The 57012-nt window shown below is 62.1% G+C and carries 54 protein-coding genes, 1 tRNA gene and 1 pseudogene (2 of these 56 running past the window's edge); 32 read left to right on the top strand and 24 right to left on the bottom strand.

From position 1 onward, the window contains the following. The 4 genes from V7787_RS01965 to V7787_RS01950 all read right to left on the bottom strand — a co-directional run. Window positions 1-656: the 5' portion of a DNA cytosine methyltransferase gene (locus V7787_RS01965; RefSeq protein ID WP_336085202.1), read on the bottom strand. Its footprint begins 403 nt before the window's first position; only the first 656 of its 1059 coding nucleotides appear in the window; it begins with the start codon at window positions 654-656; its stop codon lies beyond the left edge, outside the window. Next, a complete protein-coding gene (locus V7787_RS01960) occupies window positions 656-1369 on the bottom strand; it encodes an MAE_28990/MAE_18760 family HEPN-like nuclease (protein WP_336085200.1) in 714 nt (237 codons plus the stop codon). The genes V7787_RS01965 and V7787_RS01960 overlap by 1 nt, the downstream gene beginning before the upstream one ends. Beyond that, the gene (locus V7787_RS01955; RefSeq protein ID WP_336085198.1) at window positions 1366-2466 is read right to left on the bottom strand and encodes a DUF262 domain-containing protein; all 1101 of its coding nucleotides are present in this window, start codon (window positions 2464-2466) and stop codon (window positions 1366-1368) included. Before V7787_RS01955 ends, V7787_RS01960 begins: the two co-directional genes overlap by 4 nt. A 259-nt stretch (window positions 2467-2725) precedes the next feature. Beyond that, a tRNA-Ser gene (locus V7787_RS01950) sits at window positions 2726-2813 on the bottom strand. A gap of 133 nt (window positions 2814-2946) precedes the next feature. On the opposite strand from V7787_RS01950, the gene V7787_RS01945 reads away from it, so the two are divergent. The 8 genes from V7787_RS01945 (at window position 2947) to V7787_RS01910 (ending at window position 8690) form a co-directional block, all read left to right on the top strand. Continuing rightward, on the top strand, window positions 2947-3618 hold the full coding sequence (locus V7787_RS01945; RefSeq protein ID WP_064491922.1) for a Bax inhibitor-1/YccA family protein: 672 nt from the start codon (window positions 2947-2949) through the stop codon (window positions 3616-3618). 163 nt (window positions 3619-3781) lie between these two features. Beyond that, window positions 3782-5161, top strand: coding sequence for a nucleobase:cation symporter-2 family protein (locus tag V7787_RS01940; RefSeq protein WP_064491923.1), 1380 nt, complete (start codon window positions 3782-3784; stop codon window positions 5159-5161). Between the two features lie 95 nt (window positions 5162-5256). Further along, window positions 5257-5649, top strand: a complete 393-nt coding sequence (tusD, locus tag V7787_RS01935) for a sulfurtransferase complex subunit TusD (protein ID WP_003251188.1) — start codon at window positions 5257-5259, stop codon at window positions 5647-5649. A 1-nt stretch (window position 5650) separates the two neighbouring features. Further along, entirely contained in the window at window positions 5651-6010 is a 360-nt protein-coding gene (gene tusC / locus V7787_RS01930) for a sulfurtransferase complex subunit TusC (RefSeq protein ID WP_064491924.1), read from the top strand. After that, window positions 6010-6306 carry a sulfurtransferase complex subunit TusB gene (gene tusB / locus V7787_RS01925; RefSeq protein WP_064491925.1) on the top strand — a complete coding sequence of 99 codons (297 nt, stop codon included), beginning with the start codon at window positions 6010-6012 and terminating at the stop codon, window positions 6304-6306. The genes tusC and tusB overlap by 1 nt, the downstream gene beginning before the upstream one ends. Further along, window positions 6303-6638, top strand: coding sequence for a TusE/DsrC/DsvC family sulfur relay protein (locus V7787_RS01920; protein ID WP_010954804.1), 336 nt, complete (start codon window positions 6303-6305; stop codon window positions 6636-6638). Before tusB ends, V7787_RS01920 begins: the two co-directional genes overlap by 4 nt. Further along, window positions 6635-7636 (top strand): glycosyl transferase family protein, encoded by a 1002-nt coding sequence (locus V7787_RS01915; RefSeq protein WP_064491926.1) that lies wholly within the window; start codon window positions 6635-6637, stop codon window positions 7634-7636. Before V7787_RS01920 ends, V7787_RS01915 begins: the two co-directional genes overlap by 4 nt. A gap of 94 nt (window positions 7637-7730) precedes the next feature. Next, entirely contained in the window at window positions 7731-8690 is a 960-nt protein-coding gene (locus tag V7787_RS01910) for a glutathione S-transferase family protein (protein WP_020191940.1), read from the top strand. A gap of 106 nt (window positions 8691-8796) precedes the next feature. On the opposite strand, the gene cysG is transcribed toward V7787_RS01910, so the two are convergent. The 6 genes from cysG to V7787_RS01880 form a co-directional block, all read right to left on the bottom strand. After that, window positions 8797-10188, bottom strand: coding sequence for a siroheme synthase CysG (cysG, locus tag V7787_RS01905; RefSeq protein ID WP_064491927.1), 1392 nt, complete (start codon window positions 10186-10188; stop codon window positions 8797-8799). Then, window positions 10189-11469 (bottom strand): serine--tRNA ligase, encoded by a 1281-nt coding sequence (gene serS, locus V7787_RS01900; protein WP_020191942.1) that lies wholly within the window; start codon window positions 11467-11469, stop codon window positions 10189-10191. Window positions 11470-11499: 30 nt separating this feature from the next. Then, complete coding sequence (crcB, locus tag V7787_RS01895; RefSeq protein ID WP_003251205.1) at window positions 11500-11874, bottom strand: fluoride efflux transporter CrcB; 375 nt, start codon at window positions 11872-11874, stop codon at window positions 11500-11502. Beyond that, window positions 11871-13196: a replication-associated recombination protein A gene (locus tag V7787_RS01890; RefSeq protein WP_010954809.1), complete on the bottom strand. Its 1326-nt coding sequence runs from the start codon at window positions 13194-13196 to the stop codon at window positions 11871-11873. Before V7787_RS01890 ends, crcB begins: the two co-directional genes overlap by 4 nt. Window positions 13197-13208: 12 nt before the next feature. Beyond that, complete coding sequence (gene lolA, locus V7787_RS01885; RefSeq protein ID WP_064491928.1) at window positions 13209-13832, bottom strand: outer membrane lipoprotein chaperone LolA; 624 nt, start codon at window positions 13830-13832, stop codon at window positions 13209-13211. Window positions 13833-13894: 62 nt separating this feature from the next. Continuing rightward, entirely contained in the window at window positions 13895-16399 is a 2505-nt protein-coding gene (locus V7787_RS01880; RefSeq protein ID WP_014590374.1) for a DNA translocase FtsK, read from the bottom strand. Window positions 16400-16806: 407 nt separating this feature from the next. On the opposite strand from V7787_RS01880, the gene aat reads away from it, so the two are divergent. The 3 genes from aat to infA all read left to right on the top strand — a co-directional run bounded on the left by aat (window position 16807) and on the right by infA (window position 18571). Then, complete coding sequence (gene aat, locus V7787_RS01875) at window positions 16807-17487, top strand: leucyl/phenylalanyl-tRNA--protein transferase (protein ID WP_003251213.1); 681 nt, start codon at window positions 16807-16809, stop codon at window positions 17485-17487. Between the two features lie 56 nt (window positions 17488-17543). After that, window positions 17544-18251 (top strand): arginyltransferase, encoded by a 708-nt coding sequence (locus V7787_RS01870; protein WP_003251215.1) that lies wholly within the window; start codon window positions 17544-17546, stop codon window positions 18249-18251. A gap of 101 nt (window positions 18252-18352) precedes the next feature. Continuing rightward, complete coding sequence (gene infA, locus V7787_RS01865) at window positions 18353-18571, top strand: translation initiation factor IF-1 (protein ID WP_002553999.1); 219 nt, start codon at window positions 18353-18355, stop codon at window positions 18569-18571. Window positions 18572-18657: 86 nt separating this feature from the next. Here the strand turns inward: infA and clpA are convergent, their stop codons facing one another. Next, window positions 18658-20928 (bottom strand): ATP-dependent Clp protease ATP-binding subunit ClpA, encoded by a 2271-nt coding sequence (gene clpA, locus V7787_RS01860; protein WP_064491929.1) that lies wholly within the window; start codon window positions 20926-20928, stop codon window positions 18658-18660. Between the two features lie 30 nt (window positions 20929-20958). Then, window positions 20959-21321, bottom strand: a complete 363-nt coding sequence (gene clpS, locus V7787_RS01855; protein WP_003251220.1) for an ATP-dependent Clp protease adapter ClpS — start codon at window positions 21319-21321, stop codon at window positions 20959-20961. Window positions 21322-21551: 230 nt separating this feature from the next. Between clpS and cspD the strand changes: the two genes are divergently transcribed. After that, window positions 21552-21818 (top strand): cold shock domain-containing protein CspD, encoded by a 267-nt coding sequence (gene cspD / locus V7787_RS01850; protein ID WP_014590372.1) that lies wholly within the window; start codon window positions 21552-21554, stop codon window positions 21816-21818. Between the two features lie 70 nt (window positions 21819-21888). Here the strand turns inward: cspD and icd are convergent, their stop codons facing one another. After that, window positions 21889-23145, bottom strand: a complete 1257-nt coding sequence (icd, locus tag V7787_RS01845) for an NADP-dependent isocitrate dehydrogenase (RefSeq protein ID WP_064491930.1) — start codon at window positions 23143-23145, stop codon at window positions 21889-21891. 414 nt (window positions 23146-23559) lie between these two features. Here icd and V7787_RS01840 point away from each other — a divergent pair, with 414 nt between their 5' ends. The 13 genes and pseudogenes from V7787_RS01840 to V7787_RS53005 form a co-directional block, all read left to right on the top strand. Beyond that, window positions 23560-25785 (top strand): NADP-dependent isocitrate dehydrogenase, encoded by a 2226-nt coding sequence (locus tag V7787_RS01840; RefSeq protein ID WP_010954815.1) that lies wholly within the window; start codon window positions 23560-23562, stop codon window positions 25783-25785. 201 nt (window positions 25786-25986) lie between these two features. Then, window positions 25987-26427 carry an NUDIX hydrolase gene (locus V7787_RS01835; protein WP_010954816.1) on the top strand — a complete coding sequence of 147 codons (441 nt, stop codon included), beginning with the start codon at window positions 25987-25989 and terminating at the stop codon, window positions 26425-26427. Between the two features lie 59 nt (window positions 26428-26486). Beyond that, on the top strand, window positions 26487-27611 hold the full coding sequence (gene mnmA, locus V7787_RS01830; RefSeq protein WP_064491931.1) for a tRNA 2-thiouridine(34) synthase MnmA: 1125 nt from the start codon (window positions 26487-26489) through the stop codon (window positions 27609-27611). Next, window positions 27608-28234 carry a high frequency lysogenization protein HflD gene (gene hflD / locus V7787_RS01825; RefSeq protein ID WP_010954818.1) on the top strand — a complete coding sequence of 209 codons (627 nt, stop codon included), beginning with the start codon at window positions 27608-27610 and terminating at the stop codon, window positions 28232-28234. Before mnmA ends, hflD begins: the two co-directional genes overlap by 4 nt. A 215-nt stretch (window positions 28235-28449) precedes the next feature. Continuing rightward, the gene (purB, locus tag V7787_RS01820) at window positions 28450-29820 is read left to right on the top strand and encodes an adenylosuccinate lyase (RefSeq protein WP_010954819.1); all 1371 of its coding nucleotides are present in this window, start codon (window positions 28450-28452) and stop codon (window positions 29818-29820) included. Between the two features lie 81 nt (window positions 29821-29901). Further along, entirely contained in the window at window positions 29902-31068 is a 1167-nt protein-coding gene (locus tag V7787_RS01815; RefSeq protein ID WP_014590368.1) for a ribosomal protein uL16 3-hydroxylase, read from the top strand. Beyond that, window positions 31061-31489, top strand: coding sequence for a GNAT family N-acetyltransferase (locus V7787_RS01810; protein WP_003251237.1), 429 nt, complete (start codon window positions 31061-31063; stop codon window positions 31487-31489). Before V7787_RS01815 ends, V7787_RS01810 begins: the two co-directional genes overlap by 8 nt. Window positions 31490-31699: 210 nt before the next feature. After that, window positions 31700-33661: a DNA topoisomerase III gene (locus V7787_RS01805; RefSeq protein ID WP_064491962.1), complete on the top strand. Its 1962-nt coding sequence runs from the start codon at window positions 31700-31702 to the stop codon at window positions 33659-33661. 146 nt (window positions 33662-33807) lie between these two features. Further along, complete coding sequence (locus tag V7787_RS01800; protein WP_064491932.1) at window positions 33808-35097, top strand: NAD(P)/FAD-dependent oxidoreductase; 1290 nt, start codon at window positions 33808-33810, stop codon at window positions 35095-35097. A gap of 185 nt (window positions 35098-35282) precedes the next feature. After that, on the top strand, window positions 35283-36113 hold the full coding sequence (locus V7787_RS01795) for an alpha/beta fold hydrolase (protein WP_064491933.1): 831 nt from the start codon (window positions 35283-35285) through the stop codon (window positions 36111-36113). Window positions 36114-36296: 183 nt separating this feature from the next. Further along, window positions 36297-37076: a TSUP family transporter gene (locus V7787_RS01790; RefSeq protein WP_060489072.1), complete on the top strand. Its 780-nt coding sequence runs from the start codon at window positions 36297-36299 to the stop codon at window positions 37074-37076. Window positions 37077-37186: 110 nt separating this feature from the next. Then, on the top strand, window positions 37187-37963 hold the full coding sequence (locus V7787_RS01785) for an RHS repeat-associated core domain-containing protein (RefSeq protein WP_155741801.1): 777 nt from the start codon (window positions 37187-37189) through the stop codon (window positions 37961-37963). A 3-nt stretch (window positions 37964-37966) separates the two neighbouring features. Further along, window positions 37967-38098: pseudogene (locus V7787_RS53005) on the top strand (TSUP family transporter); the annotation flags it as partial. Between the two features lie 27 nt (window positions 38099-38125). Here V7787_RS53005 and nudC read toward each other — a convergent pair. Both nudC and V7787_RS01775 read right to left on the bottom strand, forming a co-directional pair. Then, window positions 38126-38956: an NAD(+) diphosphatase gene (nudC, locus tag V7787_RS01780; RefSeq protein WP_104886353.1), complete on the bottom strand. Its 831-nt coding sequence runs from the start codon at window positions 38954-38956 to the stop codon at window positions 38126-38128. 36 nt (window positions 38957-38992) lie between these two features. After that, window positions 38993-39805, bottom strand: coding sequence for a crotonase/enoyl-CoA hydratase family protein (locus tag V7787_RS01775; RefSeq protein WP_064491935.1), 813 nt, complete (start codon window positions 39803-39805; stop codon window positions 38993-38995). Window positions 39806-39955: 150 nt separating this feature from the next. Here V7787_RS01775 and nhaB point away from each other — a divergent pair, with 150 nt between their 5' ends. The 3 genes from nhaB (at window position 39956) to V7787_RS01760 (ending at window position 43197) form a co-directional block, all read left to right on the top strand. Continuing rightward, a complete protein-coding gene (gene nhaB, locus V7787_RS01770) occupies window positions 39956-41458 on the top strand; it encodes a sodium/proton antiporter NhaB (protein ID WP_336085161.1) in 1503 nt (500 codons plus the stop codon). Window positions 41459-41604: 146 nt separating this feature from the next. After that, on the top strand, window positions 41605-42150 hold the full coding sequence (locus V7787_RS01765) for a lipocalin family protein (protein ID WP_020193701.1): 546 nt from the start codon (window positions 41605-41607) through the stop codon (window positions 42148-42150). An 87-nt stretch (window positions 42151-42237) separates the two neighbouring features. Next, window positions 42238-43197, top strand: a complete 960-nt coding sequence (locus V7787_RS01760) for a ribonuclease Z (RefSeq protein ID WP_064491937.1) — start codon at window positions 42238-42240, stop codon at window positions 43195-43197. Here the strand turns inward: V7787_RS01760 and V7787_RS01755 are convergent. Together V7787_RS01755 and V7787_RS01750 are read right to left on the bottom strand one after the other, a co-directional pair. After that, window positions 43194-44477, bottom strand: coding sequence for a Zn-dependent hydrolase (locus tag V7787_RS01755; protein ID WP_064491938.1), 1284 nt, complete (start codon window positions 44475-44477; stop codon window positions 43194-43196). The two genes, V7787_RS01760 and V7787_RS01755, sit on opposite strands and share 4 nt — an antisense overlap. 49 nt (window positions 44478-44526) lie before the next feature. Beyond that, the gene (locus V7787_RS01750; RefSeq protein WP_064491939.1) at window positions 44527-46017 is read right to left on the bottom strand and encodes an NCS1 family nucleobase:cation symporter-1; all 1491 of its coding nucleotides are present in this window, start codon (window positions 46015-46017) and stop codon (window positions 44527-44529) included. Window positions 46018-46359: 342 nt separating this feature from the next. On the opposite strand from V7787_RS01750, the gene hydA reads away from it, so the two are divergent. The 3 genes from hydA to preA all read left to right on the top strand — a co-directional run bounded on the left by hydA (window position 46360) and on the right by preA (window position 50577). Next, complete coding sequence (gene hydA, locus V7787_RS01745) at window positions 46360-47799, top strand: dihydropyrimidinase (RefSeq protein ID WP_014590358.1); 1440 nt, start codon at window positions 46360-46362, stop codon at window positions 47797-47799. Between the two features lie 135 nt (window positions 47800-47934). Next, window positions 47935-49302 carry an NAD(P)-dependent oxidoreductase gene (locus V7787_RS01740; protein ID WP_020190488.1) on the top strand — a complete coding sequence of 456 codons (1368 nt, stop codon included), beginning with the start codon at window positions 47935-47937 and terminating at the stop codon, window positions 49300-49302. Beyond that, window positions 49303-50577 carry an NAD-dependent dihydropyrimidine dehydrogenase subunit PreA gene (preA, locus tag V7787_RS01735; RefSeq protein ID WP_064491940.1) on the top strand — a complete coding sequence of 425 codons (1275 nt, stop codon included), beginning with the start codon at window positions 49303-49305 and terminating at the stop codon, window positions 50575-50577. 133 nt (window positions 50578-50710) lie between these two features. Here the strand turns inward: preA and V7787_RS01730 are convergent, their stop codons facing one another. The 5 genes from V7787_RS01730 to gnd all read right to left on the bottom strand — a co-directional run bounded on the left by V7787_RS01730 (window position 50711) and on the right by gnd (window position 56152). Then, on the bottom strand, window positions 50711-51331 hold the full coding sequence (locus V7787_RS01730) for a TetR/AcrR family transcriptional regulator (protein WP_028697673.1): 621 nt from the start codon (window positions 51329-51331) through the stop codon (window positions 50711-50713). After that, complete coding sequence (locus V7787_RS01725) at window positions 51331-51687, bottom strand: VOC family protein (RefSeq protein ID WP_003251273.1); 357 nt, start codon at window positions 51685-51687, stop codon at window positions 51331-51333. Before V7787_RS01725 ends, V7787_RS01730 begins: the two co-directional genes overlap by 1 nt. Window positions 51688-51753: 66 nt before the next feature. Further along, on the bottom strand, window positions 51754-53550 hold the full coding sequence (locus V7787_RS01720) for a glycoside hydrolase family 15 protein (protein ID WP_336085149.1): 1797 nt from the start codon (window positions 53548-53550) through the stop codon (window positions 51754-51756). 116 nt (window positions 53551-53666) lie between these two features. Then, window positions 53667-55172 (bottom strand): glucose-6-phosphate dehydrogenase, encoded by a 1506-nt coding sequence (gene zwf, locus V7787_RS01715; RefSeq protein WP_064491942.1) that lies wholly within the window; start codon window positions 55170-55172, stop codon window positions 53667-53669. Beyond that, on the bottom strand, window positions 55169-56152 hold the full coding sequence (gene gnd / locus V7787_RS01710) for a phosphogluconate dehydrogenase (NAD(+)-dependent, decarboxylating) (protein ID WP_064491943.1): 984 nt from the start codon (window positions 56150-56152) through the stop codon (window positions 55169-55171). Before gnd ends, zwf begins: the two co-directional genes overlap by 4 nt. 202 nt (window positions 56153-56354) lie before the next feature. Here gnd and V7787_RS01705 point away from each other — a divergent pair, with 202 nt between their 5' ends. Next, window positions 56355-56522: a DUF6026 family protein gene (locus tag V7787_RS01705; protein WP_014860810.1), complete on the top strand. Its 168-nt coding sequence runs from the start codon at window positions 56355-56357 to the stop codon at window positions 56520-56522. Between the two features lie 42 nt (window positions 56523-56564). Here V7787_RS01705 and V7787_RS01700 read toward each other — a convergent pair whose 3' ends face one another. Together V7787_RS01700 and V7787_RS01695 are read right to left on the bottom strand one after the other, a co-directional pair. Continuing rightward, a complete protein-coding gene (locus tag V7787_RS01700) occupies window positions 56565-56822 on the bottom strand; it encodes a PAAR domain-containing protein (protein WP_129931992.1) in 258 nt (85 codons plus the stop codon). 54 nt (window positions 56823-56876) lie between these two features. Then, on the bottom strand, window positions 56877-57012 hold the 3' end of the coding sequence (locus V7787_RS01695; RefSeq protein WP_336085144.1) for a PoNi-like cognate immunity protein. Its footprint extends 827 nt past the window's final position; only the last 136 of its 963 coding nucleotides appear in the window; its start codon lies off the right edge, out of view; its stop codon occupies window positions 56877-56879.

Below are 57012 nucleotides of genomic sequence, written 5' to 3'. Positions count from 1 at the left end.
CGACTAGCCCTATGAAGCCGATCCTCGGAATCTACCCCCCCAGCACTGATAGCTGGGAGGTCCCCAATGGTGGAACGCACAGTTCTCACAGGTAAGGCATAATCAGGAATCCGGATTGGCCCGAGCTTCGACGCAACTAGCACCAAGCGCTTACGGGTCTGTGGCAACCCAATCATTTGACACTCAATTACTTTCCAGTCAACCCAGTAGCCTTCAAGAGATTTCAGAAAGTTCTTAAAGACTTCTTGCTGAGCTAACGGCGGAACATTTTCCATCGTTACCAAGTCAGGCTGGGCGGCACGAATAAGATTGCCAAAATGCTCCACAAGTCGCCAATCTTCACTCTTATTGGTGCCGGCCTCATTACCGTGCCGCTGCTTGGCAGCGCGCGAATATGTGGAAAATGGCTGACAAGGAGCACAACCTGCAATAAGCGTAACGCCCCCGCTACCCAAGACATTTTTCAGCACTTGGGGATCAAGAGATGCTACGTCAGCTTGCAAGAACTTCGCATTGGTATTTTTCTCGATCGGATGCGCGCAGTTAGGATCGATATCTACACCGAGCTTGACAGACACACCCGCGCTTTGCAGGCCGTAGGTTAATCCTCCAACCCCGCAAAAAAGGTCAACTGCAACTATATCTTTATTTCGCATCAAACCGCTGCCGCCACAAACCGCCTATCATCGACAAACCTTTGAAATGCAGCAATAGCAAGCTCCATATAATCAAGAGCTGCTTCTGACAGCTCTTGTATGTCTTGCAAGGACAAATCATTGGCACCCTCTTCAAACGAGCGTCGTCCATGAGCAATCGCATTACGCCGATCCGCCAAAAATTCAAGAGGAGTCTTGTCTCCGTACTTGGCGGATTTAGCCATTTTTCTAGCAACCGTTGGAGTCAGCCTAAACTCAACATTCAATCGTCGCGAAAACGTAAAAATAATCTTATCAGACCATGTACCTGAAGGCTTTTTAAAACTAAGATCCTCTATCGGCTCCTTGGTCAGCAGTTTAAGTGCCGCCTTGTGAACCACATCCAATCGAGTATCTTCGCTACCATCAATACCTGTTGAAGCATGGAAACGAAGCCATTCTTTTAACGTATCATTAGACCACTCAGAAGGTGGGGTACTCTGAACCGCAGCTCCCACATCCTGTATTGTTCGAGTCATGACTGCCTCTACTATATTGTAGAGATGAACAACTAGACCAGATTTAATGGTGAGCAAGTGACGAGCGGTCAATGCTGTTTCACCAATAGATGCCCCTCCGCCTTCGAATAGGCGTCGATCTAGTGCTTGAGCCAAGCCCAAGTGCATATCAAATTCTTCTTTTCGCTCTATCAAGGCTGCTTGCAGAGTCGTCATGCAGCCTCCAGCATACGAATCACAAGATCGATCCGGCCTTCTAACTTGGATCGAACGTTGGCACCATCTGAGACAACAACACCATCAAAGTCAGCATGCTTCATCCGATCGGCGACTAGGCCTGCATCCAAATTCAACCTTGGATGGCTCCGGAGTGCTAGAGCCGACCCAATTGAAATGGCCTCAAAACGCACGCGCGGCACGGTATTCGCCGTAACCGATTTCCGAAAACCCTGAACGAATGTATTCTGAACAAAATCTAGCATACGGAAAAACTCTTCACGCATATCTTCTAAAACATGCGGATGCTCCTCAGCCGTAGCGTTCGCCTCTTTCAGATAGTCATACAAAAACTTCTTAGGTCGATCTCTATACCCCGGAAAACGTCCTTCCGGAGTATCATTTTTATGCAGATATGCAAAGAAACGAGTTACTAATTCCTCTCGTTCCCGTTGGCTAACGGCCTTAGAAGTCAAAGGCGTCATTTCTATGAAGCGACTGTCTTCGGCCAAGTCAGAAATCAGTTGAGTTACAGGCCCTGGGAGCGAGCCGCGCCGGATCTCTGCCTCGTTAGCAGTAGTACCCATCCGGTTAATACGGGCAAACATTTCTGCCCTTGTCGAAGGGTCCGTGTCAGTATCTAGGATGATTGTACGGATGGTAATGTCTTCTAGTTTATTTCTACGATCGCTTGGCAAATCCGCAAATGAGAAGCCATTCAGCTCCGGAACTAAAACTAGATCACGCAGACGCAGACCTTCTCTCAAAAAAGATCTCATGGCTCGCATCCGCTGAGAGCCATCTACGATTTCCATCCTTCCGTCTTCCGTTTGATAAAAAAACATAAACGGGATCGGCAGACCAACCACTAACGACTCTATAAACTGCGATTTTTGTTCATCACTCCAAGCCAGATTACGCTGGTAAGTCGGAACAAAATAACGGTCTGTAGTATCATTAGCAAAACGACCAACATACATCGAAACAGGGTATTCGGCGACGTTGAATTTTACTTGACGAGCGACAACAGACACAGCAGCTTCAGCTTCGCGCTTCTGTTCAATGCTGGGCTCTACGCTCCTGCGAATTCGTGCCATTTCGTTCTCCTTAATACCCGGTTGAATCAGTGCAGTGGCTCATCACCTCGTTGCGGGCTTAACCTGCAGCCGCCTTCTCAGCCCCCTTGGAAGGAGCCTCGTGTGGCGTCGGTATCGTAGAATCCGGCAACGGACGGTGGAATCGTACCATCTCTTTGCGGAAACGATGGCAGGGATGCGGAAATGCCGAGGTGGCTAGTCGCTAGATTTTCCATGCCCCAAAAACGCAAAAAGCCCTGAATAATCAGGGCTTTGAATATGGCGGAAGCGTAGAGATTCGAACTCTAGGATAGTTGCCCATCGACGGTTTTCAAGACCGTTGCCTTAAACCACTCGGCCACGCTTCCAGCTCGTTTTGCGGCCGCCATAATACCTTAATGAAACACGCTGTCAAACTCTCTGTGTCGCGGGTTGCAGGAGCTCTGATAGACTCCTAGCATCTGAACGTCCGAAACCACAGGTTTACCAAGGAGTGTCGCCATGCGCGAACAGGATTACGCCGTCCACCACGGCCAGCAGGTCGAGCAGCAGGAGATCAGCAAGGTCCTGCGCAACACGTACAGCCTGCTGGCGCTTACTCTCGCCTTCAGCGGTGTCATGGCTTTCGTTGCCCAGCAGCTGCGCGTCGGCTACCCGAACGTGTTCGTGGTGCTGATCGGCTTCTACGGGCTGTTCTTCCTTACCAACAAACTGCGTGATTCGGCCTGGGGCCTGGTGTCCACCTTCGCGCTTACCGGCTTCATGGGCTTCATCCTCGGCCCGATCCTCAACCGCTACCTGGGCATGGCCGGTGGCGCCGAGGTAGTGAGCTCCGCGTTCGCCATGACTGCGCTGGTATTTGGTGGTCTGTCGGCCTACGTGCTGATCACCCGCAAGGACATGAGCTTCCTCAGCGGCTTCATCACTGCAGGTTTCTTCGTTCTGCTGGGTGCTGTCGTTGCCAGCTTCTTCTTCCAGATCAGCGGCCTGCAACTGGCAATCAGCGCTGGCTTCGTGCTGTTCTCGTCGGTCTGCATACTGTTCCAGACCAGCGCGATCATTCATGGTGGCGAACGTAACTACATCATGGCAACCATCAGCCTGTATGTGTCGATCTACAACCTGTTTGTCAGCCTGCTGCAGTTGTTTGGCATCATGGGTCGCGATGACTGATTGATTGCTGTACCGCAAGAAGCCCGCTTCGGCGGGCTTTTTTGTGGGCGCTGGAAATGGGTTGAGCTGCAAGATGCTCGGGCCGTCATCCCGTTTTCTCTACCGCTATCCGCCATCACCCCGTAGAATGCGCTCCTTTTTTCTTCCGGGGCGGCTTTCAGCAATGAGCTCACACGAACACAGCCCAGGCGCAGCGGCGCCTGCCAATGAACTGGTGCTTGGTCTGGAGGACAAGCCACGGCTGTTGATCGGCCTGCTGGCAGCCCTGCAGCACCTGCTGGCGATCATCGTGCCGATCGTCACCCCTGGCCTGCTGATCTGCCAGGCGTTGGGTGTATCTGCACGTGATACCAATTTGATCGTTTCGATGTCGCTGGTGATCTCGGGTATCGCCACCTTCGTCCAGTGCAAACGCTTCGGCCCATTTGGCGCGGGGCTGCTGATCGTTCAGGGTACCAGCTTCAACTTCGTCGGCCCGCTGATTGCCGGCGGTGCGCTGATGGTCAAGCAAGGCACGCCGGTTGAGGGCGTAATGGCAGCTATTTTTGGCGTAGTAATCGCAGGCTCGTTCGTCGAGATGGGCGTGTCGCGCATCCTGCCCTTCGTCAAACGCCTGATCACCCCGCTGGTGACCGGCATCGTGGTGTTGATGATCGGCCTGACGCTGATCAAGGTCGGCCTGATCAGCATGGGCGGTGGTTTTGGAGCCATGGCCAATGGCACCTTTGCCAATGGCGAAAACCTGCTGATGTCGGGCGTGGTACTGGCGATCATCGTCGTTCTCAACCGTATCCCGGTGGTGTGGATGCGCAGCTGCGCCATCGTCATCGCCCTGGCGGTCGGCTATGCGCTGGCCGGATACCTGGGCCGCCTGGACTTTACCGGCATGCACGAGGCCGCGCTGTTCCAGGTGCCGACACCACTGCACTTTGGCTTGGGCTTCTCGTGGGCGCTGTTCATTCCGATGCTGGTGATCTATCTGGTCACTTCGCTGGAAGCCATCGGTGACGTTACCGCCACCAGCAAGGTGTCGCGCCAGCCGGTCGAAGGGCCAGTGTGGATGCAGCGGATCAGGGGGGGCGTGCTGGTCAATGGCGCCAACTCGCTGCTGGCCGGTCTGTTCAACACCTTTCCTAGCTCGATCTTTGCCCAGAACAACGGGGTGATTCAGCTGACCGGTATTGCCAGCCGTCATATCGGTATGTGGATTGCCGTCATGCTGGTGTTGCTGGGTCTGTTCCCGAGTGTTGCCGGGGTGATTCAGGCCGTGCCGGAGCCGGTGCTGGGCGGCGCGGCGATGGTCATGTTTGGTGCGGTTGCTGCGTCGGGGATCAATATTCTGGCCAGCACCCGGCTGGACCGTCGGGCGCTGCTGATTATTGCCGTGTCGTTGGCACTGGGCCTGGGTGTGGCGCAGGTGCCGGAATTCCTGGCGCACATGCCGGCAGCGATTCGCAATGTGCTGGAGTCGGGTGTGGCTACCGGGGGGATTTGTGCGCTGGTGCTGAACTGGTTCTTGCCAGAGGGCAAGGAGCAGGCTTGAACCTGGCGTTTGAATGAAAAGCCCGCGCCCGCTTGCACAAGCGGGCGCGGGCTTTTTTGCTTTATCATGGCACCATTCCTTTGCATGAGTTAGCCATGAAATTCGCTATCGCGGTGTTCTCCCCGGCCCATGCGCCCTCTTCGCGACGCGCCCTGCGCTTCGCCGAGGCGGTGCTGGCCGGCGGGCATGAGATTGCCCGACTGTTCTTCTATCAGGACGGGGTGCACAGTGCCTCGGCCAACGTCGTCGCGCCCCAGGACGAACTGGACGTGGCTGGCCAGTGGCGCACCTTCATACAGACCCATCAGCTGGACGCCGTGGTGTGTATCGCCGCCGCCCTGCGCCGTGGCGTGCTCGACGAAGCCGAGGCCAACCGCTACCAGCGCCCGGCCGTGAACCTGCCCAAGCCCTGGGAACTGTCGGGGCTGGGCCAACTGCACGAGGCCGCGCAAGTGGCCGACCGCCTTGTCTGCTTCGGAGGCGACTGATATGGCCAAGTCCTTGTTGATCATCAGCCGTCAGGCACCGTGGAATGGCCCCTCTGCCCGCGAGGCGCTGGACATCGCCCTGGCTGGCGGCGCGTTCGACCTGCCGTTGGGCATGCTGTTCCTCGACGATGGTGTGTTCCAGCTCGCGCCAGACCAGCAACCCGCCGCCGTGCAACAGAAGAACCTGGCCGCCAACCTGCAGGCGTTGCCGATGTTCGGTGTCGAAGAACTGTTCGCCTGCAACCACAGCCTGACCCGTCGTGGCCTGGCAGCCCATACCCTGGCGCTGCCGGTGCAAGTGCTCGATGACGCAGCGCTGGCCGCGCTGATAGCCCGTTTCGACCAGGTGATAACGCTCTGATGAAGACCCTGCATGTAATTGCCCATTCCCCGTTTGGCGACGAGCGCCTGGCCAGTTGCCTGCGCCTGCTCGGTGCCGAAGATGCCCTGCTGCTGTGCGGCGATGCCGTGTATGCCCTGCGCAGCGGCAGCGAGCCGCATGGCCATCTGCAAGCCGCCGACCTGGCCCAGCGCCTGTTCGCCCTGGACGAGGATGTACAGGCCCGCGCGGTCGGCAACGACCTGGCAAAGGCCGTGGACTACGCCGGGTTCGTCGAACTGTCGCTGCAATACGACAAGGTCAACAGCTGGCTATGAATACGCTTACCGTTGGCGATCAGGTGATCGCCCTGGACAAGGATGGCTTCCTGGTCGACCTGCAAGACTGGTCCCACGACGCCGCCGAGGCTTTGGCCAAGCGCGAGGGTATCCCGTTGACGGCGGACCATTGGGAAATCCTCGAACTGCTCCGTCAGTTCTACCAGGAATACCAGCTGTCTCCGGCCACCCGCCCGCTGATCAAGTACACGGCCCTCAAGCTGGGCCCTGAAAAGGGCAACAGCCCGCACCTTAACCGCCTGTTCAACGGCACCCCCGCCAAACTTGCCGCCAAGCTGGCGGGCCTGCCCAAGCCGACCAACTGCATATGACCGAACCTCGTCCGCTCACTCTGGAAACCCCCGCCGAACACCCGTTCGCCGAATTCGTGCGTATTCTCGGCAAAGGCAAGCGCGGCGCGCGTGGCCTGACCCGCGAGGAGGCCCGTGCAGCCATGACCCTGCTGCTGGAAGGCAAGGTCGAAGACACCCAGCTCGGTGCCTTCCTCATGCTGCTGCGGCACAAGGAAGAAAGCGCCGAAGAGCTGGCCGGCTTCACCGAGGCCTTGCGCGCCCACCTGCAGGCGCCGCGCATCGCCGTTGACCTGGACTGGCCCACGTACGCCGGCAAGAAGCGTCACCTGCCCTGGTACCTGCTGGCCGCCAAGTGCCTGGCCAACAATGGCGTGCGCATTCTGATGCACGGCGGCGGCGCACACACTGCCGGGCGTATGTACACAGAGCAACTCCTCGACCTGCTGCAGATTCCGCTGTGCCGCGACTGGGCCGCCGTCGGCAACGCGCTGGACCAGCACCAGCTGGCATTCTTCCCGCTGCACGACTGGGCGCCGCAGCTGCAACGCATGATCGACCTGCGCAACACCCTGGGCCTGCGCTCGCCCATCCACTCGCTGGCTCGAGTGCTCAACCCGCTGGGCGCTCGCTGTGGATTGCAGAGCATCTTTCACCCCGGTTACCAGGCCGTGCACCGCGAGGCCAGCCGCTTGCTGGGCGACCATGCGGTGGTGATCAAGGGTGATGGCGGCGAAATCGAGGTCAATCCCGATGTCATCAGCCATCTCTACGGCACCACGGCGGGTGAGGCGTGGGATGAAGAGTGGCCAGCGCTGAGCGAACGACGCCATGTCAAGCCGCCCAGCCTGCAGGCAGAGCACTTGCTGGCGTTCTGGCGTGGCGAAGTGGAAGACAGTTATGGCGAGAAGGCCCTGATTGCGACCATGGCGCTGGCCCTGCGTGGCCTGGGACAGCATCGCGAGCAGGCCTTCGTAACAGCGCAAGGCTATTGGGGTACTCGAAATAGATCGATCTAGCCGATAATAGAACCCCGATCTTTGCGCTATTTTTTCGAACGATTTGCCCTAGACTGGGCTCCAACGACAAACAACTTTGTTTCAGGAGCTCACCATGGGCCTATTGATCGACGGTCGCTGGCACGACCAGTGGTATGAAAACGGCAAGGACGGCACGTTCAAGCGTGAGAATGCCCAGCGCCGCAATCAGCTGCCCGCCCCCGAGGCCGGCCGCTACCACCTGTATGTGTCGCTGGCCTGCCCATGGGCCCACCGCACCCTGATCTTTCGCGCGCTGAAAGGCCTGGAGCCGTTGATCGACGTGTCGGTGGTCAGCTGGCTGATGCAGGACCATGGCTGGACCTTCGATCAGCAGCAAGGCTCCAGCGGGGACCACCTCGACGCCCTGCAGTACCTGCACCAGCGCTACACCCAGGATGACCCGCACTACACAGGGCGCGTGACGGTGCCTGTGCTGTGGGACAAGAAAGAGAAGCGCATCGTCAACAATGAGTCGGCAGAAATCATCCGCATATTCAACAGCGCGTTCAACGAGCTGACCGGCAATACCCTGGACCTCTACCCCACATCGCTGCGCCCGACCATCGAAGCACTGAACGAGCGCATTTACCCGGCGGTGAACAACGGCGTGTACCGCGCAGGCTTTGCCACCACGCAAGACGCTTACGAGGCTGCCTTTGACGATGTGTTCAACGAGCTGGATTACCTGGAAGCCTTGCTAGGCCGCAATCGCTACCTGGCGGGTGAGTACCTGACCGAGGCTGATGTACGCCTGTTCACTACACTGGTGCGCTTCGATGCCGTGTACCACGGCCACTTCAAGTGCAACCTGCGCCGCCTGAGCGACTACCACAACCTGTCGAACTGGCTGCGTGAGCTGTACCAGTGGCCTGGGGTGGCGGGTACGGTAAACATGGAGCATATCCAGAAGCACTATTACATGAGCCACAAGACCATCAACCCGAACGGGATCGTGCCTAAAGGGCCTTTGCAGGACTTTGGCTTGCCGCATGATCGAGAGCGGTTGGTGGGCAAAGGGATTTGGCAGGCTTGAGAAAGCCGGGGCTGCTTTGCAGCCCATCGCAACACAAGGCCGCTCTTACAAGGGCCTTGCAATGCCTGGGGCATGTGCGATGGGCCGCAAAGCGGCCCCAACGATTTCAGCTGTTCTGCGAACCTTCGAACCAGGCCAGCTTGTCACGCAACTGCACCACTTCCCCCACAATCACCAGGGTCGGCGCATGCACCTCATGCTGGGCCACCAGGTCTGGCAAGTCCGCCAAGGTGCCGGTGAACACGCGCTGATTACGCGTGGTCCCCTGCTGCACCAACGCCGCCGGGGTACTCGCGGCACGCCCGTGACGAATCAGCTCGGCACAGATGGTCGGCAAGCCCACCAAGCCCATGTAGAACACCAAGGTCTGCGCCGGCGCCACCAGGTCATTCCATGGCAGGTTGCTGGTGCCATCCTTGAGGTGCCCGGTGACGAAACGCACCGACTGGGCATAGTCGCGGTGAGTCAGCGGAATGCCGCCATACGCCGAGCAGCCGCTGGCTGCGGTAATGCCCGGCACCACCTGGAACGGAATGCCATGCTCGGCCAGCTCTTCGATCTCTTCGCCGCCCCGGCCGAAGATGAACGGGTCGCCACCCTTCAGGCGCAGCACCCGCTTGCCCTGCCGAGCCAGATCGACCAACAGGCGGTTGATCTGGTCCTGCGGCACTGAATGATCAGCGCGGCGCTTGCCTACATAGATGCGCTCGGCATCACGACGACACATATCGATGATGGCGGGTGCGACCAGGCGGTCGTACAGCACCACGTCGGCCTGCTGCATCAGGCGCAAGGCACGGAAGGTCAGCAAGTCCGGATCACCCGGGCCTGCACCAACCAAGTACACCTCACCACCCTGCTGCACCGGTGCGCCGTCCACCATCGCCTGCAACAGACGTTCGGCTTCAGCACCCTGCCCGGCCAGCTGACGCTCGGCGATCGGCCCCTGGAACACGGTTTCCCAGAAGCCGCGACGCTGGTTGACGTCCGGGTACAGGGATTTGACCTTGTGCCGGAAGCGTGCAGCCAGCCCGGCCAGCTCACCATAGGCCGAAGGGATCCACGCCTCGAGCTTGGCTCGAATCAGGCGTGCCAGTACCGGGGCGTCACCGCCGCTGGAAACAGCGATTACCAGCGGCGAACGGTCCACGATCGCCGGGAAGATCACCGTACACAGGGCCGGCGCATCCACCACATTGACCGGCAGGCTAAGGGCCTGCGCATCGGCCGACACCTGGGCATTCAGCCCAGGGTCGTCAGTCGCCGCGATCACCAGCCGGCAACCGATCAGGTCGGCTGCCTGATAGCCACGCACCAGCACCTCACCGCCACCTTCCCGGGCCAACGCCGCCAACTGGCCGTCGACGTCCGGCGCCACCACGCGCAGCACGCCGCCGGCATCGGCCAGCAGGCGCGCCTTGCGCAAGGCGATCTCACCGCCACCGACGACCAGCACGCGGCCGCCCTGCAGCTTGTGGAACAGCGGCAGGTAATCCATTTAGCGGATGACCTCGACGCCGCCCATGTACGGCTTCAGCACTTCCGGCACCAGGATCGAACCGTCGGCCTGCTGGTAGTTTTCCAGCACAGCAACCAGGGTACGGCCTACGGCCAGACCAGAGCCGTTGAGCGTGTGCACCAGCTCTGGCTTGCCGGTTTCCGGGTTGCGCCAGCGAGCCTGCATGCGGCGCGCCTGGAAGTCACCACAGTTGGAGCAAGAGCTGATTTCGCGGTACTTGTCCTGGCTCGGCACCCACACTTCCAGATCGTAGGTTTTCACCGCACCAAAGCCCATGTCGCCAGTGCACAGGGCCAGCACGCGGTATGGCAGCTCCAGCAGCTGCAGCACGCGCTCGGCATTGGCAGTCAGGCCTTCCAGGGCTTCCATCGACTTGGACGGCTCTACCACCTGCACCATCTCGACTTTGTCGAACTGATGCTGGCGGATCATGCCGCGGGTGTCACGGCCGGAAGCGCCGGCTTCGCTGCGGAAGCAAGGGGTATGGGCAACCAGTTTCAGCGGCAGCTGCTTGGCGTCGAGGATTTCACCTGCCACCAGGTTGGTCAGCGACACTTCGGCGGTCGGGATCAGGTAGAAGTCAGCCTCGCCATCGCGGGTGATCTTGAACAGGTCTTCCTCGAACTTCGGCAACTGGCCAGTGCCCTGCAGCGCCGGCGCCTGCACCATGTACGGGGTGTAGTGTTCCTCGTAGCCATGCTCGCCGGTGTGCAGGTTGATCATGAACTGCGCCAGGGCGCGGTGCAGGCGGGCAACCGGACCACGCAGCACAGCAAAACGGGCGCCGGACAGCTTGGCAGCCGCTTCGAAGTCCAGGCCACCGCTGATTTCACCGAGGGCCACATGGTCCTTGATTTCGAAGTCGAACGCCTTCGGCGTGCCCCAACGGCGCACTTCGACGTTGTCGTCCTCGCTGGCACCGACCGGTACGCTGGCGTCCGGCAGGTTGGGAATGGTCAGCAGGATGCCATCCAGCTCGGCCTGAATAGCGTCCAGCTCAGCCTTGCCGGCAGCCAGTTCGTTGGCCATGCGCTCGACGTCAGCCATCAGCGGGGCGATGTCTTCGCCCTTGGCCTTGGCCTGGCCGATGGACTTGGAACGGGCGTTACGCTCAGCCTGCAGTTGTTCGGTGCGGGTCTGCACCGCCTTGCGGCGCTCTTCCAGTGATTCGATGCGCGCGACATCCAGGCTGAAGCCACGGGAGGCCAGGCGGTCCGCCACTTCCTGAAGTTGGCCGCGTAACAGTTTGGAATCGAGCATATCGTTCTCTCGTTATATGTAGGTGTTGGTTCAGAATCGGGTCAGGGACAGGCCAGCCCAGGTTGCGAGCAGCCCGCCCACCACGCTGATACTGGTATAGCCCAAGGCAAGGGGCACTTGCCCGCTTTCCATCAGGCGCACGGTATCGAGCGAGAAGGAGGAAAAGGTCGTCAGGCCACCGAGAAAGCCGACAATCAGGCCGGCGCGCAATTCGACCGGCGCCAGCGGCTTGTGCAAGAACAAGCCATAGAGCAAGCCGATCAGCAGGCAGCCAACCAGGTTGACCGCCAGCGTACCGGCATAGAAGTGTCGTGGCCAGTGGGCCGCCACCCAGTTGGTGGTAGCGAAGCGCAACAAGGTACCAGCAATACCACCGGCGCTGACCGCGGCGATGAGTGCAATCATGGTTTTCTCCGCTGGCGGGGGCTGTTGCGGTCGAGGTCAGCCAGGTGGCGCAGCTTCTCGCCAATTTTCAGTTCCAGGCCACGGGGCACCGGCTGATAGTACTGGCGCGGCTCCAGTTCATCGGGGAAGTAATCCTCTCCGGCGGCGTAGGCGTCGGGTTCATCATGGGCATAGCGGTACTCGTCGCCATAGCCCAACTGCTTCATCAGCTTGGTCGGGGCATTGCGCAGGTGCAACGGCACCTCCAGCGAACCGTGCTCGGCCGCTTCACGCAGGGCGGTCTTGAAACCCACGTACACCGCGTTGCTCTTGGGTGCGCAGGCCAGGTAGGTGATGGCCTGGGCCACCGCCAACTCGCCCTCGGGGCTGCCAAGGCGCTCCTGCACATCCCAGGCAGCCAGGCACAGGCTAAGCGCACGCGGGTCGGCATTGCCGATGTCCTCGCTGGCCATGCGCACCACTCGGCGGGCGATGTAAAGCGGGTCACAGCCGCCGTCGAGCATGCGTGCAAACCAGTACAGGGCGCCATCGGGATTGGAGCCACGCACCGACTTGTGCAGCGCGGATATCTGGTCGTAAAACGCCTCGCCGCCTTTGTCGAAGCGGCGGCGACTGTCACCCAGCAGGCTCTGTAGCATCTCGACGTCGATCTCGCTGCCGTCTTCAGCCAGGTCCGAGGCGTTCTCGAGGAAGTTGAGCATGCGCCGGCCATCGCCGTCGGCAGCGGCCATCAGCATCTTGAAGGCGTCGTCGCCCACCCGCAGGTTGCGCTTGCCCAGGCCACGCTCTTCCGTCAGCGCACGGTTGACCAGCTTGCGCAGGGCGGCTTCGTCCAGGCTCTTGAGCACATACACCCGCGCCCGTGACAGCAGCGCGTTGTTCAGCTCGAACGACGGGTTTTCGGTGGTGGCACCGATGAACAGCAGGGTGCCGTCCTCGACATAGGGCAAAAAGGCGTCCTGCTGCGACTTGTTGAAGCGGTGCACCTCGTCAACGAACAGGATGGTTCGACGGCCATATTGGCCAGCCTGCTGTTTGGCCACCTCCACAGCCTGGCGGATCTCTTTCACCCCGGCCAGCACCGCCGACACCGTTTCGAAGTGCGCATCGCAGAACTGCGCCAGCAACCGCGCCAGCGTGGTCTTGCCGACCCCGGGCGGCCCCCAGAAGATCATCGAGTGCAGCGCACCTTGTTCCAGCGCTTCGCGCAGCGGTTTACCGCGCGCCAGCAGGTGCTCCTGGCCGACGTACTCATCCAGGCTGGACGGGCGCAGACGGGCGGCCAGGGGCTGGGCGACGGGTTCGCTTCGAAACAGGTCCATGGCGAGCTCTGGTTACTCCTTGATCACGTCCGCGCCCTTGGGGATGTCGAACTTGAACTTGCTGTCCGGCACCGCCTGGTTGGCCTTGACGCCATTGAACAGGATGTTGGTGCGCTGGCCGACGCTGTCGACCAGCTGCATGTCATTGATCAGGCCTTTGCGGAACGACACGCGCAGCGAGTCGAACAGGGTGTCCTTGGTCTTTGGCTTGAGGGTGAAGTCCATTACTTCGCCCTGCTCCTTGGACGCAATATCAAAGCTCTGGCTGATCTTCGACACGTCACCGGACAGCAACAAGGCCGGGGTCTGGTTCAGGCGCACGTCGAGCTTCTTGATGGTGGCCTGTTCCAGGTCCGGGTCCCACAGGGTGACGTTCTTGCCGTCCGACACCACCACCTGCTCCTGCGGTGCATCGGTGTGCCAGTAGAACAGGCCCGGGCGCTTGACCGTCATCTTGCCCGAGGTTTCCTGCAGGCTGGTGCCATCGGCGCCCAGGGTCAGCTGGGAGAAGTTGGCCTCGATGGTCTGCGACTTTTCCAGCAACTGGGTCAGGCGTTGTACGTCTTGCTCACCGGCATAAGCAGTAACCGAGCCCAGGGTAAGGGCAGAAACCAACAGCATGCGAATCGCGCGCATGGGAATCCTCATTGAGCGTTGAAAAGGCCTGGCGCCACCGTTGGCCCCAGGCAGGGTGTTCATCAGTCGCGCGGGCCGCCCGGGGCTATCACTTCCCGCGAGCCGTTGCTGTTCATCGGGGTGACAACGCCAGCCATCTCCATCGACTCGATCATGCGCGCGGCACGGTTGTAGCCGATCTTCAGCTTGCGTTGCACGGCAGAAATGGAGGCGCGACGGCTCTCGAGCACGAATTGCACCGCTTCATCATACAGGGCGTCGGTTTCGGCATCGTCACCCTCGCCACCGCCGCCGCCGCCGTCAAAGCCGCTACCGGCTTCTTCGACGCCGTTGAGGATGTCGTCGTTGTAGTCCGGGGCGCCACGCAGCTTCCACGCCTCGACCGTACGGTGCACTTCGTCGTCGGACACGAATGCGCCGTGCACCCGGATCGGCAGGCTGGTGCCCGGCGGCATGTACAGCATGTCGCCATGGCCCAGCAGCTGTTCGGCACCGCCCTGGTCGATGATGGTACGCGAGTCGATCTTGCTCGACACCTGGAACGCCATACGGGTCGGGATGTTGGCCTTGATCAGGCCGGTGATCACGTCCACCGACGGGCGCTGGGTGGCGAGGATCAGGTGAATACCGGCCGCCCGTGCCTTCTGCGCGATACGGGCGATAAGCTCTTCGACCTTCTTGCCGACGATCATCATCATGTCGGCGAATTCGTCCACCACCACCACGATGGTCGGCAAGGTTTTCAGCGCAGGCGGCTCATCGTCCATGCTCTCACGGCGATACAGCGGGTCATGGATGATTTCGCCAGCTTCCTGGGCGTCCTTGATCTTGCGGTTGAAACCGGCCAGGTTACGCACGCCCATGGCCGCCATCAGTTTGTAGCGCCGCTCCATTTCGGCCACGCTCCAGCGCAGGGCGTTGGCGGCGTCCTTCATGTCGGTGACCACCGGGCACAGCAGGTGCGGGATGCCTTCGTAGATCGACAGTTCAAGCATTTTCGGGTCGATCATGATCAGCCGCGCGTCTTCCGGGCTGGACTTGAACAGGATCGACAAAATCATCGCGTTCACACCCACCGACTTACCGGAGCCGGTTGTACCGGCCACCAACAGGTGCGGCATCTTGGCCAGGTCGGTGATCACCGGCTTGCCGCCAATGTCGTGGCCCAGCGCCAGCGTGACGGGCGATTTCTGCTCGTCGTACTGCGGCGTGGCCAGCACTTCGGAGAAGCGCACCATCTGGCGGTTTTCGTTGGGTATCTCGATACCTACCGTGGTCTTGCCAGGGATGACCTCGACCACTCGCACACTGGTCACGGCCAGCGAACGCGCCAGGTCCTTGGCCAGGTTGGCGATGCGGCTGACCTTCACACCGGCGGCCGGCTGGATTTCATAACGGGTAATCACCGGGCCGGGGTGGATCGAATCCACCGCCACTTCCACACCGAATTCCTTGAGCTTGATTTCCAGCAGCTGACCGACGCCGGCCAGGGATTCTGGCGAATACTCGATCTTTTTCTGTTCGGCCGGGTCGAGGATGGAAATCGAGGGCAAGGTGCCTTCCACGGCGCTGTCGACGAACAGCGGCGCCTGCTTTTCCTTCATCGCCCGCTTGCTCGGCTCCGGCGCTCTGCTGGCGGCTGACGGCGGCACAATGGTGGGCGCTGCGTGCTGCTGGCGGGGCACCACGGTTTCGCGCGGCGCCAATGCCTCAGGCGCCGTTTCACGTGGCGGCACAATCGGTTCGCGTGCAAGGGTTGGCTCACGCGGCTCGACCGGCTGAGCGGGTGGCTCTTCACGCTTGAGGATGCGCTCGCGCAGTGACGGCTTGGCCGGCTCGCGCTTCTCGGCAGCCATCGGCGCGGCCTTGAACACCGGTTCGTCCTCGCGCAACTGTGCCTCGAGGCGCTTGCGCTCGTTGCGCGCTTCCCACCAGCGGGTGGCAGCCCCTTGCACCAGTTCGAACAGGTCGAGGGTGATCTTGCCGGTCAGGTCCATCACCTTGAACCACGACAGGTCGGTGAAGACGGTCAGGCCGAACAGGAACAGGGCAATGAACATCAGCGTGCTGCCCTGCACGTTCAGCAGGTTGCGCGCCAGGTCGCCCAGGCTTTCGCCCAGTGCACCACCGGCAGAGAACGGCAGGCTGGCGGGCGGGTGGAAGTGGATATGCGCAAGCGCCGCCCCCGACAGCACTAGGAACACCAGGCCAATCAGCCGCCAGGAGAACAGCCAGCCGCTCCAGTCCCATGGCTGGTGGCGTTCGCGGAAAATCTGCCAGGTCTTGACCGCCAGCAGCAGCGGAAAAATATAGGCGAAGTAACCCAGCACCATGAACAGGATGTCGGCGAAATAGGCACCGGCACGCCCGGCCGCATTCTGCACCTGGTCGACGTTGCTGGTGTGGCTGAAGCCCGGGTCCGACGTATCGTAGGTCAGCAGCGCCATCCACAGGTACAGGCACAGCGCGCCGACAGCGATCAACGCACCTTCCTTGAGGCGATAATGCAGCTGCTGCCGCCACAGTGGCACAGGCAATGGAGCTGGAGTTGCGGTGGATTTCTTCAAAACGCGTCTATTCCTGCGCGTGGTGCGCGTCCAATAGTGATCGGCCGCTGCGCGACCAACGAACCACTACTTTTAACATTACTGCCCGCCAGCCGCCATGGCGGCACGCCGTATGGGGGTTTGGCCGGGGGCGAATTCATATAGCTGCAATTTGAGCATGCATTTTCTTTCGTGACAAAGGCTTATGCTGTGTTTTTGCACAGGTGTGACAGCAAATGTAGCGGATGGTGCCTGCGGTTTGATGAATGTGTAGGAAATTGCCCTGAATTGCCGCAAAACTGCCTCACTTCCCTGTAGGGGTAGCCTTGTGCAGGTTACCGCGCTGGCTTTGAGACCCCCAAAGAGATTGACCCCGCTTTTCACCCAAGCCATGCTGCCCTCTCCCCTCCCCCACCGCACGATAGACCATGCTCACCTGGCTGACCCGCGACTCGCTTACCTTCCCGCCCCTGGAAAAGGCGCTGCACGACCCCAACGGCCTACTGGCCGCCGGCGGCGACCTGAGCCCCGAGCGCCTGGTGCAGGCGTATCGCCATGGCTGCTTCCCGTGGTACCAGGACGGCCAACCGATCCTGTGGTGGTCACCCGACCCGCGCACGGTGTTGTTGCCTGACCAGTTGCATGTGTCACGCTCGCTGGCCAAGCTGATGCGCCAAGGCCGCTACCAGGTCAGCTTCGACACCGACTTCCCGGCGGTGATCGCCGCCTGCGCCGCGCCTCGCGACTACGCTGACGGCACCTGGATCACCGACACCATGCGCAACGCCTACTGCGAGCTGCACCGCCGCGGCATCGCCCATTCGGTCGAAGTTCGCCAGGACGGCGAACTGGTCGGGGGCCTGTACGGCCTCGCCATGGGCCAGCTGTTCTTTGGCGAATCGATGTTCAGCCGCGCCGACAACGCCTCCAAGGTCGGCTTCGTGACCTTGGTCAACCACCTGCGAGACGCCGGCTTCGTGCTTATCGACTGCCAGATGCCGACCAACCACCTGCACAGCCTGGGCGCCCACGCCATCAGCCGTGCCGAGTTCGCCAGCTACCTGGCACGCCACCTTGACCAACCCAACAGTGCTTCATGGGTTGCCTAGGCGAGTTCCCGTAGCTGGCTTACACTTAAAACAAAGTCTCACCGAAGGGGTTGATCATGACAGAGTTGGCGCGGTTGAAGTTCTATGCCACTCAGCCCCACTCCTGCAGCTACCTGCCGGAGGAGCAGGCGACCACGCTGTTCCTCGACCCCAGCCAGCCGATGGACGTGCACGTGTACGCCGATTTGTCGGAAATGGGCTTTCGCCGCAGTGGCGACCACCTGTACCGCCCACACTGCCAGAACTGCAACGCCTGCGTGCCGGCGCGCATCCCGGCGGCGCGCTTCATTCCCAACCGCCAGCAGCGTCGCATACTCAAACGTAACGCCGACCTGACCGTAACCGCAGCGCGCCCGGCGTTCAAGGAAGAGTACTTCGAGCTGTACCGGCGCTATATCGAAACCCGCCACGCCGATGGCGACATGTACCCGCCCAGCCGCGATCAGTTTTCCACCTTCCTGGTACGCGACCTGCCGTTCTGCTGGTTCTACGAGTTTCGCCTGGAAGGCCGGTTGATGGCGGTGGCAGTGTGCGACCTGCTGCCCAATGGCCTGTCGGCGGTGTACACCTTCTACGAGCCGGACGAGGAGCGCCGCAGCCTTGGCCGTTTCGCCATTCTCTGGCAGATCACCGAAGCGCTGCGCCAGAACCTGGAGGCGGTTTACCTGGGCTACTGGATCAAGAACTGCAAGAAGATGAACTACAAGACGCAGTACCGACCTATCGAGCTGCTGATAAACCAGCGCTGGGTCACCCTCAACTGAAAGCATTGGCTTGACACGCAGTTTTCCGGCATAATCCACGCCACTTTTTTGCCCGGTGCGGATATGCGTCGGGCTAACATTGGATCCGAGGGCTCAACTGCATGTCGAAAGAAGACAGCTTCGAAATGGAAGGTACTGTCGTCGACACCCTGCCCAACACCATGTTCCGCGTGGAGTTGGAAAACGGGCACGTCGTAACCGCGCACATCTCCGGAAAGATGCGCAAGAACTACATCCGCATTCTCACTGGCGACAAGGTCCGCGTCGAGCTGACGCCGTACGACCTGAGCAAGGGCCGCATCACCTACCGTGCGCGCTAAGCTCAAGCCATGAAAAAGCCCGGCCAGGTGCCGGGCTTTTTTGTGCCTCAAGAAACTGCAAGGGGCTGCAAGGCAGCCCCTGCACATCACGCGACCTCAGCCGTGGTTTCGAAGTCGAACACCAGTTCGCCATCGCGCAGGTCGACATGCACCACGCCACCATGCTCGGCCAGCTCGCCAAACAGGATCTCCTCGGCCAGCGGCCGCTTGATCTTGTCCTGGATCAGCCGCGCCATTGGCCGCGCGCCCATCTGCACGTCATAGCCCGAAACCGCCAGCCAACCGCGTGCTTCATCGCTGACTTCCAGCAGCACACGCTTGTCTTCCAGCTGCGCCTGCAATTCGATAAGGAACTTGTCGACGATGCTTTTGATCGTCTCCGTGCTCAGGCGGCCAAACTGGATGATGGTATCCAGACGGTTGCGGAACTCTGGCGTGAAGCTCTTGCGGATCACTTCCATGGCATCGGACGCGTGGTCCTGATGAGTAAAGCCGATCGACGCCCGCGCCGCAGTTTCTGCACCGGCGTTGGTGGTCATGATCAGGATCACGTTACGGAAGTCGGCCTTGCGCCCGTTGTTGTCGGTCAGGGTACCGTGGTCCATCACCTGCAGCAGCAGATTGAAGACTTCCGGGTGGGCCTTCTCGATTTCGTCGAGCAACAATACGCAGTGCGGCTGCTTGGTGATCGCCTCGGTCAACAAGCCACCCTGGTCGAAACCGACATAACCCGGCGGCGCACCAATCAAACGCGAGACGGTGTGGCGCTCCATGTACTCAGACATGTCGAAACGCACCAACTCCACACCCAGCGCCTTGGCCAATTGCCGCGCCGCTTCGGTCTTGCCGACGCCGGTAGGGCCGGCGAACAGGAACGAACCAACCGGCTTGTCTGGCGACTTGAGGCCGGCACGGGACAACTTGATCGCGGTGGCCAGCGAGTCGATTGCCTGGTCCTGGCCAAACACGGTCAGTTTCAGGTCGCGCTCAAGGTTGCGCAGCAGCTCCTTGTCGGAACTGGTGACGTGCTTCGGCGGAATTCGCGCAATCTTGGCGACGATATCCTCCACTTGCGGCACATCAATGCGTTTGACGCGACTGGCCTCTGGCTGCAGGCGCTGGTAGGCGCCTGCCTCGTCGATCACATCGATGGCCTTGTCAGGCATGTGCCGGTCATTGATGTAGCGCGAAGCCAGTTCGGCGGCGGCGCGCAGGGCTTCGTCGCTGTACTCGATGTTGTGGTGGCTTTCGAAACGCCCTTTCAGGCCGCGCAGAATGCCCACGGTATCTTCGACCGATGGCTCGCTGACATCCACCTTCTGGAAGCGACGCGCCAGCGCACGATCCTTCTCGAAGATGCCGCGAAACTCCTGGAACGTGGTCGAACCGATGCAGCGGATTTCACCCGACGACAGCAGCGGCTTGAGCAGGTTGGAGGCATCCATCACCCCGCCCGACGCCGCACCGGCGCCGATGATGGTGTGAATTTCGTCGATGAACAGGATGGCCTGCGGACGCTTGCGCAGCTCACCGAGCAGCGCCTTGAAGCGCTTCTCGAAGTCACCACGGTATTTGGTACCAGCCAGCAAGGCGCCCAGGTCGAGGGAGTACACCACGCTCTGCGCCAGCAGGTCAGGCACCTGACCATCGACGATGCGCTTGGCCAAGCCTTCGGCGATGGCCGTCTTGCCCACGCCTGCCTCACCCACCAACAGCGGGTTGTTCTTGCGCCGACGGGCCAGGATTTGCGCCACGCGCTCCACTTCCTGCTCGCGACCTACCAACGGATCGATACGGCCGGCACGGGCCAGCTCGTTCAGGTTGCTGGCGTAGGCGTCCAGCGGGTTGCTCGAAGAGGAGGTTTCACCGCCCTCTTCGTCCTGCATGTCCTGGTCGCTTTCAGATTGCGCACCATGCCCTGGCACCTTGGAGATGCCATGGGCGATGTAGTTGACCACGTCGATACGGGCCACGCTCTGCTGCTTGAGCAGGAACACGGCCTGGCTTTCCTGTTCGCTGAAGATCGCCACCAGCACGTTGGCGCCGGTCACTTCGCGCTTGCCAGAGCTTTGCACGTGGAACACGGCACGCTGCAGCACGCGCTGGAAGCCCAGGGTCGGCTGGGTTTCACGGTCTTCGTCGTTGACAGGGATCAACGGCGTGGTGGAGTCGATGAACTCTTGCAGGTCATGCTTGAGCTTGTCGAGATTGGCGCCACAGGCGCGCAGAACGGTCGCGGCAGCCTCATTGTCAAGGAGTGCCAGCAGCAGATGCTCGACGGTCATGAACTCATGACGCTTCGAACGGGCCTCCTTGAAGGCAAGATTGAGGGTGACTTCGAGCTCGCGGTTTAACATAGCTTCACCTCATACCCAAGTGGTCGGCGATTAACCGTCCTTCTCGATTTCACAGAGTAGCGGATGCTGGCTTTCCCTGGCGTATTGGTTGACCTGCATAGCCTTTGTTTCGGCGATGTCACGGGTAAACAATCCGCACACTGCCCGCCCCTCGGTATGGACGGTCAGCATGATCTTGGTCGCCAGCTCGCGGTTCAGACTGAAGAACGTCTCGAGCACTTCGACGACGAAATCCATTGGCGTGTAGTCATCGTTGAACAAAACCACCTTGTACATCGGTGGCGCCTGCAGGATCGGCTTGGCTTCCTGAACTGCAAGACCTGAGCCGTCGTCCTCATTCGATTGCGGGCGATCCTGATTGAATGTTAGTCGAATCTCACTAGGTGCATGCATGGAAAGAATTTCATCATGAGCGTCAGGTTAAGGTTTCGGGTTGACTGCACAGGCCACCGCCAGCGCAGGCGCCGCGTGACCTTGACTATCGGCAAAACGGTGTTACAACCAATAAGAACCCACCGTGGTCGATAAAGATCCGCGCAGTCAACCAGATTTTTCGCAAGGTTCGTATGCGGATGAAGTGGATGATACTCCAGTGATGGAGTCCTTTGCAGAGGGACATAGGGATGGCAAGCGGTAAAGTCAAGTGGTTCAACAATGCCAAGGGCTATGGATTCATCAATGAGGAAGGTAAATCCGATGACCTGTTCGCCCATTATTCCGCCATCCGAATGGACGGATACAAGACCCTGAAGGCTGGCCAGGCCGTGATATTCGACATCGTCCAGGGCCCCAAAGGCTTGCACGCCGTCGAAATCAAAGATGCCGCGGCCGCTGCAGCAGAGGCTGCCAGAACCCTGGGCGAGCCGCAAAGCGAAACTGCAAAAGCCTGACTGCCTGCGCTGTGCCGATAGACGAAAAACCGGCCGCCTCTTTACAGGAGGCGGCCGGTTTTCTGTTGCCTTACATGTGTTTGATCATTTCATCGCCAAAGCCTGAGCTGCTTACCAGCTTGGCGCCCTCCATCAACCGCTCGAAATCGTAGGTCACGGTCTTGGCCGCAATGGCGCCATTGGTGCCCTTGATGATCAGGTCGGCGGCCTCGGTCCACCCCATGTGGCGCAGCATCATCTCGGCCGAGAGGATCACCGAGCCCGGGTTGACCTTGTCCTGCCCGGCATACTTGGGTGCCGTGCCGTGAGTGGCCTCGAACATGGCCACGGTGTCGGACAGGTTGGCGCCCGGGGCAATGCCGATACCACCCACTTCCGCCGCCAGGGCATCGGACAGGTAGTCACCGTTGAGGTTGAGGGTGGCGATCACGTCGTACTCGGCCGGGCGTAGCAGGATCTGCTGCAGCATGGCGTCGGCGATGGCGTCCTTGACGATGACCTCGCGACCGGTCTTGGGGTTCTTGAACTTCATCCAAGGGCCGCCATCGAGCAGATCAGCGCCGAACTCGTCACGCGCCACCTCGTACCCCCAGTCCTTGAAGGCACCCTCGGTGAACTTCATGATGTTGCCCTTGTGCACCAGGGTCAGTGATTCGCGGTCGTTATCCACCACGTATTGCAGGGCCTTGCGCACCAGACGCTTGGTACCCTCCTTCGACACCGGCTTGACGCCGATACCGCAGTCCTGGTCGAAGCGGATCTTGGTGACCCCCATTTCCTCCTTGAGAAACTTGATCACCTTGTTCGCCTCGGGCGACCCGGCCTTCCACTCGATGCCGGCATAGATGTCTTCGGAGTTCTCGCGGAAGATCACCATGTCGACGTCGCCAGGCTTTTTCACCGGGCTCGGTACACCCTGGAACCACAGCACCGGCCGCAGGCACACATACAGGTCCAGTTGCTGGCGCAGGGCCACGTTGAGCGAGCGGATGCCGCCACCGACCGGGGTGGTCAGCGGGCCTTTGATCGATACCACGTAATCACGCACGGCATCGAGGGTTTCCTGCGGCAGCCAGGTATCCTGGTCATACACCTGGGTGGCTTTCTCGCCAGCGTACACCTCCATCCAGGCAATCTTGCGCGTGCCGCCGTAGGCCTTCTGCACGGCGGCATCGACCACCTTGATCATGACCGGCGAAACATCGACGCCGATCCCGTCGCCTTCGATATAAGGAATGATCGGATGATCAGGCACGTTGAGCGAATGATCTGCATTGACGGTGATCTTGCTGCCGTCGGTCGGAACCTTGATTTTCTGGTATCCCATGCTTGCACTACTCCGCTATCGGGTGTGGTTTGGACATCGTGCGATCCACTGAGCCTAAACCACATCTGCCGACCTGCAAGGCATGCGACAACCCGCCGCATTGCCGCTTAGTCTTTGGTCTTATAAATGGGCCGATATCACTTGGCCTTGCTGATTAGCCCAAATGGTTTGGTATACTCCGCCGCGACCGAAGGGTCATCGGGGCGAATCCCAGGAAAATGCGGACCGCCCTAGGCCATGAATGGCCATAAAGCCTGGGTTGTTACCGCAGCTCAGCACTTGACGCTCGACTGATGCATCCACCATCACCGCTCGCAGCCTCTCGACTTTCCGCTCATGGTGCTACCAGGGCGATGCGCCTACCCTGCGCACCACGAGACTCGAGCACGCTCAGCACACAGAGAGTTAACCCGCATGCCCACCCGTTCCAAGATCATCTATACCTTCACCGACGAAGCCCCCGCCCTCGCCACTTACTCGCTGCTGCCGATCATCGAAGCGTTCACCGCTTCGGCTGACATCGCTGTCGAAACTCGCGACATTTCCCTGGCTGGCCGTATCCTTGCCGCCTTCCCGGAGCAACTGGGCGCAGAGAAGCAAGTAGGCGATCACCTGGCGGAACTGGGCCAGCTGGCTACCACCCCTGAAGCCAACATCATCAAGCTGCCGAACATCAGCGCCTCGGTACCGCAGCTCAAAGCCGCGATCAAGGAACTGCAAGGCAAGGGCTTCAACATCCCTGACTACGCCGACGAGCCGGCCACCGCGGAAGAAAAAGAATCCCGCGCCCGCTACGACCGCATCAAGGGCTCCGCCGTGAACCCGGTGCTGCGCGAAGGCAACTCCGACCGCCGCGCGCCGCTGTCGGTCAAGAACTACGCCCGCAAGCACCCACACAAGATGGGCGCCTGGGCCGCTGACTCCAAGTCGCACGTTGCCCACATGACCCAGGGCGACTTCTACGGCAGCGAAAAAGCCGCACTGATCGAAGCTGACGACAGCCTGCGCATCGAGCTGGTCGGCAAAGACGGCAGCACCACCGTGCTGAAAGAAAAGACCGCCGTCAAAGCCGCCGAAGTCATCGACTGCGCCACCATGAGCCGCAAGGCCCTGAAAGCCTTCATCGCCGAGCAGATCGCCGATGCCAAGGCCGCCGGCGTGCTGCTGTCGGTGCACCTGAAAGCCACCATGATGAAGGTCTCCGACCCGATCATGTTCGGCGTCATCGTCGAAGAATTCTACAACGACGTGCTGACCAAGCACGCCGCTGCCCTGGCCGAAGTAGGCTTCAACGCCAACAACGGTATCGGCGACCTGTACGCCCGCATCAAGGACCTGCCAGCCGACAAGCAGGCCGAGATCGAAGCCGACATCCAGGCCCTGTACGCAGAGCGCCCGGCCCTGGCCATGGTCAACTCCGACAAAGGCATCACCAACCTGCACGTGCCGAGCGACGTGATCGTCGACGCCTCGATGCCGGCCATGATCCGTGACTCGGGCAAGATGTGGAACGCCGCAGGCGAACTGCAAGACGCCAAGGCCGTGATCCCGGACCGCTGCTACGCCGGCATCTACCAGGCCACCATCGAAGACTGCAAGGTCAACGGTGCCTTCGACCCGACCACCATGGGCAGCGTGCCGAACGTTGGCCTGATGGCGCAGAAAGCCGAAGAGTATGGCTCCCACGACAAGACCTTCCAGATCAAGGCTGACGGCGTGGTTCGCGTAGTCGATGGCAAGGGCAACGTCGTGCTGGAGCAGAACGTCGAAGCCGGTGACATCTTCCGCATGTGCCAGACCAAGGACGCGCCGATCCAGGACTGGGTCAAGCTGGCCGTCAACCGTGCCCGCCTGAGCAACACCCCGGCGGTGTTCTGGCTGGACCCGGCTCGCGCCCACGACGGCGTCATGATCGAGAAGGTGCAGAAGTACCTGAAAGATCACGACACCACCGGCCTGGACATCCGCATCCTGGCACCGGTCGACGCCATCAAGTTCTCCCTGGCCCGCATCCGCGAAGGCAAGGACACCATCTCGGTGACCGGCAACGTGCTGCGCGACTACCTGACCGACCTGTTCCCGATCATGGAACTGGGCACCAGCGCCAAGATGCTGTCGATCGTGCCGCTGATGAACGGCGGTGGCCTGTTCGAAACCGGCGCCGGCGGTTCGGCTCCGAAGCACGTGCAGCAGCTGGTTGAAGAGAACTTCCTGCGTTGGGACTCGCTGGGTGAATTCCTGGCCCTGGCCGCTTCCCTGGAGCACCTGGGCAACACCTACGACAACCCGCGCGCCAAGGTTCTGGCCAACACCCTGGACCAGGCTACCGGCAAGTTCCTCGACACCAACAAGTCGCCGTCGCGCAAAGTCGGCGGTATCGACAACCGCGGCAGCCACTTCTACCTGACCCTGTACTGGGCCGAGGCCCTGGCCGCTCAGACGGACGACGCTGCCCTGCAGGCACGCTTCGCACCACTGGCAAAAACCCTGGCCGAGAACGAAGCGACCATTGTCGCCGAGCTCAACGCCGTTCAGGGCAAGCCAGCCGACATCGGCGGCTACTACGCCCCGGATGCCGAGCTGACCGCCAAGGTGATGCGCCCAAGCCAGACCCTGAACAGCGCCATCGCCGCCCTGTAAGGTTCGCTTGAAGTAACAGCACAAACCCCGGCCACGCACCGGGGTTTGTGCTTTCTGGATCGGAGCCGCTGCGCAGCCCTTCGCGGGGTTGCCCGCCCCCACAGGAAGGTGCTGCCAGCAAGACCTGCACTGCACCTGTGGGAGCGGGCGAGCCCGCCAAGGACCGCAAGTCGGTCCCGGCAATCTGAAAGGACATGGCAAATGACCTGGCAACCCCACATCACCGTCGCCACCATCGTCGAGCACGAAGGCAAGTTCCTCTTCGTCGAGGAATTCAAAGCCAACCAGCACGTCTTCAACCAGCCTGCCGGCCACCTCGAACCCAACGAGACCCTGCCCCAGGCCGCCCTGCGCGAAACCCTGGAAGAAACCGCCTGGGAAGTCGAGCTGACCGGCGTGGTCGGCATCTACCTGTACACCGCCCCCAGCAACGGCGTGACCTACCAGCGCGTCTGCTTCGCCGCCCGCCCCGTGCGCCATCACGCCGACCTGGCACTGGACAGCGACATCGTCCGCGCCGTGTGGCTGACCCGCGACGAACTGCTGGCCGACCCCACTCGCTGGCGCAGCGAGCTGGTGCCGCGCTGCCTGGATGACTACCTCAAAGGCCCGCTGCACAGCCTCGACCTGCTACGCGACTGACGCGGCGCCGCGGGTTTGATAGAATCGGCGTTTTTCCCCCTTGATACACACCGGTACCCATGACCAGCCCAGCACTTAAAGACCCCGCCAAGACCCGCGTCATCGTCGGCATGTCCGGCGGCGTGGACTCTTCCGTCTCAGCCCTTCTGCTCATCGAGCAGGGCTACCAGGTGGAAGGGCTGTTCATGAAGAACTGGGAAGAGGACGACGGCACCGAATACTGCACCGCCCGTGAAGACCTGGCCGACGCCCAGGCCGTGTGCGACCGTATCGGCATCAAGCTGCACACGGCCAACTTCGCCGCCGAATACTGGGACAACGTGTTCGAGCACTTCCTTGAGGAATACAAGGCCGGCCGCACACCCAACCCCGACATCCTCTGCAACCGCGAAATCAAGTTCAAGGCGTTTCTCGACTACGCCCTGTCGCTGGGTGCCGACCTGATCGCCACCGGCCACTACGTGCGCCGCCGCGATACTGGCGCGCTCACCGAACTGCTCAAGGGCCTGGACCCGAACAAGGACCAGAGCTACTTCCTGCACGCCGTCGGCGGCCAGGAAATCGCCCGCACACTGTTCCCGGTCGGCGAACTGGAAAAGCCCGAAGTACGCGCCATCGCCGAAAAGCACGGCCTGGCCACCGCCAAGAAGAAAGATTCCACCGGCATCTGCTTCATTGGCGAGCGCCGCTTCAGCGACTTCCTCAAGCAGTACCTGCCGGCCCAGCCAGGCGACATTGAAACCACCGAAGGTGAAGTGATCGGCCGCCACCATGGCCTGATGTACCATACCATCGGCCAGCGCCAGGGCCTGGGCATTGGCGGCCTGAAGGATGCCAGTGACGAGCCGTGGTACGTGCTGCACAAGGACCTGGCCCGCAACGTGCTGGTGGTCGGCCAGGGCAACGAGCACCCATGGCTGTTCTCCCGCGCCCTGCTGGCCTCGGAAATTTTCTGGGTCAACCCGATCGACCTCGACAGCCCACGGCAGTTGACTGCCAAGGTGCGCTACCGCCAGAGCGACCAGCGATGCACCCTGGAACGCACCGCCAGCGGCTACCGCGCCGTGTTTGACGAGCCTCAGCGCGCCGTGACGCCGGGCCAGTCCGTGGTGTTCTACGATGGCGAAGTGTGCCTGGGCGGCGGCGTGATCGAGGCTGCCGAGCCGTGGAGCCCGCGCGCATGAGCAACCTGCAGGAGCAGCTGATCGCGTTGGGTGGTGTGTTCCAGGCCGCCGTGCTTGTCGACCGCATCGCCCGCACCGGCCAGGCCAGTGAAGCCAATATCGGCTGCATGCTGGGCAGCCTGCTGGTGCGCGACCCCAAGGACACCCTGGAGGTGTTCGGCGGTGACGACCTGAACCTGCGTGACGGCTACCGAGCGCTGATCGGCGCCCTTGAGCGCGACCCCAACAGCCTGCAACGCGAGCCGCTGCGCTACGCCCTGTCGATGCTGGGCCTGGAGCGCCAGCTGAACAAGCGTGGCGACCTGCTGGACACCATCGGCAACCGCCTGCCGCAAATCCAGTCGCAGGCCGAGCATTTCGGCCTGGTTCACGAAAACGTCATCGCTTCCAGTGGAGCCTTGTACCAGGACACCCTGAGCACCTTGCGCCAGCGCATCCAGGTGCACGGCGACATGCGCTTCCTGCAGCAGCCCAACAATGCCTCGAAGATCCGCGCCCTGCTGCTGGCCGGCATCCGCGCCGCGCGACTGTGGCGGCAGCTGGGCGGGCACCGTTGGCAGCTGGTGTTCAGCCGGCGCAAGTTGCTGAACGAACTGTACGACATGATGCGCAGCCCCAACTGACGGGCTGGGCAGCCCTTTGTGGGAGCGGGCGTGCCCGCGAAGCAGGCGACGCGGTGTATGGCACCGGCTACGCCGGTGTTCGCGGGCATGCCCACTCCCACAGGGTCTGCCACCAGATCCAAATTGGGCCGACCTTTGGTCAGCCACCCGACCCAGGCGCATTTTTCATGTATGATATGCGCCCTTCCAAAAGCCTGACTGTCCGAGAACACCCCATGCAGCTTTCTTCGCTCACTGCGGTTTCCCCTGTAGACGGCCGTTATGCCGGCAAAACCCAGGCCTTGCGCCCCATTTTCAGCGAATTCGGCCTGATCCGTTTCCGCGCCCTGGTCGAAGTGCGCTGGCTGCAGCGCCTGGCCGCCCACCCGCAAATCGGCGAAGTGCCGGCGTTCTCCGCCGAAGCCAACGCCCTGCTGGACAGCCTGGCCACCGATTTCAAGCTGGAGCACGCCGAGCGCGTCAAGGAAATCGAGCGCACCACCAACCACGACGTCAAGGCCATTGAATACCTCCTCAAGGAGCAGGCCGCCAAGCTGCCTGAGCTGGCCAAGGTCAGCGAGTTCATCCACTTCGCCTGCACCAGCGAGGACATCAACAACCTGTCCCACGCGCTGATGCTGCGCGCCGGCCGTGACGAAGTGCTGCTGCCGCTGATGCGCCAGGTCGCCGACGCCATCCGCGCCCTGGCCCACGCCCACGCCGAAGTGCCAATGCTGTCGCGCACCCACGGCCAGCCGGCTTCGCCGACCACCCTGGGTAAAGAGCTGGCCAACGTCGTGTATCGCCTGGAGCGCCAGATCGCCCAGGTTGCCGCCGTACCGCTGCTGGGCAAGATCAACGGCGCCGTGGGCAACTACAACGCCCACCTGTCGGCCTACTCGCAGATCGACTGGGAAGAAAACGCCCGCGCCTTCATCGAAGACGAGCTGGGCCTGCAGTTCAACCCGTACACCACCCAGATCGAGCCGCACGACTACATCGCCGAGCTGTTCGACGCCATCGCCCGCTTCAACACCATCCTGATCGACTTCGACCGTGATGTGTGGGGCTACATTTCGCTGGGTTACTTCAAGCAGAAGACCGTCGCCGGCGAAATCGGCTCGTCGACCATGCCGCACAAGGTCAACCCGATCGACTTCGAAAACTCCGAAGGCAACCTGGGTATCGCCAACGCGCTGTTCCAGCACCTGGCCAGCAAGCTGCCGATCTCGCGCTGGCAGCGTGACCTGACCGACTCCACCGTGCTGCGCAACCTGGGCGTGGGCTTTGCCCACAGCGTCATCGCCTTCGAGGCCAGCCTGAAAGGCATCGGCAAGCTGGAAGTCAACGAAGCTCGCATCGCCGCCGACCTGGACGCCTGCTGGGAAGTGCTGGCCGAGCCGATCCAGACCGTGATGCGCCGCTTCAACATCGAAAACCCCTACGAGAAGCTCAAAGAGCTGACCCGTGGCAAGGGCATCACCCCAGAAGCGCTGCTGACCTTCATCGACGGCCTGGACATGCCAGCCGAAGCCAAGGCCGAGCTCAAGCAGCTGACCCCCGCTACCTACATCGGTAACGCGGCAGCCCAGGCCAAACGCATCTAAGCTGAGCGTCGCGTACAACGCCCGGCCTGGCCGGGCGTTTTTATTCCCGTACGAAAATTACGTTTTTTCAATAGGTTGAACATGAATCCTGATACTCCACTGCAGCTGCTCGGCGGCATCTCGGCCCGCGAATTCATGCGCGACTACTGGCAGAAGAAGCCGCTGCTGGTACGCCAGGCCTTCCCGGACTTCATCAGCCCGATCGACCCCGACGAGCTCGCCGGCCTGGCCCTGGAAGACGAAGTCGAGTCGCGTATCGTGCTGGAGCACGGCGCACACCCGTGGGAGCTGCGCCGCGGCCCGTTCAACGAAGACACCTTCGCCGAACTGCCGGAAAAAGACTGGACCCTGCTGGTACAGGCCGTTGACCAGTTCGTTCCGGAAGTAGCCGAACTGCTGGAAAACTTCCGCTTCCTGCCCAGCTGGCGTATCGATGACGTGATGATCAGCTTCGCCGCCCCGGGTGGCAGCGTCGGCCCGCACTTCGACAACTACGATGTGTTCCTGCTGCAAGGCCACGGCCAGCGCAACTGGAAAATTGGCCAGATGTGCAGCAGTGACAGCCCGCTGCTGGAGCACGCCGACCTGCGTATCCTGGCCGAGTTCGAGCAGAGCGGCGAGTGGACCCTGGAGCCCGGCGACATGCTCTACCTGCCACCGCGCCTGGCCCACTACGGCGTGGCCGTGGATGACTGCCTGACCTACTCGGTCGGCTTCCGCGCACCGAGCGCTGCCGAAGTGCTGACCCACTTCACCGACTTCCTCGGCCAGTTCCTGCCCGACGAAGAGCGCTACAGCGACGCCGACGCCCAGCCGGTCAGCGACCCGCACCAGATCCAGCACGATGCCCTCGACCGCCTCAAGGCGCTGCTCGACAAGCACATGGGCGACAAGGACCTGCTGCTGACCTGGTTCGGCCAGTTCATGACCGAGCCGCGCTACCCCGAGCAGATCGTTGGCGAAGAGCTGAGCGAGGAAGAGCTGATCAATGCCCTTGAGCAAGGCGCCATCCTGATCCGCAACCCCAGCGCACGCCTGGCCTGGTCCGAATTCGAAGACGACCTGCTGCTGTTCGCCAGCGGCCGTAGTTGCCCACTGCCTGGCAAACTGCGAGAGCTGCTGAAGCTGGTATGTGCGGCCGACGCCCTGCACATCGATAACCTGGCCGAGTGGCTGCAGGATGAGGATGGCCTGATGCTGGTACAGCAGCTGGTCAAACAAGGGAGCCTGGGATTCGCCAATGAATAAGATCAGCGTTCGCCTCGCCGATTGGCACAAAGACAACGCCGACATCCGCCGTATCCGTGAAGCCGTGTTCGTCGCCGAGCAGCACATTCCACCAGAGCTGGAGTTCGATTCGGAAGACCAGGACGCCCTGCACTTCCTGGCCCTGGAAGGCGACTATCCAATCGGTACTGCGCGCCTGCTGGCCGACGGCACCATCGGGCGCATCTCGGTGCTCAAGGACTGGCGTGGCCTGAAGGTGGGCGATGCGTTGGTCAATGCGGTCATCGTCGAAGCGCAGAACCGCGACCTGAAACAGCAGATGCTCAGCGCCCAGGTGCACGCCACGCCGTTCTATGAGCGGCTGGGCTTTCGCGTAGTCAGCGAGGAATTCCTCGAAGCTGGCATCCCGCATGTCGACATGGTGCGCGACTCGCGCGCCTGATCCATCACCTGCACTGGCCGCTTCGCGGGTAAACCCGCTCCTACAAGCACCGCGCTTCCCTGTAGGAGCGGGTTTACCCGCGAAGAGGCCGGCTCAGGCGATATACATCCCCGCTGACAAAAAACCTGTACATCCATCCAGATAAAACTTGCCTCTGCGCCCCCGCTTGCGCATCCTATGGCCCACCACCCCGATGAAGCGTCCCCGGCCATGCGCCTGTTTCTCTGCGAAAAACCCTCCCAGGCAAAAGACATCGCCAAAGTGCTCGGCGCCCACCGCAAAGGCGACGGCTGCTGGCAAGGCACCGACATCTGCGTAACCTGGTGCATCGGCCACCTGCTGGAAACCGCCCCGCCCGACAGCTACGACGAACGTTACAAGCGCTGGAACCTGGCCGACCTGCCGATCATTCCAGACAAGTGGAAGATGCTGGTAAAGCCCAAGACTGCCAGCCAGTTCAAGGCGGTCAAGCGCCTGCTCGGTGAAGCGCGGGAGCTGGTGATTGCCACCGACGCCGACCGCGAAGGCGAAATGATTGCCCGCGAGCTGGTCGAGCATTGCCGCTACCGGGGCCCGGTGCAGCGCCTGTGGCTGTCGGCACTGGACGACGCCTCCATCCGCAAGGCCCTGGCACGCCTGCTGCCAGGCCACGAGACGTTCAACCTGTACCACTCGGCGCTGGGCCGCTCGCGCGCCGACTGGCTGATCGGCATGAACATGAGTCGGCTGTTCACCCTGCTGGGCCGCCAATCCGGCTACCAGGGTGTGCTGCCGGTAGGCCGCGTGCAAACGCCGACCTTGCGCCTGGTGGTCGACCGCGACCGCAGCATCGCCGACTTCGTGCCGGTGCCGTTCTGGGCCATCGACGTACAGCTGGAACACGCCGGCCAACGCTTCAATGCCCAATGGCGCGCTCCCGAAGACGCCTGCGATGACCAAGGCCGCTGCCTGAAGCAAAGCCTGGCACAGCAGGCCGCCACCGACATCGGCCATGCCGGCACTGCCCGAGCGGTAAAGGTGGCGACCGAGCGTGTGCGCGAAGCGGCACCGCTGCCCTTCGACCTTGGCACCCTGCAGGAGCTGTGCTCGAAAAAGTTCGGCCTCGGCGCCCAGGAAACCCTCGACATTGCCCAGGCACTGTACGAAACACACAAGCTGATCACCTACCCGCGCAGCGATTGCGGCTATTTGCCACAAAGCCAGCACGCCGAGGCACCCGCCATCCTTGCCGCCCTGCAACGGGCCGATGCCAGCCTTGCGCCGCTGCAGCCCTACCTGGAGCCGCAACGCCGCTCGCGGGCGTGGAACGACGCCAAAGTCAGCGCTCACCATGGCATCATCCCCACCGCCGCCGCCAGCGACCCCTCGCGCCTGCCGGCCAAGCACAAGGCCGTGTACACCCTGATCCGCGCCCGCTATCTGGCGCAGTTCCTGCCCAACCATGAGTACGACCGCACCCAGGCCGACTTCGACTGCGCCGGTCATGCGCTGCGTGCTGTGGGCAAACAGATCGTCGAGCCGGGCTGGCGCCGCGCCTTGCCCGAAGCGCTGACCCCGGCCAAAGGCCGCGAGGCACCACCGGCCCAGGTGTTGCCAGCGCTGCGCGAAGGCCAGGACTGCAACGTAAACGGCCTGCAACTGAAAGACCTGTGGACCCAGCCGCCCAAGCCGTTTACCGAAGGCGACCTGATCAAAGCGATGAAAAACGTGGCCAAGCTGGTGGATGATCCTCGGCTGAAGCAGAAACTCAAGGAAACCACCGGCATCGGCACCGAGGCCACCCGCGCCAGCATTATCCAAGGTCTGCTCGACCGCGGTTACCTGGTAAAGAACGGCAAGGCGTTGTCGGCCACACCTGCGGCCTTCAGCCTGATCGACGCTGTTCCCCGCGCGATTGCCGACCCCGGCACCACGGCGATCTGGGAGCAGGCGCTGGACATGGTGCAAAGCGGCGAGATGACCTTGGACGAGTTCGTCGCCCGGCAGTCAGCGTGGATGGGCAAGCTGGTCGAGCGTTGCAGCGGCATGCGCATGACCATCAGCGGGCCAGCGGCCGGGGCGGCCCCGCCCTGGAAAAAGAAACGTCGCGGTGGCGGGAAGAGCAAAGCGACTGGAAGCAAGGCGACCCCAAACAAGCCACGACAGGCGCGAAAAAAGCGAGCCCCCCTGTAGGAGCGGGTTCACCCGCGAAGAGGCCAGCCCAGGCAACACATTAACCACAGGCAAACCACAAACCCCGACCAACACATTGGCAACGTGAAATTTAACTGCTAACTTTTCATGAAAATAAACATAATAATTTTCACGGAAAATCCTGCATGTTCAAACAATCCGCCCAGCACGTCGCCAGTTACTACGCCCAGACCTACCCCGCCAACATCCCATTACGCCCTACCCTGCAAGGCGCTCAAGACACCGACGTGCTGATCATCGGCGCCGGTTTCAGCGGCCTGCACACTGCCCTGCGCCTGACCCAGGCCGGCAAACGCGTAACGCTGCTGGAGGCCAGCCGGGTTGCCTGGGCGGCCTCCGGACGCAACGGTGGCCAGGCGCTGTTGGGCTGGTCGTGCGACATGCCGCCGCTGGAGCAGGCCCTTGGCACCGAACGCACCCAACGGCTATGGGCCAGCATGTGCTGGGCCGCCGACGAAATGCGCGAACTGCCCCAACGCCACGGCTTCGACATCGACTACCGGCAGGGCAGCCTGTGGACTGCGGTATTGCCGCGCCGGGTGAAAATGCTCGAAGAGGCCCTGCATGATGCCGAACATAAATGGGGTTACGACGCCCTGCGCCTGATCGGCCGTGACGAGTTGCCGCAATGGGTCGACAGCCCGCGCTACCAGGCCGCGCTGTACGACGCCAAAGGCGCCCACCTCAACCCGCTGAAACTGGCGCAGGGCCTGGCCAATGCCATAGAGGCTGCCGGCGGGCGAATCTACGAACAGAGCCAGGTGCGCAGCTACGAGCAGGCTCGCGACGGCTATGTCGCCCGTACCGACCGTGGCGAAGTTCGTTGCCAGGTATTGGTGCTGGCCTGCAACGCCTACATCGATCGCCTAGACCGCAGCCTGTCGCGTCGCCTGTTGCCAGTCGGTTCCTACCAGGTAGCCACTGCGCCTCTGGATGCCGACTTCGCCCATTCGTTACTACCTCGCAACAGTTGCGTGATCGACAACCAGTTCGTGCCCGACTACTTCCGCCTCACCCCAGACCACCGCCTGCTGTTCGGCGGTGGCTGCACTTACCTGGGCGGCATTCCCAAGGACGTCGCCAGCGCCACCCGCCCGTACCTGGAGCGGGTATTCCCGCAACTGGCCGGGGTGGCCATCGACTATGCCTGGGGTGGCCACATCGATTGCAGCATCAAGCGCACCCCGGACGTCGGCCGCGAGGGCCAGCGCTACTGGCTGCAGGGTTTCTCCGGCCATGGCGTACTGCCGACCCTGGCGGCGGCGCGTGCGGTCAGCGATGCCATTCTCGGCGATGAAGACCTGTTGGCGCTGTACCAAGCCATCGACAACGGCCGCTTTCCCGGTGGCGACCTGCTGGCTGCGCCATTGGAAGCTGCGGCAAAGGCCTGGTACCGCATGCGCGATCGCGTCTGAAGGGCATGAGTGCGGGCCTCTTCGCGGGTGAACCCGCTCCTGCGCATTCAAAATCCATGAGCCCCCTGTAGGAGCGGGTTAACCCGCGAAGAGGCCCGCACAGGCAACACAACTTCCTGATACCCGCCAAAATTCCTCCTATTCTCAATAGCTCCCTTCGCTTCCTGCACTCTGGAGACACGACGATGAGCTATGTAACCACGAAGGACGGCGTACAGATCTTCTACAAGGACTGGGGCCCGCGCGATGCGCCGGTGATCCACTTCCACCACGGCTGGCCGCTCAGTGCCGATGACTGGGACGCGCAGATGCTGTTCTTCCTCGCTGAAGGCTACCGGGTGGTCGCCCACGACCGGCGAGGCCATGGCCGCTCCAGCCAGGTATGGGACGGCCACGACATGGACCACTATGCCGACGACGTAGCCGCCGTGGTCGCCCACCTGGGCACCCAGGGTGCCGTGCATGTCGGCCACTCGACCGGCGGCGGCGAGGTGGTGCGCTACATGGCCCGGTACCCTGAAGACAAGGTGGCCAAGGCCGTGCTGATCGCGGCCGTACCCCCCTTGATGGTACAAACCCCCGGCAACCCCGGTGGCCTGCCCAAGTCGGTATTCGACGGCTTCCAGGCCCAGGTTGCCAGCAACCGGGCGCAGTTCTACCGGGATGTGCCAACAGGGCCGTTCTACGGCTACAACCGCCCAGGGGTCGAAGCCAGCGAAGGCATCATCGGCAACTGGTGGCGCCAAGGCATGATCGGCAGTGCAAAGGCCCATTACGATGGCATCGTGGCGTTTTCCCAGACCGATTTCACCGAGGACCTGAAGGGCATCACGCAGCCGGTGCTGGTGATGCACGGCGACGATGACCAGATCGTGCCCTATGAAAACTCCGGGGTATTGTCGGCCAAGCTGCTGCCCAATGGCACGCTGAAAACCTACAAAGGCTACCCGCATGGCATGCCGACCACCCATGCCGATGTGATCAATGCGGATTTGCTGGCGTTTATTCGTAGTTGATGTTTTCGCCAGTACCGGCCCTTTCGCGGGTAAACCCGCTCCTACGGGATTACGCCATCTTCGTAGGAGCGGGCTTGCCCGCGAAAGGGCCGGCACTGGCAACACACCTTCCCCAGGATTACCATGCTCCTCTTCTAGTGCAGCACTTTGCCGCCTCCTTGCCTCCCTGCCTGTCAAAAACCCATGCCCTTCGAACTCACCGTAGAACCCCTCACCCTGCTGATCCTGGCGCTGGTTGCCTTCGTCGCCGGATTCATCGATGCCATCGCCGGTGGCGGGGGCCTGCTCACCACTCCGGCCCTGCTCACTGCCGGCATGCCACCGCACCTGGTCCTGGGCACCAACAAGCTCAGTTCCACCTTCGGCTCGGCCACTGCAGGTTTCACTTACTACAAACGCAAACTATTCCACCCGGCGCAGTGGCGCCCGGCATTGTTCGCCACCCTGACCGGGGCGTCGCTCGGCGCCGTCATTGCCCACTACATGCCAGCCGAATGGCTGAACAAGATGTTGCCGGTGATCGTCTTCGCCTGTGGCATCTACCTGTTGTTCGGCGGCACGCCCAAGGCACCGCTGGATGCCGATGCACCGATCAAGAAAAAGTGGCAAGTGCCGCAAGGCTTCACCCTGGGCTTCTACGACGGCGTAGCCGGCCCAGGTACCGGGGCGTTCTGGACGGTCAGTACCCTGCTGCTATACCCCATCGACCTGGTACGCGCCAGCGGCGTGGCGCGCAGCATGAACTTCGTCAGCAACATCGCGGCGCTGACGGTGTTCATCATTTCCGGGCAGGTGGACTACATCGTCGGCCTGTGCATGGGCCTGTCGGTGATGGTCGGCGCCTTTTTCGGCGCACGCACGGCGATCAGCGGCGGCAGCAAGTTCATCCGCCCGGTGTTCATCACCGTGGTGCTGGCGTTGACCGTGCGCCTAGCGTGGCAACACTGGTTCGGGCAGGCCTGAACCTTTGTACCCGATCATGAGGCCCATCAGCCGTACTATCATTTATGCCAGTTGAGGGGTGCGCAAGGAATTGTAAATATATGACGCCTCTCATCAACGGAAATATCTAAATGCAGAGCAAGGTTATTTCCTTCCAATATACCTGCTATGGAGCCTCAGCTAAGCCAGGGAATATTTACGTACTGGGTTTCACGGGAGCACCTCGCGACATATGGACAGGCTGCTACCTACTGGGAAACGGCAAGCGTACTTATAACCCGAATTTGATGAGGTTCCTCTCGTCCGACAGCCTAAGCCCTTTCAGTAAAGGAGGCATAAACGCCTACGCCTATTGCTCTGCCGACCCAATAAACAGGCTAGATCATTCAGGCCAGAATTGGATCAAGAAACTGTTCAGTCGCCCCGAACCTGCTTATAAGATGACAGAGATAATAGCCGCTCACGACCATCCAGACCTGCAAAAGTACTCGGGGTGGCGTTTCAGCAGCAAGGCAACTGGCTGGGATGTTAAAATGGCGAAAAAGCTACCAAAACGACTGGCAGAAAAGGCTCAGCTTGAGCGCGACATACCAGAAGCAGCACAACTTCGATCGTATAACCTCCTCCCAAAGCTGGTAAAGCGATTACAGTATGTCACCGCTAAGATCGAAGCCACTGACAGCAGGCTTGCAGAACTACAGTCTGGATTGACCCCGCACGAATTAGCTGCTGCTCTTTCACAAAATCAAGGTCTTCCACCACCGCCGTATTCCGAAACTAGCCCAGATAGCTTAGGTCTCCCCAACCCTTTTTTTCGGGCAATGAATACCATACGTTGGGCAGGGAGCTCCCCCCAAGCGACACCAGATTCCCGAGCATATACCAGTAATCAGAATAACGATTCCTGAATACCCATCGACCCGGTTCGCGCCAGCGACGTGGCGCGCAGCATGAACTTCGTCAGCAACATTTCGGCGCTGACGGTGTTCATCATTTCCGGGCAGGTGGACTACATCGCCGGCCTGTGCATGGGCCTATCGGTGAGGGGCGATGAACACTTCTCACTGCAGCTAGGACGGGAAAGCAGGGATATCACAGCCCAGCCGCCGCGCAACATACAGGTCGATCAGGTACCGGGCGATGGACCGCCCGGCCGGCAGCGGCGGCAGGTCGTGGACGCTGAACCACTTGGCGTCCTCTATCTCGTCCGGTTGCATGACAATCTCGCCACCGGCGTACTCGGCATGGAAACCGAGCATCATCGAATGCGGAAACGGCCAGCACTGGCTGCCGACGTACTGAATGTTCTTCACCTCCACCGCCACTTCTTCGCGCACTTCGCGCACCAGGCAGTCTTCGGCCGATTCACCCGGTTCGGCAAAACCTGCCAAGGTGCTGTACACCCCGGTGACGAAGCGCGGCGAACGCGCCAGCAGGATTTCATCGCCGCGGGTCACCAGCACGATCATGCTGGGTGAAATGCGCGGATAGCTGCGCAGGTCGCAGGGTTGGCAATACATCGCCCGCTCCCAGCGAATTTGCGTCATCGCCTGGCCGCAACTGCCGCAGAAGCGATGCTCGCGGGCCCAGGTGCCGATCTGTGCGGCATAGCCCAGCACCTTGTAGGTGTCGAAGTCGCCTTCGAGCATGAACGCACGCAGGCCGCGCCAGCTGCAGCCAGGCACATCAGTGGCGCTGCGCAGTTCCAGCAGGAACACCGGCTGGCCGTCAAAGTGGCCGATGCCATGCTCGCACAGCACGTCGAGGTCCTGCCGCTTGAGCCAGTCGCGGGGGAACAGCGCGCCGTTGGCGTCCACCAGAAACCCTTCAGGGCTGCGGGCCACGGCCAGCCCCCCGGTCATCTGTGGGTCGAGTACTGCAGTAGTCCAGCGTGCTGACATGTCGGGGGTTCCTTTACTGCGCGTCCCCCGGCCCGATCAGTCGGCGAACGTCGGTTTCTGTTTGCTCATGTGCGCCGCCACAGCCACACGCAGGTCTTCGGACTGCAGCATTGCGGCGTTCCAGGTGGCAATGTAGTCCAGGCCATCGTCGATGCGATGGTCACGCATGTAGCTGAGCATTTCCTTGGTGCCGGCCACGGCGATCGGCGATTTTGCGGCAATCTCGCGGGCGATGGCAAAGACGCCGTCCATCAGTGCAGCCTGATCATCATAGACTCGGTTGACCAGGCCGATACGCAGCGCCTCGTCGGCCTCGACATTGCGCCCGGTAAACGCCAGCTCACGCATGATGCCGTCGCCAATGATGCGTGGCAAACGTTGCAATGTGCCGACATCGGCAGCCATGCCCATGTCGATTTCCTTGATCGAGAACTGCGCGTCACTGCTGCAGTAGCGCATGTCGCACGCCGAGATGAGGTCGATGGCGCCGCCGATGCAGTAGCCTTGAACCGCCGCCAGTACCGGCTTGCGGCACGTGTCTACAGCGGTGAACGAGGCCTGCAGCCGCTGGATGGTCTTGCGCAGGAAGCGTGCATTGCGGCCCACGTCCTTGCCCATCTGCCCGGCCAGCGAGGCCAGCATCATCAGGTCGATACCGGCGGAAAAATGCTTGCCAGCGCCACTGATCACCACCGCGCGCACGGCATCGGTGTCATCGATCCACTGGAAGGTGTCGACGATTTCCTCCCAGAAGGCCGCATTCATCGCGTTGACCTTCTCTGGGCGATTGATCTGAACATGGGCGATGCTGTCGGTCAGTTCGACCTTGAATGCACTGTACTCGGTCACGGGCGGCACTCCTATGGGTGAAAGGTTCATGACACCGATGGTAACCCAGCCCAATGGCCGTACATGTGCCAAAAACGGGACTGTGCGCCTTGCCTCAGACGCGCTTATCCGGCACCGTGCGCCATCGCTGAATCATAAGGATACATATTCATGTCGCGTTCCCTGACCGGCGCCCTCGCTCACGGTTTCCTGGGCCAGTCGCCGCTTTGGTACAAAGCGGTCATCTGCCTGTTCCTGGTGCTCAATCCGCTCCTGCTGGCAACCATTGGCCCCGCCGCAGCGGGGTGGGCACTGGTAGTCGAATTCATCTTCACCCTGGCCATGGCCCTGAAATGCTACCCGTTGATGCCCGGTGGCTTGTTGCTGATCGAAGCCCTGCTGTTGCAGATGACCACGCCACAGGCGCTGTACGAGGAACTGCAGCACAACTTCCCGGTAATCCTGCTACTGATGTTCATGGTCGCCGGCATCCACTTCATGAAGGAACTGTTGCTGTTCCTGTTCTCACGCATTTTGCTCGGGGTGCGTTCCAAGGCCATTCTGGCGCTGCTGTTTTGCGTACTGTCGGCGTTTCTATCCGCGTTTCTCGATGCCCTGACCGTCACGGCGGTGATCATCAGCGCTGCGGTCGGCTTCTACGCGGTGTACCACCGCGTCGCGTCCGGGGCCAATCCGCGCGAGGACAGCGCACTGGAGAGCGACCAGCAAGTCGCTCACCTGCACCGGGAAGACCTCGACCAGTTCCGCGCCTTCCTGCGTAGCCTGCTGATGCATGGCGCTGTGGGTACCGCCTTGGGCGGCGTTTGCACGTTGGTGGGCGAGCCGCAGAACCTGCTGATCGGCCACGAGATGGGGTGGCACTTCGTCGACTTCTTCTTGAAGGTGGCGCCCGTATCGCTGCCAGTGCTGGGTGCTGGCCTGGTGACCTGCGTGCTGCTGGAAAAAGTGCGCCTGTTCGGCTACGGCACGCTGATGCCCGAACCGGTGCGCAGGGTGCTGACCGCCTATGCGGCCGAAGACGATGCGGCGCGCACCCAGGCCCAGCGCATCGCGCTGTGGGTACAAGGGCTCGCTGCGCTGATCCTGATCATCTGCCTGGGGCTGCATGTGGCCGAGGTCGGCCTGATCGGCCTGATGGTGATCGTACTGATCACGGCCTTCACCGGTATCACCGACGAGCACCGCCTGGGCCGTGCCTTCCAGGACGCCATGCCGTTCACTTCGCTGTTGGTGGTGTTCTTCGCCGTGGTCGCGGTGATTCATCAGCAGCAGCTTTTCAGCCCATTGATCAACTGGGTGCTGACGCTGCCGGCCGAACAGCAACCGGGCATGCTGTATCTGGCCAACGGCTTGCTGTCGGCGATCAGCGACAATGTGTTCGTTGCCACCATCTACATCACCGAAGTGAAGCAAGCATTTCTCGATGGCAGCATGAGCCGCGAGCATTTCGAAACCCTGGCAGTGGCGATCAACACCGGCACCAACCTGCCAAGCGTGGCGACGCCGAACGGGCAGGCGGCGTTCCTGTTCCTGCTGACCTCGGCCATTGCACCGCTGATCCGGCTGTCGTATGGGCGGATGGTGTGGATGGCGCTGCCCTATACCGTGGTGATGGGCGGGTTGGGATGGTGGGCGGTGACGTACTGGCTGTGAGGCAGGCCTGTGCGGACCTGTGCGGGGCCTTTCGCAGGCAAACCCGCTCCTGCATGGGTTTCGCCGCAGGCAAGATCGTCTACAACTTTTTCCCCGCACAGGCGTCGAAACACAGGTACGCCCCATCCGCTCCAAGGAGGTCACCCATGGCGCTGCGCACAACACTGCTGCTTTCCTGCATGACCCTGGCCCTGCTCGGCTGCGCCGGCAACGATCACCCGGCACCGCCGCGTACCCAGCAGGTGGACCTGCAACGCTATCAGGGTACCTGGTACGAACTGGCACGCCTGCCGATGTTCTTCCAGCGTAACTGCGTGAAGTCCGAGGCGCGCTACGGCTTGCGCGAGGACGGCCGTATCGATGTAACCAACCGCTGCCAGGAAAAGGACGGCCAGTGGAATGAAGCCAAGGGCATCGCCGAGGCTCAGCAACCGGGCAGTACCGACAAGCTGTGGGTGCGTTTCGACAACTGGTTCAGCCGCCTGGCACCGGGCCTGACCAAGGGTGAGTACTGGGTGCTGTACCACGACAAGGACTACCGCGTGGCACTGGTCGGCCACCCCAACCGCGAGTACCTGTGGCTGCTTTCGCGCACGCCAGCGGTCACCGACCAGCAGCGCGAGCAACTGCTGACAATCGCCCGAGAGCAAGGTTATGACACCAGCGAGCTCATCTGGCGGCAGGATAACTAGCAGGCCGTCGACGGCGGGCGGCAATCCGGCTAAGGTGTGCGCCCCGTATCACCTTGGCCGCTTCTGGCCTGAAACAGGAGCCTAAGCATGGACCTGCTGTTCCTCGGCACCTCCGCCGGGGTGCCCACCAAGGCACGCAATGTCAGCGCCACAGCCGTGATCGAAGCCAGTGGCAGCCACTGGTATCTGGTCGATTGCGGCGAAGGCACCCAGCACCGCCTGCTGCACACCCCGCTTTCGATCCGCGACCTGCGCGCGATCTTCATCACCCACGTGCATGGTGACCATTGCTTCGGCCTGCCCGGCCTGCTGGCCAGCGCGGGCATGAGCGGGCGCACCCAGCCGCTGGAGGTGATCCTGCCCGCCGTATTGCACGACTGGGTACGCCAGGGCCTGGTTGCCAGCGACACCTTCCTGCCGTTCGAGCTGCGCCTGTTGCCCGTGGAAGAGCTGATCGCATGGCGCAGCGAGACCCTGCAGGTGACCACCGTGCAACTGTCGCACCGGGTACCCAGCGTGGGTTTCGTATTCACCGAAATCAACCCTGAGCCACGCCTGGACATCCAGCGCCTGGACGCCGAGGGCATACCGCGTGGTCCGCTGTGGGGCGAGCTGGCCAAGGGGTTGACCGTGACGTACAACGGGCAACTGCTGAACGGCAACGACTACCTGCGCCCTTCGCGTCCGCCCCGGCGGGTGATCGTGTGCGGGGACAACGACAAGCCAGAACTGCTGGCAGCCGTCGCCAGGGGTGCGGATGTACTGGTGCACGAAGCCACCTTCACCCAGGCGGTGGTCGAACGCACCGGGGGCACGTTCGGCCACAGCACCGCCGCTGAGGTGGCACGCTTTGCCGAGGCCGCTGGCGTGCGCAACCTGGTACTGACGCATTTCAGCGCCCGCTACCAGAACGACCCACGACGCAGCCCGCACATCGACAACGTGCGCGACGAGGCCCTCGCCCATTACAGCGGGCAGTTGACCCTGGCGCAGGACCTGCAGCGCTATCACCTTGGCCGTAACGGCCTTCTTGAGGCCAGTGCCTAGGCCGCCAGGCGCCCGCTGGCAATTGCCTCCGACGCCGCCAGCATCGCCCGCAACAATACCGCGCAGCCCGCCGCCAGGTCTTCGGGCGTGGCGTTCTCGATCTCGTTATGGCTGATGCCGTTTTCGCACGGCACGAAAATCATCCCCGCCGGCCCCAGCTCGGCCAGGAAGATCGCGTCATGCCCCGCGCCACTGACGATGTCCATGTGCGGCAGGCCCAGCGCCTTGGCCGACTCGCGCACGGCGTCGACACAGCCTTTGTCGAAGTAAAGCGCCGGGAAGTCGGCCGTGGGCACCAACTCATGGCTCAGGCCATGCTTGGCACAGGTCGCCTCGATCACCCCGCGCACATCGGCAATCATCGCATTCAACTGCTCGCCCTCCAGGTGGCGGAAGTCGAGGGTCATGCGCACTTCGCCCGGGATCACGTTACGCGAGCCCGGGTACGCCTGAAGGCAACCCACTGTGCCACAGGCGTGGGGCTGGTGGGCAAGCGCCGTGCGGTTGACCGCCTCTACCACAGCGGCTGCACCCACCAGGGCGTCCTTGCGCAGGTGCATCGGCGTAGGGCCGGCATGGGCTTCAACACCGCGCAGGGTCAGGTCGAACCACTTCTGGCCCAGGGCGCCGAGGACCACGCCGATGGTCTTGGCCTGGTCCTCAAGGATAGGACCCTGCTCGATATGCGCTTCGAAATACGCCCCCACCGGGTGCCCCGACACGGCACGCGGACCGGCGTAGCCAATGGTGTTCAACGCTTCGCCAACGCTGACACCCTGGGCATCGCGCTTGGCCAGGGTGTCTTCCAGGGTGAACTTGCCGGCGAACACCCCAGACCCCATCATGCACGGCGCAAAACGCGAACCTTCTTCGTTGGTCCACACCACCACTTCGAGCGGCGCTTCGGTTTCCACGCCCAGGTCGTTGAGGGTACGGATCACCTCCAGCCCGGCCATCACCCCGAAGCAGCCATCGAACTTGCCGCCGGTGGGCTGGGTGTCGATATGGCTGCCGGTCATCACCGGCGGCAGCTTGGGGTTACGGCCCGGGCGGCGGGCGAATATGTTGCCGACGGCGTCGATGCTGACCGAGCAACCGGCCGCCTCGCTCCACTGCACGAACAGATCGCGGGCCTGGCGGTCGAGGTCGGTCAAGGCCAGGCGGCAGACACCGCCCTTGGCAGTGGCGCCGAGCCGGGCCAGGTCCATCAGCGACTGCCACAGGCGGGTGCTGTCGACGTGACGGGCGTTGGTCTTCAGGATCTCTTTGACGGGGGTCACGGGCTTCTCCTTCAGGCTTCTTATTGTTTGTACAGGCCTCTTCGAGGCCTCAAGGCAAGGGTTTGACCAGCCGCACCGGGTTGCGTGCCGCCAAACCGCCAAGCACGGCGTACAGTGCACCGCCCAGCAGCGAGCCGGTGAACCAGCCGTAGTCGTAGAACCAGCTGAAACTGCTGTTGCCAATCGCCATTACCGTCAGCCCTACTGGCAAGGCGAAGGCGGCAAAACCGGCCCAGTTCCACGCGGGATACACGTCGTCGCGGTATAGCCCGGCCAGGTCCAGCTTCTGCCGACGGATCAGGAAGTAGTCCACCACCATGATGCCGGCAATGGGCCCCAACAAGCTGGAATAGCCCAGCAGCCAGTTGGAATACACGCTCTCCAGGCTAAGGTCGGAGACAATCAGGCCCAGCTTCTTCAACAGTTCATGCCCCATCAGCGCCAGGCCGATAAAGCCGGTCAGCCATACCGCGCGGCTTCGGCCGATCAGGCGTGGGGCAATGTTCTGGAAGTCATTGGTGGGCGACACGATGTTCGCCGCGGTGTTGGTCGACAGCGTGGCGATCACGATCAGCGCCATGGCCAGGGCCACCCAGAACGGGCTTTGAATCTTGCCGATCAGGCTGACCGGGTCGGACACCGTCTCGCCCACCAGCGACGCCGAAGCGGCGGTCAGCACCACACCCAGCGCAGCGAACAGGAACATGGTCAGCGGCAGGCCGAAGATCTGCCCGAGAATCTGATCCTTCTGGCTGCGGGCGTAGCGGCTGAAGTCGGGAATGTTCAGCGACAGTGTGGCCCAGAAACCGACCATGGCCGTCAGCCCGGCGCAGAAGTAACTGACCACGCTCGCCCCTTCCGGGCGCTTGGGCGGCTGTGCCAACAGCTCGGTCATCGACATGTGCGGCAAGGCCCAGAACAGCAGACCGACGCCCACTGCCACCAGCAGCGGTGCCGAGAGCGTTTCCAGCCACTTGATCGACTCGGCGCCGCGCAGCACCACCCACAGGTTCAGGCACCAGAAGATCATGAAGCCAATCACCTCGCCTGTACCGCCCAGCGCCTTCCAGCCGTCGAACACCGAACCCAGGAACAGGTGAATGGCCAGCCCGCCGAACATGGTCTGAATACCGAACCAACCACAGGCCACCACCGCGCGGATCAGGCACGGTACGTTGGAGCCGAGAATGCCGAACGACGAACGCAGAAGCACCGGAAACGGGATGCCGTACTTGGTACCGGGAAAGGCATTTAGGGTAAGCGGTATCAGCACGATAACGTTGGCCAGCAGGATCGCCAGCAGCGCTTCGCCAACACTGAGGCCGAAGTAGGCGGTGAGGACACCGCCGAGGGTGTAGGTGGGTACGCAGATGGACATGCCCACCCACAGGGCGGTGATGTGCCATTTGTTCCAGGTGCGCTGGTGCACCTTGGTCGGTGCTATGTCGGGGTTGTAGCGCGGGCTGTCGAGGACATCGCTGCCCTCGGACAGCTCGAACAGGCCATCTTGCTCGACCACTTCCGATCTGCTCTGTTGCATAGGCCCTTCTCCAGTTTTTCTTCTATTTTTCGCTCATCAGGCTGATTCGATGACCGGAGTTCGCACGCGGAATTGTGCTTAGAAATCTCGACCAGATTTTCATCTTGTCAAGTTAGTCAAATACCCTGAAAACCCCGTCGCCCATTCGCGCGTTAATTTTTTCCTTTTTTTATCAACAACTTAAAAACCACAAATTTAATGGGAAAATTTTCTTGCTGAATCCAGAATCAGCATCTAGCCTCGAATCTTGTCAGGCCTGACAGGATTGACCGCCCTGCCCGCCCTGCATCCATGACAATGCAAAGAACCGGCCAAGACCGGTCAGCCTGCGAGGAAAACGGCATGTCCCTGTTGATCCGTGGCGCCACCGTGGTTACCCACGAAGAGAGTTACCCCGCCGATGTCCTGTGTGCCGATGGCCTGATCCGTGCCATCGGGCAAAACCTCGAACCGCCCACCGACTGCGAGATCCTCGACGGCAGCGGCCAGTACCTGATGCCCGGCGGCATCGACCCACACACCCACATGCAGTTGCCGTTCATGGGCACGGTGGCCAGCGAGGACTTCTTCAGCGGCACCGCTGCGGGCCTGGCTGGCGGCACCACCTCGATCATCGACTTCGTCATTCCCAACCCGCAGCAGTCGTTGCTGGAGGCCTTCCACACCTGGCGTGGCTGGGCGCAGAAAAGCGCCAGCGACTATGGCTTCCACGTCGCCATCACCTGGTGGAGCGAGCAGGTGGCCGAAGAGATGGGCGAGCTGGTGGCCAAGCACGGGGTGAACAGCTTCAAGCATTTCATGGCCTACAAAAATGCGATCATGGCCGCCGACGATACCCTGGTGGCCAGCTTCGAGCGTTGCCTGCAACTGGGCGCGGTGCCCACCGTGCATGCCGAAAACGGCGAGCTGGTGTACCACCTGCAGAAGAAACTGCTCGCCCAGGGCATGACCGGGCCGGAAGCCCACCCGCTGTCGCGCCCCTCGCAGGTTGAAGGTGAAGCGGCCAGCCGCGCCATCCGCATTGCCGAAACCCTCGGCACGCCGTTGTACCTGGTGCACATTTCCAGCCGCGAGGCACTGGATGAAATCGCCTATGCCCGAGGCAAGGGCCAGCCGGTGTATGGCGAGGTGCTGCCCGGCCACCTGCTGCTGGACGACAGTGTCTACCGCGACCCGGACTGGGCCACCGCCGCCGGTTATGTGATGAGCCCGCCGTTCCGCCCACGCGAACACCAGGAGGCGCTGTGGCGCGGCTTGCAGTCGGGCAACCTGCACACCACCGCCACCGACCACTGCTGCTTCTGCGCCGAGCAGAAAGCCATGGGCCGCGACGACTTCAGCCGCATCCCCAACGGCACCGCCGGCATCGAAGACCGCATGGCGGTGCTGTGGGATGCCGGGGTCAACAGCGGGCGTTTGTCGATGCACGAATTCGTCGCGCTGACCTCTACCAACACGGCGAAAATCTTCAACCTGTTCCCGCGCAAGGGCGCTATCCGCGTGGGTGCCGATGCCGACCTGGTGCTGTGGGACCCGCAGGGCACCCGCACCATCTCCGCCAAAACCCACCACCAGCAGGTGGACTTCAACATTTTCGAAGGCCGCACCGTGCGCGGCATCCCAAGCCACACCATCAGCCAGGGCAAGGTGCTCTGGGCCGATGGCGACCTGCGCGCCGAGCCGGGCGCGGGGCGCTATGTGGAACGGCCGGCGTACCCGGCGGTGTATGAGGTGCTGGGGCGCCGGGCCGAGCATCAGCGGCCGATGCCTGTTCAGCGCTGAAGTCATTGGGGCTGCTGTGCAGCCCATCGCGACGCAAGGCCGCTCCCACAAGGACCGCCATCGCCTGTGGGAGCGGCCCCAGAATCGACCGCAATACCTGTCGCCTGCACCAAAAAAAATAGAGAGGCTACAACCGTGACCAACGCCCTGAACCATTTGCCGCGCCCACGGGCCGGCGCCGACCAGTTGGCCGAGCGCTTCAGCGACCTGGCCCCACCCCTCACCGCGCGTCAGGCCGCCCTGGAAAGTGCACGCTGCCTGTACTGCTACGACGCCCCCTGCGTCAACGCTTGCCCCAGCGAAATTGACATCCCCTCGTTCATACACCGCATCAGTGACGAAAACCTGCAAGGCGCCGCCGAGCGCATTCTTTCGGCCAACATTCTGGGCGGTAGTTGCGCCCGCGTGTGCCCCACCGAAATCCTCTGCCAGCAAGCCTGCGTGCGCAACAACGCCCAGGAATGCGCGCCGGTGCTGATCGGCCAACTGCAGCGTTACGCCCTGGACAACGCCCAGTTCAGCGCACACCCGTTCAAGCGCTCGGCAGCCACCGGCAAGCGAATCGCCGTGGTGGGCGCCGGCCCGGCAGGGCTGTCCTGCGCCCACCGCCTGGCCATGCACGGGCATGACGTGGTGGTGTTCGAGGCCTGCGACAAAGCCGGTGGCCTCAACGAGTACGGCATCGCCCGCTACAAGCTGGTAGACGACTATGCCCAGCGTGAAGTGGATTTCTTGTTGGGCATTGGCGGTATCGAAGTCCGCCATGGCCAGCGCCTGGGTGGCAACCTCAGCCTGGGCGAACTGCGCGATCAGTACGACGCGGTGTTCCTGGGCCTCGGCCTGAATGCCGTGCGCCAGCTAGGGCTGCCCGACGAGGAAGCCCCCGGTGTGGTCGCCGCCACCGAATACATCCGCGAGCTACGCCAGGCCGATGACCTGAGCCAGCTACCGTTGGCCGACCGCTGCCTGGTGATCGGTGCTGGCAACACGGCCATCGACATGGCCGTGCAGATGAGCCGTCTGGGTGCCCGCGACGTCAACCTGGTCTATCGCCGTGGCCACGCCGACATGGGCGCGACCGGCCACGAGCAGGACATTGCCAAGGCCAACCAGGTACGCCTGCACACCTGGGCCCGCCCTGATGCCGTGCTGCTGGATGACGCCGGCAAGGTCCGCGGCATGCGCTTTGCCCGCACCGAGCTGGCGGAAGGCCGCCTGCGCGATACCGGCGAAACCTTCGAGCTGGCTGCGGACGCCATTTTCAAGGCCATTGGCCAACGCTTTGACGATGCCAGCCTCGCCGACCCGGTGGCTGCGCAACTGGCCCGCGAGGGTGAGCGCATCCGCGTTGACGAAAACCTGCAGACCAGCCTGCCGGGCGTGTACGCAGGCGGCGACTGCACCGCGCTGGGGCAGGACCTTACCGTGCAGGCCGTGCAACACGGCAAGCTGGCCGCCGAAGCCATCCATGCCCAACTCATGCTCAACGTGGAGGCAGCGTAAATGGCCGACTTGTCTATCGTATTTGCCGGCATCAAGGCACCCAACCCCTTCTGGCTGGCCTCCGCACCGCCAACCGACAAGGCCTACAACGTGGTCCGCGCCTTCGAGGCCGGCTGGGGCGGCGTGGTCTGGAAGACCCTGGGCGAAGACCCTGCAGCGGTCAACGTGTCGTCGCGCTACTCGGCGCACTATGGCCCCAACCGTCAGGTACAGGGGATCAACAATATCGAGTTGATCACCGACCGCTCCCTGGAAATCAACCTGCGTGAAATCACCCAGGTGAAGAAGGACTGGCCAGACCGCGCACTGATCGTGTCGCTGATGGTGCCGTGCATAGAGGAATCGTGGAAGTTCATCCTGCCGCTGGTGGAAGCCACCGGGGCTGATGGCATCGAGCTGAACTTCGGTTGCCCGCACGGTATGCCGGAGCGCGGCATGGGGGCGGCCGTCGGCCAGGTGCCGGAATATGTGGAAATGGTCACCCGCTGGTGCAAGACGTACTGCGCGCTGCCGGTGATCGTGAAGCTTACGCCGAACATCACCGATATCCGCCAGTCGGCCCGCGCCGCGCACCGAGGCGGGGCCGATGCCGTGTCGTTGATCAACACCATCAACTCGATCACCAGCGTCGACCTGGACCGCATGGTGGCCCACCCAATTGTCGGAGACCAGAGCACCCATGGCGGTTACTGCGGTTCGGCAGTGAAGCCGATTGCCTTGAACATGGTGGCGGAAATCGCCCGCGACCCGGAAACGCGGGGCTTGCCGATTTGTGGCATTGGCGGCATCGGTAACTGGCGTGACGCCGCCGAGTTCATGGCCCTGGGCAGTGGCGCCGTGCAGGTGTGCACGGCAGCGATGCTGCATGGCTTCCGTATCGTCGAGGACATGCAGGACGGCCTGGCACGCTGGATGGACCAGCATGGGCATGCCACTATCGAAGCGTTCCGCGGGCAGGCGGTGGGGCATACCACCGACTGGAAATACCTGGACATCAACTATAAATCGGTAGCGCACATTGACCAGGAGGCGTGCATTGGTTGCGGGCGCTGCCACATTGCGTGCGAGGACACCTCGCACCAGGCGATTGCAAGCACGCTGAAGGCTGACGGCACGCATGCCTACAGTGTGATCGAAGAGGAATGCGTGGGCTGCAACCTGTGCCAGATCACCTGCCCGGTGGAAAACTGCATCGAAATGGAGGCACAGGACACCGGCAAGCCGTACCTGAACTGGACGCAGGATCCGCGTAACCCGTACCGCGAGGCCAGTTGAAGCAATGGGGGCTGCCATGCAGCCCTTCGCGGGCTTGCCCGCTCCCACAGGACTGCGCCGTTTCTGAGGACAGCGCAGAACCTGTGGGAGCGGGCAAGCCCGCGAATGCCGCGCAGCGGCCTCCATCGCCGGTTCACGGCTCCAGCCCGATCCCCCGCAAGATCACGCTGGTCACCGTCTGCACCGCACTCTCGAACGCCATGTCCGACAGCATCTCGCCGCCGTTTAGCAACTGCACCTGGTAGCCGAAGTCGGCGTAATGCTGGGTCGAGGCCCAGATCATGTACAGCAGCGCCGACGGCTCCACCGGCAGAATGCGCCCCTCTTCCACCCAACAGCGGATCTTGGCCTCTTTCATCTTCGCCCAGGGCACCAGGCTTTCGTCGAGGTTAACCCCCAGCACCGGCGCCCCGTGCAGCATCTCTTCAGCCCAGATTTTCGAGCCCAGCGGCCGCGAGCGCGAATGCCCCATCTTCGCCCGGATGTAGCTGGTCAGCACCACACGCGGATCGTCGAAGTTCTCGAAGCACAGGGCGTCCTGCTTCCACACATCCAGCAGGTCCTGCAGCACCGCGCGGAACAGCTCGTCCTTGGTGCTGAAGTAATAATGCAGGTTGGAGCGTGGCAGCTCAGCCTGCTCGGCAATATCGCCCATGGAGGTGGCGCCGTAGCCCTTCTCGGCAAACACCTTTTCCGCCGCTTGCAGGATTTTTTCGATATTGCGTCGGCGGATTTCGATCTTGTGATTGGCCATCAGGCTTGGGCCGTCCACACCGCCAGCTCATAACCGTCCGGGTCGATGAAATGAAAGCGCCGCCCGCCGGGGAAGGCAAAGGTCGCCCGGCTGATTTTCGCCCCGGCAGCTTCGATCCGTTGCTGCGTGGCCTCCAGGTCGTCAGCGTACAGGATGACCAGCGGCCCGCCCGGGCGCACCGGCTCACCCGTGGTGAAGCCACCCGTCAACCGGCCATCGCTGAACTCGGTGTAGGTCGGCCCGTAGTCGGTGAACGCCCAGCCGAATACACTGCCATAGAAGGCCTTGCTCCGTGAGATGTCGCTGACATTGAACTCGATGTTGTCGATCTGCCGGTCAGTACCGCGAATGCCCATGTATGCTCCGTGCCGAAAGGGTTTGGCCTAGTCTACTCCGGTCAAGGCAGTCGCCCTACTCATTCGCTACCCACAACGCGCCCGGTCGCGCGCCGGGCACTGTGCGCGGTGCAGATTCAGCGCGGTGTTGATGATGCCTATCTGGCTGAAGGCCTGGGGGAAGTTGCCGAGCATGCGCTGGCCGGCCGGGTCGTACTGTTCGGCCAGCAGGCCGAGGTCGTTGCACAGGCCGGTCAGGTGTTGGTACAGCGCTTCGGCTTTGGCCTGGCGCCCCAGCAATACATATACGTCAGCCAGCCAGAACGAACACACCAGGAAGGTGCCCTCTCCCGGCGTCAGGCCGTCGCTGCAGCTGTCACTGTCATAGCGCAGCAGCAGGCCGTTCTTCATCAGACGCTGTTCGATCTGTTCGAGGGTGCGCATGAAGCGTGGGTCATCCGCCGGCAGGAAGCCGGTCAGAGCGATCTGCAACAGGCTGGCGTCCATTTCGGTCGAACCATAGGCCTGGACGAAGAACCGGCCGCTGGGGTCGAGGCCGTGCTCGCACACGTCGCGGTGAATCTCGTCAGCCACCTGGCGATAATGCTGCCCGCGCTCGCGGCCTTCTTCCGTAGTGTCGGCCAGCCCTGCGGCGCGGTCGAAGGCGACCCAGGCCATCACCTTGGAGTGCACGAACTGCTGCCGGCCGCCACGCACTTCCCAGATGCCTTCGTCCGGCTCGCGCCAGATGCGTTCGACATAAGGCAATATCAAGCGCGAAATGGCGGCGCTGCGCGGGTGGCGGGGCAACCCGCCCTTGATCGCCTGGGTCATCGCATCGGCCAGTTCGCCATAGATGTCCAGTTGCCTCTGCGCCGAAGCGGCGTTGCCCACCCGCACCGGCTGAGAATGCTCATAACCGGCGAGCCACGGCAAGGTGTACTCCTGCAGGTCACGCTCGCCAGCCAGGCCATACATGATCTGCATCTGCTCGGGGTTGCCGGCCACCGAGCGCAGCAGCCACTCGCGCCAGGCCTGGGCCTCGTCGAAGTAGCCAAGGTTCATGAAGGCCAGCAGGGTCATGGTCGCGTCGCGCAGCCAGCAGAAGCGGTAGTCCCAGTTGCGCTCGCCGCCCACACGCTCGGGCAGCGACGTGGTGACGGCAGCGACAATACCGCCGGTGGGGGCGTAGGTCATGGCCTTGAGGGTGAGCAGCGACCGACGCACCAGGGCGGTATATGGCCCTACCTGCGGGCAGCGGTCGGCGAAGGCCTGCCATTGCTCACAGGTGTTTGCCAGGGCATGGTCGATGTTGCAGTCAGGCTGCACCGGCAAGTGCGAGGGCTGGTGACGCAGGCTGAAGACCTGGCGCTGGCCCGCGCTGACGCGAAAGCGGCAGCCGGTATGGTGGTCGCGGGCTTGCGGGGGCACGGTGCTGCACAGGATCAGCCGGTCAGGGCCGGCGACGGCGCTGAGGGTCAGTGGGTCCAGTCGTTCCACCCAGGGCACGCTGCGGCCGTAGTCGAAGCGCATGACCAGGTCCATTTCGAAATGGGTTTCGCCAGACAAGCCTTCGACGATGCGCACCACCGAATTGACTTCGCCCAGGGGCATGAAGTCGAGCACCCGGGCACGACCGCTGGCGGTGACCCAAGTGGTTTCCAGCACCAGGGTGTCGCCCAGGTATTGGCGGCTGCTGTGCGTTACCGGGTCGCAAGGGGCCAGGCGCCAGCGGCCATTTTCTTCGTTGCCCAGCAGGGCCGCGAACACCGCGGGGGCGTCGAAGCGTGGCAGGCACAGCCAGTCCAGCGCGCCATCGCGGCTGACCAGCGCCGCACTTCGGCAGTTGCCCAGCAGGGCGTAGTCTTCGATATGGGCAGGCATTAGGTCTCCTTTGTGTGGTTGCCTGTGCTGGCCTCTTCGCAGGTGCCTGAGGGAAATGGAATTCCCTGTAGGAGCGGGCTTGCCCGCGAAAGGGCCGGCACAGGCTTGCAAACCTCTCACCCCAACCGGTGCCACTCCCGCTTGTCGCGGGTCAGCAATTCATTGCCGGCCTCAGGCCCATCTTCGCCAGCCGAGTACTCATGCACTTCGCCGCCCTGGGCCCAGGCATCGAGAAACGGCTGCACCGCTCGCCAACCGTTTTCGATGTTGTCAGCCCGCTGGAACAGGGTCTGGTCACCGGTCAGGCAGTCATAGATCAGCGTCTCGTAGCCAGTGGCCGGGGTCATCTTGAAGAAGTCCTTGTAGGCAAAACCCAACTCGACATTCTCCATCACCAGCTCTGGCCCGGGCCGTTTGGCTTGCAGGTCGAACCACATGCCTTCATTGGGCTGGATCTGGATTTTCAGGTAGTTGGGTTTGGGCCGTTCCAGCTCCGACTCGCGAAACTGCGCATACGGTGCGGGCTTGAAGCAGATGGCAATCTCGGTATCACGCACGCTCATGCGCTTGCCGGTGCGCAGGTAGAACGGCACGCCGGCCCAGCGCCAGTTGTCGATCATCACCTTCAGCGCCACGTAGGTCTCGGTCTGGCTATCCGGCGCGACGTTGGACTCCTGACGGTAGCCTGGCAACGGCTTGCGCCCCTGCTTGCCGGCGCTGTACTGGCCTCGTACGGAATTCTTCAGGGCCATTTTTGCCGACCATGGGCGGATAGCGCCGATTACCTTGGCCTTTTCACCGCGCACCGCATCAGCGCCGAACGCGGCCGGCGGCTCCATGGCCACCATCGCCAGCAACTGGAACAGGTGGTTGGGCACCATGTCGCGCAGGGCGCCGGTGCTGTCATAGAAGGCACCACGGGTCTCGACACCGACGGTTTCCGCTGCGGTGATCTGCACGTGGTCGATGTAGTGATTGTTCCAGAACGATTCGAACAGGCCGTTGGAAAAGCGGCTGACCAGAATATTCTGCACCGTCTCTTTGCCCAGGTAATGGTCGATGCGGTAGATCTGCCGCTCGCCCATCACCTTCAGCAGGCAGGCGTTGAGCGCCTCGGCGCTGGCCAGGTCGGTGCCGAACGGTTTTTCAACCACCACCCGGCGAAAGCCGCCGGCAGACTCGTCCAGCAGGCCGGCCTGCCCCAGGCGCTGCGCCACCTCAGGGAAGAAGCGCGGCGACGTGGCCAGATAGAAAATGGCATTGCCGTGGCGGGTCTTGTCGATGCGCCTGGCCAGGGCCTGGTAGGTGGCCGGATCGAGAAAGTCGCCCGTCTGGTAATCCAGGCGCTTGGCCAGGCGGGCCCATAGCTTCTCGTCCAGGCACTTGGCGCTGCCCTCGCTTCCTTTGTCACGCTCGACCATGAACGCGTGCAGGCGCGCGGCGAAATCCTCGGCGCTGGCCGGGTTATGGTCGACGCCGACGATGCGCAGGTTACGGTCCAGCAAACCGTCACGGCTGAGGTTGTACAGCGCGGGCATCAGCAGGCGCTTGACCAGGTCGCCATTGGCGCCGAACAGGAACAGGGTACAAGGGGGGGCGGCCGCAAGGGTCTGTTTAGTCATTCGCCTTTCTTCTCGACGTGGCCACCGAAGCCCAGGCGCATGGCCGAGAGAATCTTGTCACCGTAGGTGCCCTGTTGCTGGCGCGAACGGAAGCGCGCGAACAGTGCGCTGGACAACACCGGCACCGGCACCGCCTGCTCGACGGCGGCGTCGATGGTCCAGCGGCCTTCGCCACTGTCGGACACCGAGCCACTGAATTGCGACAACTGAGGGTCAGCCACCAGCGCATCGGCGGTGAGGTCGAGCAGCCACGAGGTCACCACGCTGCCGCGTCGCCACACTTCGGCAATTTCGGCAACGTTCAGGTCGAAGCGCTGGTCTTCGGGCAGCTCGTTGCCGCCTTTGCTGCGCAGCAGGTCGAAGCCTTCGGCATAGGCCTGCATCAGGCCGTACTCGATGCCGTTATGCACCATTTTCACGTAGTGCCCGGCGCCGGGTGGGCCGGCATGGATGTAGCCGTGCTCGGCACGCTGGTGCTCGCCGCTGCGGCCATGGGTACGCGGGATGTCGCCCACGCCCGGTGCCAGCGCCTTGAACAGCGGTTCGAGGCGCTCGAACACGTCCTTTTCGCCGCCGATCATCATGCAGTAGCCGCGGTCCAGGCCCCACACGCCGCCGGACGTCCCGACGTCCAGATAATGCAGGCCGCGCTTGGCCAGTTCTGCCGCGCGGCGCATGTCGTCCTTGTAGAAGGTGTTGCCGCCGTCGATGATCGCATCGCCCGGCTCCAGCATTTCGGCCAGCTGGGCGATGGTCTGCTCGGTGGCGTCACCAGCCGGCAGCATCACCCATACCGCGCGCGGCGCTTTCAGCTTTTGTACCAGTGCACCGAGGTCATGCGCGCCCTGGGCGCCTTCGCCCTCCAGGCCGGTGATGGCTTCACGGTTGCGGTCGTGCACCACGGTGCGGTGACCGGCGCGCATCAGGCGCCTTGCGATATTGCCGCCCATACGGCCCAGCCCGATGATTCCCAGTTGCATGAGCCAATGCTCCCTTTTCGAAATGGATGACGACAGTCCAGCTTTTCAGATTAGTCCAGCATGCCGCCCGAGGGTTCAGCGACGAACGGCAAGACCACAATAAACAAAAAAGTTCCCAAGCCCGGTGAAAGAATTCAGAATGCGCCCCGCGTGAAGCGTCTACGCTTTGACTTGTCACCAGCCAAAACCGCGAGGTGTGCTCATGGGTACATTGATGCCTGCAACCCCACCCCAGACCCTCTATGTCTCCGTGCGCCGTGATGAGCTGCGTAAACTGAAGGACGAACGTGACCAGCTGCGTCAGCAGGTCGCCCAGTTGAACCTGCTGTTGGCGCAAGCGCGCACCGATGGCAAGGCCGTCAGCCTCTGATCTTGCCCATTCCCTGTGGGGGCTGAACCGCTCCCACTTCGCTTAATCGAGCAACCAACTTTTATCGCCATTTTCCAGGACGCCGCCATGACTGGTAGCATCGCCTACCCTAGCAAGCGGCTGTCCTTCATCCATCATCAGCGCCGAGCCGCTGGTGATCGCCGCCCCACAGCCGAGCCTGTCGCCAACCCTGGCGGCCGCCCTGCCGTTGACGAAGAACAGGCTGGAGCCGCTGCTGACGCTGGTGGAGCCGCACAATGGGCAATGGTGAGGGTGACCAAGCAGAACGATGGCAGGCATTGTCGCCACTCCTGAATCATGTAAAGCGCCAGGCACTCATGCCGGCAGCGCCAATCAGAATGTCCTCGACAGCCGCCAGTGCACCACCTGGCCATCGATCTTGGGGAAGGGTGTCTGGTGCATGAACACCTGTTCACCCACACTGCGCTCGACGCAGGTGTAATGACCGGGCCATGGGCAAGGGGTGCCA

The sequence above is a fragment of the Pseudomonas sp. CGJS7 genome (assembly GCF_036961695.1).
This window is presented reverse-complemented; position numbering and strand designations above follow the sequence as displayed.

What these genes read in the sequence shown, in the direction of transcription:
- V7787_RS01835 (WP_010954816.1), top strand. Translation starts at nt 25,987, where the DNA reads ATGACCTGGCAACCCCACATCACCGTCGCCACCATCGTCGAGCACGAA.
- V7787_RS01765 (WP_020193701.1), top strand. Translation starts at nt 41,605, where the DNA reads ATGGCGCTGCGCACAACACTGCTGCTTTCCTGCATGACCCTGGCCCTG.
- V7787_RS01705 (WP_014860810.1), top strand. Translation starts at nt 56,355, where the DNA reads ATGGGTACATTGATGCCTGCAACCCCACCCCAGACCCTCTATGTCTCC.
- V7787_RS01730 (WP_028697673.1), bottom strand. Translation starts at nt 51,331, where the DNA reads ATGGCCAATCACAAGATCGAAATCCGCCGACGCAATATCGAAAAAATC.
- mnmA (WP_064491931.1), top strand. Translation starts at nt 26,487, where the DNA reads ATGACCAGCCCAGCACTTAAAGACCCCGCCAAGACCCGCGTCATCGTC.
- crcB (WP_003251205.1), bottom strand. Translation starts at nt 11,874, where the DNA reads ATGATTGCACTCATCGCCGCGGTCAGCGCCGGTGGTATTGCTGGTACC.
- V7787_RS01955 (WP_336085198.1), bottom strand. Translation starts at nt 2,466, where the DNA reads ATGGCACGAATTCGCAGGAGCGTAGAGCCCAGCATTGAACAGAAGCGC.
- V7787_RS01805 (WP_064491962.1), top strand. Translation starts at nt 31,700, where the DNA reads ATGCGCCTGTTTCTCTGCGAAAAACCCTCCCAGGCAAAAGACATCGCC.
- nudC (WP_104886353.1), bottom strand. Translation starts at nt 38,956, where the DNA reads ATGTCAGCACGCTGGACTACTGCAGTACTCGACCCACAGATGACCGGG.
- V7787_RS01920 (WP_010954804.1), top strand. Translation starts at nt 6,303, where the DNA reads ATGAATACGCTTACCGTTGGCGATCAGGTGATCGCCCTGGACAAGGAT.
- V7787_RS01750 (WP_064491939.1), bottom strand. Translation starts at nt 46,017, where the DNA reads ATGCAACAGAGCAGATCGGAAGTGGTCGAGCAAGATGGCCTGTTCGAG.
- V7787_RS01890 (WP_010954809.1), bottom strand. Translation starts at nt 13,196, where the DNA reads ATGGACCTGTTTCGAAGCGAACCCGTCGCCCAGCCCCTGGCCGCCCGT.
- infA (WP_002553999.1), top strand. Translation starts at nt 18,353, where the DNA reads ATGTCGAAAGAAGACAGCTTCGAAATGGAAGGTACTGTCGTCGACACC.
- clpA (WP_064491929.1), bottom strand. Translation starts at nt 20,928, where the DNA reads ATGTTAAACCGCGAGCTCGAAGTCACCCTCAATCTTGCCTTCAAGGAG.
- gnd (WP_064491943.1), bottom strand. Translation starts at nt 56,152, where the DNA reads ATGCAACTGGGAATCATCGGGCTGGGCCGTATGGGCGGCAATATCGCA.
- icd (WP_064491930.1), bottom strand. Translation starts at nt 23,145, where the DNA reads ATGGGATACCAGAAAATCAAGGTTCCGACCGACGGCAGCAAGATCACC.
- V7787_RS01945 (WP_064491922.1), top strand. Translation starts at nt 2,947, where the DNA reads ATGCGCGAACAGGATTACGCCGTCCACCACGGCCAGCAGGTCGAGCAG.
- V7787_RS01785 (WP_155741801.1), top strand. Translation starts at nt 37,187, where the DNA reads ATGCAGAGCAAGGTTATTTCCTTCCAATATACCTGCTATGGAGCCTCA.
- V7787_RS01870 (WP_003251215.1), top strand. Translation starts at nt 17,544, where the DNA reads ATGACAGAGTTGGCGCGGTTGAAGTTCTATGCCACTCAGCCCCACTCC.
- V7787_RS01810 (WP_003251237.1), top strand. Translation starts at nt 31,061, where the DNA reads ATGAATAAGATCAGCGTTCGCCTCGCCGATTGGCACAAAGACAACGCC.
- aat (WP_003251213.1), top strand. Translation starts at nt 16,807, where the DNA reads ATGCTCACCTGGCTGACCCGCGACTCGCTTACCTTCCCGCCCCTGGAA.
- lolA (WP_064491928.1), bottom strand. Translation starts at nt 13,832, where the DNA reads ATGCGCGCGATTCGCATGCTGTTGGTTTCTGCCCTTACCCTGGGCTCG.
- tusC (WP_064491924.1), top strand. Translation starts at nt 5,651, where the DNA reads ATGGCCAAGTCCTTGTTGATCATCAGCCGTCAGGCACCGTGGAATGGC.
- hflD (WP_010954818.1), top strand. Translation starts at nt 27,608, where the DNA reads ATGAGCAACCTGCAGGAGCAGCTGATCGCGTTGGGTGGTGTGTTCCAG.
- hydA (WP_014590358.1), top strand. Translation starts at nt 46,360, where the DNA reads ATGTCCCTGTTGATCCGTGGCGCCACCGTGGTTACCCACGAAGAGAGT.
- V7787_RS01815 (WP_014590368.1), top strand. Translation starts at nt 29,902, where the DNA reads ATGAATCCTGATACTCCACTGCAGCTGCTCGGCGGCATCTCGGCCCGC.
- serS (WP_020191942.1), bottom strand. Translation starts at nt 11,469, where the DNA reads ATGCTCGATTCCAAACTGTTACGCGGCCAACTTCAGGAAGTGGCGGAC.
- purB (WP_010954819.1), top strand. Translation starts at nt 28,450, where the DNA reads ATGCAGCTTTCTTCGCTCACTGCGGTTTCCCCTGTAGACGGCCGTTAT.
- V7787_RS01800 (WP_064491932.1), top strand. Translation starts at nt 33,808, where the DNA reads ATGTTCAAACAATCCGCCCAGCACGTCGCCAGTTACTACGCCCAGACC.
- tusD (WP_003251188.1), top strand. Translation starts at nt 5,257, where the DNA reads ATGAAATTCGCTATCGCGGTGTTCTCCCCGGCCCATGCGCCCTCTTCG.
- clpS (WP_003251220.1), bottom strand. Translation starts at nt 21,321, where the DNA reads ATGCATGCACCTAGTGAGATTCGACTAACATTCAATCAGGATCGCCCG.
- V7787_RS01940 (WP_064491923.1), top strand. Translation starts at nt 3,782, where the DNA reads ATGAGCTCACACGAACACAGCCCAGGCGCAGCGGCGCCTGCCAATGAA.
- V7787_RS01790 (WP_060489072.1), top strand. Translation starts at nt 36,297, where the DNA reads ATGCCCTTCGAACTCACCGTAGAACCCCTCACCCTGCTGATCCTGGCG.
- preA (WP_064491940.1), top strand. Translation starts at nt 49,303, where the DNA reads ATGGCCGACTTGTCTATCGTATTTGCCGGCATCAAGGCACCCAACCCC.
- zwf (WP_064491942.1), bottom strand. Translation starts at nt 55,172, where the DNA reads ATGACTAAACAGACCCTTGCGGCCGCCCCCCCTTGTACCCTGTTCCTG.
- V7787_RS01910 (WP_020191940.1), top strand. Translation starts at nt 7,731, where the DNA reads ATGGGCCTATTGATCGACGGTCGCTGGCACGACCAGTGGTATGAAAAC.
- V7787_RS01760 (WP_064491937.1), top strand. Translation starts at nt 42,238, where the DNA reads ATGGACCTGCTGTTCCTCGGCACCTCCGCCGGGGTGCCCACCAAGGCA.
- nhaB (WP_336085161.1), top strand. Translation starts at nt 39,956, where the DNA reads ATGTCGCGTTCCCTGACCGGCGCCCTCGCTCACGGTTTCCTGGGCCAG.
- tusB (WP_064491925.1), top strand. Translation starts at nt 6,010, where the DNA reads ATGAAGACCCTGCATGTAATTGCCCATTCCCCGTTTGGCGACGAGCGC.
- V7787_RS01700 (WP_129931992.1), bottom strand. Translation starts at nt 56,822, where the DNA reads ATGCCTGCCATCGTTCTGCTTGGTCACCCTCACCATTGCCCATTGTGC.
- cspD (WP_014590372.1), top strand. Translation starts at nt 21,552, where the DNA reads ATGGCAAGCGGTAAAGTCAAGTGGTTCAACAATGCCAAGGGCTATGGA.
- cysG (WP_064491927.1), bottom strand. Translation starts at nt 10,188, where the DNA reads ATGGATTACCTGCCGCTGTTCCACAAGCTGCAGGGCGGCCGCGTGCTG.
- V7787_RS01960 (WP_336085200.1), bottom strand. Translation starts at nt 1,369, where the DNA reads ATGACGACTCTGCAAGCAGCCTTGATAGAGCGAAAAGAAGAATTTGAT.
- V7787_RS01725 (WP_003251273.1), bottom strand. Translation starts at nt 51,687, where the DNA reads ATGGGCATTCGCGGTACTGACCGGCAGATCGACAACATCGAGTTCAAT.
- V7787_RS01840 (WP_010954815.1), top strand. Translation starts at nt 23,560, where the DNA reads ATGCCCACCCGTTCCAAGATCATCTATACCTTCACCGACGAAGCCCCC.
- V7787_RS01720 (WP_336085149.1), bottom strand. Translation starts at nt 53,550, where the DNA reads ATGCCTGCCCATATCGAAGACTACGCCCTGCTGGGCAACTGCCGAAGT.
- V7787_RS01795 (WP_064491933.1), top strand. Translation starts at nt 35,283, where the DNA reads ATGAGCTATGTAACCACGAAGGACGGCGTACAGATCTTCTACAAGGAC.
- V7787_RS01915 (WP_064491926.1), top strand. Translation starts at nt 6,635, where the DNA reads ATGACCGAACCTCGTCCGCTCACTCTGGAAACCCCCGCCGAACACCCG.